The organism is Sphingomonas hengshuiensis, from assembly GCF_000935025.1.
GTDB lineage: Bacteria > Pseudomonadota > Alphaproteobacteria > Sphingomonadales > Sphingomonadaceae > Sphingomonas > Sphingomonas hengshuiensis.
Genome location: NZ_CP010836.1, coordinates 4861014 through 4916444 on the forward strand (window position 1 = coordinate 4861014; position 55431 = coordinate 4916444).

The following is a 55431-nucleotide window of genomic DNA, read 5'->3' on the forward strand; positions in this document are numbered from 1 at the left end:
CGCCAGCCGATGCAATATGTCGCGGATCACCGCGCCGGTGGGCGAAGTGATGACGCCGATCGTGCGCGGCATATAGGGAAGCGGCTTCTTGCGCTCCGCCGCGAACAGCCCCTCGCTGGCCAGCCGCGCCTTGAGCTTTTCGAACAGCGCCATCAGCGCGCCTTCGCCCGCCAGCTCCATCCGCTCGATCACGATCTGGTATTTGGAGCGGCCGGGATAGATAGTGAGCTTGCCCGTCGCGATCACTTCGATCCCGTCCTGCGGCTGGAACGGCAGCGCCGCCGCGGCGCCGCGCCAGATCACGCCGTCGATCACCGCATCGGCATCCTTGAGCGTCAGATAGGCGTGACCCGACGCCGCGCGCTTCCACCCCGAAATCTCGCCGCGCAGCCGGACATGGCCGAACTCGCCCTCGACCATGCGCTTCAGCCGCTGTGACAATTCGCCGACGCTCATCGGCGCCGCGTTGTCGCCGGCCACCGCCTCGGCTACGAGCCGCGCCGATGCGGTATCGGAAAAGGGATCGGGCATGAACGTCCTGCTATTGGGTTCGGGGGGTCGCGAACATGCGCTCGCGTGGAAACTGGCGCAATCGCCGCGCCTGGCACGGCTATATGCCGCGCCCGGTAACCCGGGAATAGCGCAGCATGCCGAGATCGTCGACATCGCGATTGCGGATCACCGGTCTGTGATCGACTTCTGCATCCGCCAGTCGATCGGCTTTGTCGTGATCGGGCCGGAAGCGCCGCTGGTCGCCGGGCTGGCCGACAATCTGCGCACGATGGGCGTGCGCGTGTTCGGCCCGAACAAGGCGGCGGCACAGCTCGAAGGGTCGAAGGGCTTTACCAAGGACCTGTGCGCGCGCGAGAATATCCCGACCGCCGGCTATGCCCGCGTCGAATCGCGCGACGGCGGTTTCGCCGCACTCGCCGATTTCGGGCTGCCGGTGGTGATCAAGGCCGATGGGCTGGCGGCGGGCAAGGGCGTGACGATCGCCTTCACCCCCGAAGAGGCGCAGGCGGCGCTCACCGCGATCTTCGCCGAGCCGGGCGGCAGCGCGGTGATCGAGGAATTTCTGGAGGGCGAGGAAGCCAGCCTGTTCGTGCTGACCGACGGCACCGCGCTGATGCCGTTCGGATCGGCACAGGACCACAAGCGCGTCGGCGACGGCGATACCGGCCCCAATACCGGCGGCATGGGCGCGTACAGCCCGGCGCGGGTGCTGACTCCCGAGCTGGAGCGCGAGGCGATCGAGACGATCGTGCGCCCGACGGTGGAGGCGCTGGCGCGCGCGGGGACGCCCTATTCGGGCGTGCTTTATGCCGGGCTGATGCTGACCCGGCAGGGGCCGAAGCTGATCGAATATAACGCCCGTTTCGGCGACCCCGAATGCCAGGTGCTGATGCTGCGGCTCGAGGACGATTTGCTCGACCTCCTGCTCGCAACGGCGGAGGGGACGCTTGCCGACCGGCCCGCGCCGGTGTTCGCGCCCGACACCGCGCTGACCGTGGTGATGGCCGCCAATGGCTATCCGGGCACGCCGCAAAGCGGCGGCGCGATCCGCGGGATCGAGGCGGCGGAGGCGGACGGCGCGCGGGTGTTCCATGCGGGCACGCGGCAGGACGGCAACACGCTGGTCGCCAGCGGCGGGCGCGTGCTGACGGTGACCGCGAGCGGGCCGAGCGTGTCGGAGGCGCAGGCCGCGGCGTATCGCGCAGTCGACCGAATCGATTTCCCCACCGGCTTCTGCCGCCGCGACATTGGCTGGCGCGAAGTCGCGCGCGAGGGGTGATCGGGGCGCCTCGCGTGCCGTTACGCTACGGCACGCAACCCAATGCTCCCGCCAAGGGTTAACGCAGCCGCTGTACCTGTGCGCGTCCTGCGCTATGCAGTTGCGGGGAATCGCAACGGCCAACGCCTTGGGAGGGCACAGAGATGAACGACCAGATCACGCCGACGCCATCGGCGATCATGAACGGCGCGCCCGAATGGTTGACGCTGCCCTTCGCGTTGATCGGGCTGGGTGTGCTCTTTGCGCTGTACATCCTGTGGCGCGGGACGATGCTCGCCAAGCGGCGGGGACGCGCGCGGGCCGAGCTGGAGGAGCGCGGCGAGGTTCATTACGAGGAGCCGCGTGCGGAAGCGACGCCGGTGGAGGCCGAGCCTGCACCCGTCGTGACGCCACCCCCGCCAGTCGCGCCGTCGCCGCCACCGCTGGCCGACGCGCCGACGCCCGAGACGATGCCGATTGCGGCGACGTTGGTCCCTGAGCCGGCAGCGGCGCCGGAGCCTGCGCCGATGCCGGTCGAGGAAGCGGCGCCCGAGCCTGCGGCGATGGCCGACGAACCGATCGCCGCCGCCGCCCCGCTCGACGCCTCCCCCGCGACGCTCGCCGCGCCCGAGCCGGCACCCGTCCCGGCCCCGCAGGAGGACGACCTCACCCAGCTAAAGGGCGTCGGCCCGCGGCTGGCCGACCGGCTGAACGCCGTGGGCATCAGCAGCTTCGCCCAGCTCGCCGCGCTGTCCCCCGACGACGCGGCGGCGCTCGATGCCAGGCTCGGCGACTTCCAGGGCCGCATCCACCGCGACCGCTGGATCGAACAGGCGGGCTTCCTGGCTGCGGGCGATGTGGCGGGGTATGAGGCGGTGTTCGGGAAACTTTGAGGGGGTCGAGAGGCCCATCCGCAGCGAGTGCGCCGACATTCGCTCCCGTCCTCGATATAGGCGCAGCATCTTATATTTCGTCACGCTGAACCTGTTTCAGGGTCCAAGCCTCCACGGGCAATGTGGCCCGTGGCGCGATGGATGCTGAAACAAGGTCCGGGGACGGAAGGGGAGAGGGCATCGGTTTGCGCTCTTCCTTTCCGGCCCTGCGCACGCCGCTTCCGTCAGCGCTCGCTCAGATAATAGCGATCCGTCGCCTTCAGCGCCTCGTCCAGCTCGTACACGATCGGCTGGCCGGTCGGGATTTCCAGCTCGGTGATCTCCGCGTCGGGAATGCCCGACAGATGCTTGACCAGCGCGCGCAGCGAATTGCCGTGGGCGGAGATCAGCACGCGCTTGCCCGCCTTGATCTCGGGGACGATCCGCTCTTCCCAATAAGGCAGCACGCGGGCGATCGTGTCCTTCAGGCTCTCGGTCTGCGGGATCGGCACGCCGCGATAGCGCAGGTCCTTGGCGAGGTCCCAGGGCGATCCTTCCTCGGGCAGCGGCGGCGGGATGTCGAAGCTGCGGCGCCAGATCTTGACCTGGTCGTCGCCGTGCAGCGCCGCGGTCTCGGCCTTGTTCAGCCCGGTCAGCCCGCCATAATGCCGCTCGTTGAGCCGCCAGTCCTTCTCGGTCGGCAGCCACAGCCGCCCCATCGCTTCCAGCGCGATATTGAGCGTCTTGATCGCCCGGCTCTGGAAGCTGGTGAAGGTCAGGTCGAAATCGAGCCCCTTCTCGCGCATCAATTCGCCCGCTGCCCAGGCTTCCTTGACGCCCTGTTCGGTCAAATCGACGTCCCACCATCCGGTGAAGCGGTTTTCCAGGTTCCAGGCCGACTGGCCATGGCGGATCAGGACGAGCTTGGTCATCGGGCCTCCTTGCAACGCGTTTGGCAGGTCCTTAGCGGCTGGGGCGGGTTCGACAAGCAGGAGCACGTCATGGCAATCGTTCGGCACATACTGGTCTATGATGGCCCCGGCGGCCCGTTCGAGGGAGTGGCTGCATGGGACGATGCCGTGGCCGGGCCGCGCCCGGCGGTGCTCGTCCTGCCCAATGTGCTGGGGCAGAAAGAGGCGGACAATGCCAAGGCGGAGGCGCTGGCGGGGCTGGGCTATGTCGCGCTGGCCGCGGATGTGTTCGGCCAGGGGCGGCGCAAGACGCTCCAGTCGGAGAACATGGCCGAATATATGGCTGAGCTGAACGCCGACCGCGTTCTGCTGCGCGATCGGCTGGCGGCGTCGCTTGCGGCGCTGACCGCGCTGCCAGAGGCGGATGCGGGTCGGGCGGCGGCGATCGGCTTTTGCTTCGGCGGCAAATGCGTGCTCGACATGGCGCGGTCCGGGCTGCCGATTCTGGGCGGGGTGTCGTTCCACGGCGTCTATGACCGCCCCGAATACGCCAGCGTGGCGCCGATCACGGCAAAGCTGCTCGTCTGCCATGGCTGGGAAGACCCGATCGCCCCGCCCGACGCCACCGTGGCGCTGGCGCAGGAGTTGACCGAGGCGGGGGCGGACTGGCAGCTCCACGCCTATGGCCATGCCGGCCACGCCTTTACCGATGTCGATCGCCGGGACGGGCCGAACCCCGCCATCGCCTATGAACCCCGCGCCGACCGCCGGAGCTGGCGGGCGATGACGGGGTTCCTGGAGGAGCTGTTCGGGTAATTACGCGGGCGCCACCGGGTCGAGCGAGGGGGTCGCCAGCGCCGACATCCGCGTCGCGACCTCGCGCTCGCCCATCACCACGGTTGGCACGCCCAGCCGTTCGAGATGCGCGACCGCGTCGTCCGAATGCGCCCTCGCAACGACGTCGATCACGGGGTTCAGCCGCCGCGCCTGCGCGAACACTGCCCCTGCCTCGAACCCGCTGGGGATCGCGATCAGCAACAGGTCGGCGTTCGCGACTCCCGCCGCTTCCAGCGTGCGACCGTCCGCCGCATTGCCGCTGACCACCTCCACACCCGCGGCCTTGGCCTGCGCCACCATGTCGCTCTGATCCTCGATCAGCACGAAGCGCGTGCCGGCGTCGAGCAGGTCGGCGGCGATGCGCGATCCGACGCGGCCATAGCCGATGAGGATGACATGGCCGTCGCCCGCCGGTGGCGTCAGCGCGCCCTCGACGGTCAGCCCCTCGCCGCGAGCAGGCACGCGGGCGAACAGGAACGGGTTGAGGAATATCGAAATGATCGCACCCGCCAGGATCAGGTCGCGTGCGGCATCAGGCAGGATGCCCAGCCCGGTGCCGAGCGTGGCGAGGATGAACGAGAATTCGCCGATCTGCGCCAGGCTGGCCGCGACGGTGAAGGCCGTGCGGTTGGGATGGCCGAACGCGCGGACGATCGCGAATGCCGCCAGCGACTTGCCGATCACGATGATCAGCACCGTCGCGAGCAGCGCCAGCGGCTGCTCGACCACCACCGACGGGTTGAACAGCATTCCCACCGAAACGAAGAACAGCACCGCAAAGGCGTCGCGCAGCGGCAGCGTCTCCTCCGCCGCCTGTCGGCTGAGCGAGGTTTCGCCCAGGATCATGCCCGCGAAGAACGCCCCCAGTGCAAACGACACGTCGAACGCGATCGCCGCACCGAACGCGACGCCCAGCGCGATCGCCAGCACCGCCAGCCGGAACAGCTCGCGCGATCCGCTGTTCACTACCCAGTTGAGCGTCCAGGGGATCAGCCGCCGCCCGACGACCAGCATCAGCGCGACGAACCCCGCGACCTTGGCCAGCGTCGTGAGCAGCGGCACGATCAGCGCGCGGACGCCGCCCGAATCGGCGTTGGTCATCACTTCGGCGAGCACCGGCAGCAGCACCAGCGCCAGCACCATCGCCAGATCCTCGACGATCAGCCAGCCGACTGCGATCCGCCCGCGCTCGGTCTGGACGATGTCATGGCCCTGGAGCGCGCGCAGCAGCACCACGGTACTCGCCACCGCCAGCGACAGGCCGAACACCAGCCCCGCGATCATGCTCCAGCCGAGCATATAAGCCAGCCCCATGCCCATGATCGTCGCGACCGCGATCTGCCCCAGCGCCCCCGGGATCGCGATGCGCCGCACCGACAACAGATCCTTGAGCGAGAAGTGCAGCCCGACGCCGAACATCAGCAGGATCACGCCGATCTCCGCCAGCTCGTTGGCGAGACCGGCGTCCGCGACGAACCCCGGCGTGAACGGCCCGACGAGCACGCCGGCAAGCAGATAGCCCACCAGCGGCGACAGCCGCAGCCGGTGCGCGATGGCGCCCATGATGAAGGCGACGACCAGGCCGACGACGATCGTGCCGATCAGTGGGGTATGATGCGGCATCTGCCACGATTCCTTATGGTTCGGGCTCCGGGGGCGCCCGCCCCCGGAAACCCGGTTCAGTCCATGGTGCTGCCGATGACGAGCGCCAACAGGCCCGATGCAGCGGCGACAGCGGTCCACACCGCGGTGGCGAACCACCAGGGGGGCCGCTTCTTGCGGGGAGTTTCTTCCATTTCTGCCTCGCGAATCGAGTGCGGGTCGCCGCATGCCCGATCGCGGGTGCGGCACGACCTGCCGGGGAGCAGGAAAGGATCAGCCGCGCGGCGGCGCCCGTGCGCCGATCGTGCCTGCTCTGCATGCGACAAGGGGCACCTCGTCGTCGGCGACATGGCCGACCGGGCACCCAGTCGCGGTGTCGGGAGTAGCCCGCACAGTCAGCAGCGGCGAAACGATGCGCGTCGCCGGTTCGAAACGATGATACCGGCTATCCTCGGGCGAGGGCGCACGTAGCGCGGACCGCTCGCCCTTGCGGACATGCGGGCCGCGCGGGCTGACGACGACGAGCGTGGTCGTCGGATCGAAGGCGGAGCCAATGGTGCGCGCATGCGCCGGGCCGAGCGGGACCAGCGAACAGATCAGCGCGGTAAGCAGCGCCACCCAGCCGGCAATCCCGGCCAGCAGGCTTGTGCCGGAAGCGTGCCGCGCTGCGTTCCGCACTATGCCTCGTTCTCCATCGACCGGTTCGTGCCGTGCGCGCGGGTCGCCACACGTTTCGCACCCTCCACGCCAACGCCGCGAACGCGGTTCGGGTCCCTGCGCTGCCGATTTTTGTTCGGCGCTACAGCACCCGCGACAGGAAACGGCTTTCGGGGCTGGCGGAATAGTCGCCGAACGGAGCGCAGGGCGTGAAGCCGAACTGGCGGTACAGCGCCAGCGATGCCTCGAACGTCGGCCCAGATCCGGTCTCCAGGCTGATCCGGCGCAGCCCGCGCTCGCGCCCGACGCCCAGCATGTGCGACAGCAAAGCCGCCGCGGTGCCCCGCCGCAGCCTTTGGGGATGCGTCCGCATCGACTTGATTTCGCCATGCGTCGCATCCAGCGTCCGCAGCGCGCCGCATCCGAGCAACTGGCCCTCCTCCCACGCGGTGTAGAAGGCGATGTCCGCCCGCCGCAGCCCGATCAGGTCGAGCGCAAGCACCGCCTCGGTCGGGGCGGCGGCGCGGAGCGCTTCGAGGTGGAGCCGGAGCAGTGCCTGGACTTCGGGTGTATCCAACCCGCCTTCGCGAACGTCGATCAACGTCGATCCGCCCGCGGCTTTCGCCGCACCCCGTTGCTTTGCATTCGATCCCCGCCCTTTTTGCGCCCGCGCCGGTCATAAGGCGGCGGTGATCGGAATGTCACGCCGCAATCATGGTGCGGGTGCGAAGAACCGTCCTGAAATCGGGCGCTACAGCGCGCGGGTCAGGAACCGGCTGAACGGATCGGGGCGATAGTCGCCGAACGGGCCGCACTCGGCAAAGCCGAAGCGGCGGTACAACGCGATTGCGGCGTCGAATGCGGGCGCGCTCCCGGTCTCGAGGCTCAGCCGCGCATAGCCGCGCGCCTGTGCCTCGGCGACGATGTGCGCGAGCATCGCCGCGCCCGCCCCGCGGCGCAGCGCGGCGGGGGCGGTGCGCATCGACTTGATCTCGCCTTCGGTGCCGCTCAGCGCCTTGAGCGCACCGATCACGACCAGCGCGTCGCCGTCCCACCCGCTCCAGAAGGTCACCTCGGGCACCTTCAGCCCCGACAGGTCGAGGAAATGGCAACTTCCCGGCGGCGAATTGGCGAGCATCCCCTCGGCATGCAGCCGCAGCAGCGCGATGACCTGTGGGTCGTCGAGGCCGCCCTCGCGGATTTCCATCAAATCTCGTCGATCATCCCGGCCAGCGTGTCGAGGCACGCATGCGCCAGCGTCTTGCACCGCGCCGGGCTCCACGCGAACTCGGCGTCGGCATTGGCGTCATGGTCCTTGAACGGCATTTCCAGCGTCATCGACACGGCGCCGAAGCGCTCGGCGAGCTGGTTGGTCGACATCGACAGGTTGGCTTTGCCCGGCGCCGCCTTCTCATAGCCCAGGTCGAGCTGGAAATCGGGCGTCGCCTCGGCCAGCTCGCGGGCATAGCGATAGAATTTCCCGCCCTGCGCGTCGGTCCAGCTCGGAATGCCCTCGAACCCCGCGAGGAAGTTCGCCGGGATCGCCTCGTCGCCATGCACGTCGATCGCGAACGCCACGCCGCTCTCGTCCATCGCATTGCGCACCGCCAGCACTTCGGGGCTCTTGTCGGGCGTCGGGCTGTGCCATTCGCGGTTGAGGTTCACGCCCGCGGCGTTGGTGCGCAAATGCCCGCGCCGCGATCCGTCGGGGTTCATATTGGGGACGAGGTGGATCGTCGCCTTGGCACGCAGCAGCATCGCCGGGGCGTCGGCAAGGTCGGTCAGCTTTTCCAGCGCGCCTTCCATCCACCATTCGGCCATCGTCTCGCCGGGATGCTGGCGGGCATAGAGCCACACCTGCTTCGGCCCGTCGCCGATCGTCAGGCAATCGATCGGCTGGCCGTCCAGCGTCGTGCCCAGTTCGCGATGCCGGACCCCCGGCAGCGCCGCGATCCGCGTCACCAGATCGTGGTGCCGTTCCATCGAATAGGGCGCGAAATAGGCGAACCAGACGATGTCGCTGTCGATCGTGCGCGTGAAGCTCAGCACGCCATCGGCATAGTCGGCGGGGGTAGTGCGCCAGGTCTCACGATCGGTGCTCCACCGCGGTGCGTATCCCGGCCAGCCGAACGGATAGGCCGATCCGCCCGCGTTCAGGATGCGGAAGGTGACGGTACGCCCCTTCGCCCCGGCGACGCGGAAGTGGAACCATTGGTAGAAATCGGACGCATGGTCGGTCGCGATTTCCAGGTCCACGCGGTCGCCGTCGATGGCGATGGGACGAATGTTGCCGCCGTCGAACGCGGCGTTGATGTGGATGCTCATTTCACCGTGATAGTGATCCCGGACTCTCCGGGGAAGTCCCTGAACAGCGCCTGCGCCAGCCGCGCTGCGGTTTCCGGCGGCGCGGTGCCCGGCTGGTCGCTCATCGCTTCGGTGATCGCGCGGCCTTCCCAGATCGTGCTGTTGTCGCTGCGCCGCCGCAGCTGGACCCACAGCTCGGATCCGATCAGGTCGTGCCGCTTGCCCTTGCCCAGCCCGAAGCTGACGCCGCCGCCCAGCCCGACGCCGCCGCCGCGCCGTCCGCCGGTGAAGCCGCCGCCGCCCAGCCCGATCGAAACGGGCGGCGGCTCGCGGAAGCTGCTCTTCGTGCCGCGGGTGAACGACACCGCGGCGATATAGCCCGAGGCCATGTCGCTGCGCGCGCGGACATAGCCCAGCCGCTCAAGCTCGGTGCCCACGGCATCGGCATAGGCCTGATATTCGGAACTGACCTGGACCGCGCCCGACATCGGCTCGATCGCCACCGTGGTCCGCTCCATCGGCTGGCCCAGATGGTAGCGCGTGACGTCCACCGGCGCCTGGCGATAGCCCGTCGCGCAACCCGCGAGCAGCAGCGCGCCGGCGGAGGCAAGGGCTAGGCGAATCGGTTTGGTCACGGCGTACCTCCTGTTTCGCGGGCGAAACGGCCCGCCTGCGTTGAAACCCGGCTTGGGGTGAGTCGGTTCCCATCTGGGCCAAGCGGAGGCAACTGCCAACCGGCTTGATGCGCTCTTATATACGGGCCTGGAAACCGGCCATGCCTTGACTTGGTACCGCCCTGCATCTAGGCGGGCGCCTCTTTTCCGGCATCCAGATAATTCGAGAAGCGAATCGGTCATGAAGATCGTGAATTCATTGAAGTCGCTCAAGGGGCGGCACCGCGACAACCGCGTAATCCGCCGCCGTGGCCGGACCTACGTGATCAACAAGACCAATCGTCGGTTCAAGGCCCGCCAGGGCTAAGTCCGGTGGTTCAGCCGTCCGCCGTCATCTTTGATGTCGGCAATGTGCTGTACGACTGGAATCCGCGATACTTGTACGGGCGTCTGATCGGCGACGATCAGGCGCTTGACGCGTTTCTGTCCACTGTCGCGACCAAGGCGTGGCATTTCCAGCACGACGCTGGACGACCCTTTGCCGAGACCTCGGCAGAGCTGGCCGCACTGTATCCCCAGCATGCCGAGATGATCGCGCTGTGGGGGCCGCGGTTCGGCGAGCAGATTCCGCATGCGCTGCCCGGCATGCCCGAACTCGTCGAATCGCTCGATTCGGCGGGCGTCCCGCTGTTCGCGATCACCAATTTCTCCGGCGAGTTCTGGCCGCCGTTCCGCGCGCGCGAATCGGCGCTGTTCGATCGCTTCCGCGCGATCGTGGTGTCGGGCGACGAACGGCTGGTGAAGCCCGATCCGGCGATCTACCGGCTCGCGCTCGATCGATTCGGGCTGGCGCCGGAAGAAGCGGTGTTCGTCGACGATAACGCCGCCAATATCGCCGCCGCGGCCGCGATGGGCATCCACGCGATTCTCTTTGTCGATGCCGAATCGCTGCGCGAATCGCTCCGGGACCTAAGCTTCGCCGTCTGATCGCGGCGAATATGTTGCATTGCAGCAACGGTTCTCGCGGGAAACGGCGCTCCGGTCGATTTCCGCTTTCGCGGCTCGATCCCGCATTTAAGCTGTATCCGCCAGGCCCGCGCTTTCGCCGTACCGTGGCAGAGTATGTGCCCTCTTTCTGGAGACGGATCGATGAAGCTCGTTCGCACTGCACTGATCGGCGCCGCCGCCCTTTCCCTCGCTGCCACCCCCGCAATGGCTTCGGCCTCGCGTGCATCGGCGCTGTCGCTTGGTCGCGCGACCACCGGCGCCAAGCATGGCTCGGACGCCGTGCCCGTCATTCCGACCTGGCTGGTCCTTGGCGGACTCATCGCCGCAGTCGGCGCCGCCGTGGTCATCGCCAGCGACGAACCCGACAGCAACTGATCCCGGGCCATCGGCCTTGATAGCAAAACGGCGCCGCGCGGATCTCCGCGCAGCGCCGCCTTTTCTGTGCTTGCGGGCGTCCGGCGTTCAGCCGCCCTCGGGCCCGCGATAGCTGGTCAGTTCGTCGCCGACGATCGTCACGACGTGGAGCACGTTGGTCGATCCCGGCGTCTTGAAGGGCACGCCCGCGCACAGCACGACTCGGTCGCCTGCAGTCGCGATATGGTGGCGCAGCGCCATCCGCTTGGCCTTGGCGACCATTTCCTCGAACGATTCGACGTCGCGCGTCTGGACCGCGTGCATCCCCCACAACAGCCCCAGCCGCCGCGCCGTCTCCAGCCGCGGCGTCAGCCCCATGATCGGCACCGGCGGACGCTCGCGCGCGATTCGCCGTGCGGTCGATCCCGACGAGGTGAAGCAGATGATCGCCGCCGCTGACACGGTGCGCGCGATGTTCTTCGCCGCCTCGGCCAGCGCGTCGGCGGTGGTCGGGTCGGGATGCGTGACGGTGAAGTGGACGCGGTCGCCATGCGCGGGGTCGCGCTCGACGGCATCGGCGATCGAATTCATCATCGCCACCGATTCGACCGGCCATTGCCCCGCCGCGCTTTCCGCCGACAACATGATCGCATCGGCGCCGTCATAGACGGCGGTGGCGACGTCGGACACTTCGGCGCGGGTGGGGGAGGGCGAATCGATCATCGATTCGAGCATCTGCGTCGCGACGATCACCGGGCGGCCCAGCCGCCGCGCGGTCTCGACGATGCGCTTCTGGAGCGGCGGCACGCTCTGCGGCGGCAATTCGACGCCCAGGTCGCCGCGCGCGACCATCACGCCGTCGCACTGCTCCATGATCTCGTCGAGCCGCGCGATCGCGGAGGGCTTCTCGATCTTGGCGAGCAGCGCCGCCTTGCCGCCGATCAGCCGCCGCGCTTCCATCAGATCCTCGGGCCGCTGGACGAAGCTCAGCGCGATCCAGTCGGCGCCCTGCTCGACGGCAAAGGCCAGGTCGCTGCGGTCCTTGTCGGTCAGCGCGGCCAGCGGCAGCACCATGTCGGGGACGTTGAGCCCCTTCGAATTGGACAGCGGCCCGCCGACTTCGACGATCGTCGTCATCCGGTCGCCCGCGACGCTGACGACGCGCAGCACCAGCTTGCCGTCGTCGAGCAGCAGCCGCGCATCGGGATGCGCCGCCTCGAAGATTTCGCGATGGGGCAGCTCGACGCGGGTTTCGTCGCCCGGAGTCGGATCGCGGTCGAGGATGAATTCATGCCCGGTGCGCAGTATGATCTTGCCCTCGGCGAACTTGCCGACGCGCAGCTTGGGGCCCTGGAGGTCGGCGAGGATCGTCGTCGGCCGCCCGATCCGCTTCTCCATCGCGCGAATCGCTTCGAACAGGGGGATTTTCGACGCCTGGTCGCCATGGCTCATATTGATGCGGAAGGCGTCGGCGCCCGCCACGAACAGGCGTTCGATCATTTCCGGCGTGTCGCTGGCCGGGCCGAGCGTGGCCAGCACGCGTACCTTGCGCGATCGGGGGCTAATGGCCTGGGTCATCGTTGTCATTCCTCGGCTTGTGCGTGGCTGCCTCTAGCCTTTACTGTAGCAGGATCAACCGTGGAGGCACGCGCAATGGACCTTGAAACGCTGGACGACGCCGTCGCGGCACGGGCTTTCCGGCGGCTCGTGCGCCATTTGCGACACCGGAGCGACGCCGAAAATATCGATCTGATGGGGCTGGCGGGGTTTTGCCGCAACTGCCTGGCCGACTGGGTGGCGGAGGCCGAGGGCAGCATGACGCGCGATGCGGCGCGTGCGCTGGTCTATGGCATGCCGTTCGCCGAGTGGAAGGCGAAGTTCCAGGGCGAGGCGACGCCCGAGCAACTCGCCCGGATGGAGGCCAGCGTCGCGCGCAACCACCGCGAAGAGATGCTGGACGACGCGATCGAAGACAGCTTCCCCGCCAGCGATCCGCCGTCGATGAGCGAACCGGGGCGATAGGGCTTGAGCGCGGGCTAGGCCTTCTCTATCGCCCCCGCTTCCCAGTTTCAGGAGCCACGAATGTCCGACTCGATTTCCGCTGAACAACTGCGCCTGCTGATCGAGCGCATCGAGCGGCTCGAGGAAGAGAAGAAGGGCATCGCCGACGACATCAAGGATGTCTACGCGGAGGCCAAGTCGACCGGCTTCGACGTCAAGACGATGCGGTCGATCGTCCGCCTGCGCAAGATGGAGAAGCACCATCGCGACGAGGCGGAGATGCTGCTCGAAACCTACAAGCAGGCGCTCGGGCTGGTCTGATCGCAATCGGCGGCGGCGCAGCGGGGGCAGTGTCCTCGGCGCCGTCTTCCGGCCCGCCATTGCGAAACCCGCATCCGCTGGCCTAGAGACGCCCGACATAGTCCCAAGAGAGCGCAATGGCAGGCCATTCCAAATTCAAGAACATCATGCACCGCAAGGGCGCGCAGGATAAGAAGCGCTCGGGCATGTTCTCCAAGCTCAGCCGCGAAATCACCGTCGCGGCCAAGATGGGCTTGCCCGATCCGGACATGAACCCGCGGCTGCGCGCCGCGGTGAATGCCGCCAAGGCGCAGTCGATGCCCAAGGACAATATCCAGCGCTCGATCGACAAGGCGAGCAAGGGCGACGCCGAGAATTATGAGGAAATCCGCTACGAGGCGTTCGGCCCCGGCGGGGTTTCGCTGATCGTCGAGACGCTGACCGACAATCGCAACCGCACCGTCACCAACGTGCGCACCGCGATTAGCAAGAATGGCGGCAATCTGGGCGCGCCGGGATCGGTCAGCCATGCCTTCGACCGGATGGGCCTCATCAACTACGCCGCCAAGGTCGGCGACGCCGAGAAGGTGTTCGAAGCCGCGCTGGAGGCGGGCGCCGAGGACGTGACCTCGTCCGAGGACGGCCATGAAATCTGGACCGCGCAGGGCGACCTCCACGAAGTCGCCAAGGCGCTCGAGCCCGTGCTGGGCGAGGCCGAGGGCGCCAAGCTCGCCTGGAAGCCGCAGACGATGGTCGCGGTCGACGAAGGCGACGCCGCGACTTTGTTCAAGCTGCTCGACGCGCTCGACGACGATGACGACGTCCAGACGGTCTGGGGCAATTACGAAATCGCGGACGACGTGATGGAGAAGCTGGGTTGAAGAAAATCCTCCCCGGAACGGGGAGGGGGACCATTGGCAGAGCCAATGGTGGAGGGGGGCTCGCCCCGCACGATTCGCTTGAGGCTGGCCCCCTCCACCACCGACCTGCGGTCGGCGGTCCCCCTCCCCGTTCCGGGGAGGAGCCATGATCCTCCTCGGCCTCGATCCCGGCCTCGGCACCACCGGCTGGGGCCTGATCCGCGCCGACGGCAACCGGCTCAGCCACATCGCCAATGGCCGGCTCAAGACCGACACCCAGGCGCCGCTCCCCCGCCGCCTCGCGCATCTCGACGCGATGCTGTCCGCGCTGGTCGCCGACCACGCCCCCGATGGTGCCGCGGTCGAGGAAGTGTTCGTTAACGCCAACCCCCAGACGACGCTCAAGCTGGGCCAGGCGCGCGGCGTCGTGATCTGCGCAGTCGCGCGCACCGGGATCGACGTCGGCGAATATGCCGCGCGGCTGGTCAAAAAGGCCGTGGTCGGCACCGGCGCGGCGGAAAAGGCACAGGTGCACGCAATGGTCGCGCGGCTGCTCCCCGGCGTGAAGATCGACGGCCCCGACGCCGCCGATGCGCTGGCCGTGGCGATCTGTCACGCACACCATCTGGCGAGCGCGCGGCGGATCGGCTGATTTGGCTTTGCTCGGGGCGTGTGTTCCGTTTATGTACCGGGACGTGCAACCTCTGAAACCCCGGCGCGCGGCATGATCGCGCATCTCAAAGGCCGCTTGTCCGCGACCGGCGCCGATTATGCGGTGATCGACGTGGGCGGCGTCGGCTATCTGGTCGGGGCCTCGGCCAAGACGCTGGAGAAGCTCGGCGCAGTCGAGGGCGTGGTGACGGTGCATACCGAGATGCTGGTCAGCGAGGATTCGATCCGGCTGATGGGGTTTGCCAGCGCCGACGAACGCGACTGGTTCAAGCTGCTCACCAGCGTCCAGGGCGTCGGGGCGAAGGTCGCGCTGGCGATCCTCTCGATCCTCTCGCCCGACGAGGCGCGCACCGCGGTCGCGCGCGGCGACGCGGCGATGATCGCGCGCGCAAACGGGGTGGGGCCGAAACTGGCGCAGCGCATCGTCAACGAATTGAAGGACAAGGCGGGCGGCATCGCGCTGGGCGGCGCCGGAGTCGCGGCGCCCGCGGGCGGGGCGGCGTCGGACGCGGTCTCGGCGCTGCTCAACCTGGGCTTCCGGCCTGCCGAGGCGTCGGCGGCAGTGGGCGCGGCGAGCGACGAGCTGGGGCCGGGCGCGAGCCTCGACGCCCTCGTCCGGCTGGCGCTGCGAAAGGCGGCGAAGTGAGTCCTCACCCCCGTCAGGCTGAACTTGGTTCAGCATCCAACGTACCGCAGGGGATACCGCCAGGGGTGCGCCGTCCGATGCCAGCAATTCTAGGAACCTGCACCCTCGCGGCGCAAGCGTTCCCGCTCGACAATGGCGCCCACCCATGACCGACGATCGCCTCCTCGCCGCCGCCCGGAAACCCGAGGATATCGACGCCGCGCTGCGCCCCAAGAATCTCGACGATTTCGTCGGCCAGCGCGCCGCGCGCGAAAATCTGCGGGTGTTCATCCAGGCGGCGCGCTCGCGCGGCGAGGCGCTAGACCATGTCCTGTTCTTCGGCCCCCCCGGTCTCGGCAAGACCACGCTGGCGCAGATCGTCGCGCGCGAAATGGGGGTGGGCTTCCGCGCCACGTCGGGCCCGGTCATCGCCAAGTCGGGCGATCTCGCCGCGCTGCTGACCAATCTCGAGGACGGCGACGTGCTGTTCATCGACGAGATTCACCGCCTCGCCCCCGCGGTCGAGGAGGTCCTCTACCCCGCGATGGAGGATCGCGCGCTCGACCTGATGATCGGCGAGGGGCCGTCGGCGCGGTCGGTGCGGATCGACTTGCCCCGCTTCACCCTGGTCGGCGCGACCACGCGGCAGGGGCTGCTCACCACCCCCTTGCGCGACCGGTTCGGCATCCCGGTGCGGCTGCAATTCTATACGGTCGAGGAGCTGGAGCGCGTCGTTACCCGCGCCGCAGCACTGCTCGACCTCGCGATCGCCCCCGACGGCGCGCATGAGATCGCCCGCCGCGCGCGCGGCACCCCGCGCATCGCCGGGCGGCTGCTGCGCCGGGTCCGCGATTTCGCCAATGTGCTGGGCGAGCCCGTGGTCCATGCGAAAGCCGCCGACGCCGCGCTGACTCGGCTCGAAGTCGACGCGCTCGGGCTCGATACGATGGACCGGCGCTACCTCATGATGATCGCCGACATTTATCGCGGCGGCCCGGTCGGCGTCGAAACGCTCGCCGCCGGGCTCAGCGAGGCGCGCGACACGATCGAGGAAGTGATCGAGCCCTATCTCATCCAGATCGGGATGATCGCCCGCACCGCGCGCGGGCGCTGCCTCAACGCCGCCGGGTGGAAGCATCTCGGCCTCGATCCCCCGCCCACCGCGCAGGAAGGGCTGTTCGACTGAGCAGTTGCTCTCCTGCGCAGGAGCACAGGAGGCGAAATTACGCGGCGGACTCCTCGCCCTCTTCGCTCGCCTCAGCCTCCACACCGCTCTCGAACCACGCCTCGACCGGCCCGTTCAGCTTGATCGTCAGCGCGTTGCCGTGGCGATCGACCTTGTTGCCAAGCGCCGCGCGGATCCAGCCTTCGGAGATGCAATATTCCTCCACGTCGCGGCGCTGGACGCCCTTGAAGCGGATGCCGATGCCGCGTTCGAGCAGCTCGCGCTGGAAAAAGGGGCTCTTCGGATTGACCGATAGGCGGTCGGGGGGAGTATCGCTCATGGGCCAGCCCTTTGCCGCTATTGCGCGACGCTTTCAAGGTAGCGGTGGAGTGCCGACACCACGACCGATCCTTCGCCCACCCCCGACGCGACGCGCTTGATCGATCCGGCGCGCACGTCGCCCACGGCGAAGATCCCCGGCTTCGACGAACAGAACACCGTTTCGCCGCCGCCGGTCCGCACGAAGCCGGCGGGATCGAGGTCGAGGCAATCGCCCAGCCAGTCGGTATTGGGGACCGCGCCGATCATCACGAACAGCGCGCCGACGGGCAGGTCGCGCGACTCGCCGCTGCGCCGGTCGGTCCAGGTCAGCGCGCGCAGATGCGCGTCGCCCTCCAGCGCGGTGACTTCGGTAAACGGGTGGAGCGTGATCCGCTCCGACGCCTCGATCCGGTCGATCAGATAGCTCGACATCGTCGCCGCCAGCCCCTCGCCGCGCACCAGCATGTGGACATGTCCCGCCGTCCGCGCGAGATAGATCGCCGCCTGTCCCGCCGAATTGCCGCCGCCCACGACGACGACCTCCTGCGTCGCGCACAGCGCCGCCTCCATCGCGGTCGCCGCGTAATAGATGCCGTTGCCCTCCAGCTCGGCATAGCGCGGCAAGTCGAGCTTGCGGTAGCGCGCGCCCGTCGCGACCACCACCGCGCGCGCCTTGAGCGACTTGCCGTCGTCGAGCTGGACGACATAGGGGTGCTGCTCGCAATCGATCCCCGCCGCCCCGCGCGACACGAGCAGCCGCGCGCCGAATTTCTGCGCCTGCACCTGCGCGCGGCCCGCGAGCGCCTGCCCGGAAATGCCGGTCGGGAAGCCGAGGTAATTCTCGATCTTGCTGCTGGTGCCCGCCTGTCCGCCCGGCGCGATGGCCTCGATCACGATCGTGTCGAGCCCTTCCGACGCGGCATAGACCGCCGCCGCCAGCCCCGCCGGCCCGGCGCCGACCACTGCGACGTCATGGACATGCTCGGGGTCGATCGCGGTGTCGAGCCCCAGCGCGTCGGCGAGCTGGGCGTTGGTCGGGTTGCGCAGTGCGCGCCCCTCGGCGACCACCACCGGCAAGTCGCGCGCGGTCAGCGAGAAACATTCGAGGAAGCCCGCCGCATCGGCATCGGTCTCAGTATCGATCCGGCGATGCGGCATTGCGTTGCGCGTCAGGAAGGTCTCGATCCGCGACATGTCCGCCGCATGCGCCGCGCCGATCAGCGCGACGCCGCCCTCGCCATGGAGCAGCATGCCCATCCGGCGCAGGATGAACGCGCGCATCACGATCTCGCCGATATCGGGCTCGGCGGTCATCATCCGGCGAAACGCGTTGCGGTGGACGCGCGCGACGCGGGTCGGCCCCTTGGCGCGCCCGGTGACCAGCACCTTGCGCTCGTTGAACAGGTCGAGCTCGCCGGTGAACTGGCCGGGCTCGTGCAGGTGGATAATATGCGGCGCGCCATCGGCCGCGGTATCGACGATCTCGATATGCCCCGCGCGGCACAGGAAGAAATCGACGCTGGTGTCGCCCCGCGCGAAGAGCAGCGCGCCGTCCTCCAGCGCTTCCTCCTGACCGAACGCCGCGACGCGCTCCGCCATCTCCGGCGGCAGGATCGGGAAGGTCTGCGCGGTCCGCTGATACGGGTCGGCGGGGTCGGGGCGGGGGGCCGAATCTGCGTTCATGCCGCGTATCTTAGCGCCCCCGCGCCCGCTGGCGACTCACGCGAAGGTATGAGCCAATGGGGCGCGGCATTCGCATGCCGCGCCCCATCGGACGAACCTGTCGGTGCAGCGATCAGCGGCAATAGCGGACCAGCACCCGGCGACCCTCATAGGGGTCCCACACCCGGCGGACGTTGCAGGTCTCGTACCCGCGATAGTGCCGGTAATGCTGGCGGTAATAATAGCCGTCGCGCGGGTAATAGCCGCGCTCGCGATAATAGCGGCGGTCGTAATCATAGCGGCGGTCGTTCGCCAGCGCGGCGCCCAGCGCCAGCCCCGCGACCCCGGCGACGATCGCCACCCCGGTATTGTCGCGGTCGCGATAATGGCGATAGCGCTGGGCTTCGGCGGTCGGCGCCATGACGGTCAACACGCTCGCGCCCATCGCGGCGCCCAGCACTGCCTTCTTCAGTATAGTGGCCATGATGATCTCCTCGACTTGGCGTCGTGCCCGGCACCCTCTGCCCCGATTCGCGACGCTGTGATGCGGGAATACCGCGCCGTGGCTGAACCGGTTCGGAATCGGGTGTTCAGCGGGCGTTTAGGCGGTTAACGGGGGCCATGGCGTATTGGCTGCTGCGATCCGAACCCGATGCCTATTCGTGGGACGACCTTGTCCGCGATGGCGAGACCGAATGGAATGGCGTGCGCAACTATACCGCGCGCAATTTCCTCAAGGAGATGGCGCCGGGCGACCGCGCGCTCTTTTATCATTCGAACACCGAGAAGGCGGCGGTGGGGATCATGGAGATCACCCGCGCCTGGCAGCCCGATGGCGACGACGGCAAATGGGCCAGCGTCGCGGTGCGCCCGGTCGAAAAGCTCGCCCGCCCGGTGACGCTCGCGGCGATCAAGGCCGAGGCGCGGCTCGCCGAGCTCGAGGTGATCCGCCAGTCGCGGCTGTCGGTCACCCCGGTGCGCGACGCCGAATGGGCGGTCCTGCTCGAAATGGGCCGCTGATCCGCCCGGACTCGCGCGGCCCTGCTATATATTGTATAGTCCCGGGTACGGGTGCTACCGATACGGGGTATCGGCAGCTTTCGAGGATATGTTCATGGCCGAAGTCGATCGCGTTGAATTGTTGCGGGATCATGCCGCGATAGAATTGCTGTCCAAACGCCTTTCCACGCTGATCGATCGCCAGGCCGGGGCCGAGGATCTGGCGCTCGCGCTCGACCATCTCGTCCAGACGGTGGCGTCGCACCTCGCGCTCGAAGACGCGATCATCTATGATCTCGCGCTCGAGGACCAGATGGACGCGAGCCCGACCGAAGTCGATCGCGCCCACCAGGAGTTCGAGACGCTCAAGAGCAACTGGGGCGACTATCTCACCGCCTGGACGCCCCAGCGCATCGCCGCCGACCGCGACACCTTCGTCCGCGAGACCCGCGCGATGCTGCCCCGGCTGCGCGACCGCGTCCGGCTGGAGACGCATCTGCTCTCGCTGATGGGCACCGTCCGGCACTACGCCTGACCCGCTACCCCGCGTCCTGGGGCGCGGGAGGCGGCAGCGCAGCGTGCCATTCGCCCTCATCCTCTTCGTCCTCCAGCGTCACGACCGGCTCCAGCGTGCCGCGATAGGGATTGCCGTTCAGCGGCAGCCGGACAAAGGGTTCGTCGGGATCGTCCTCCACCGCGTCCGCGCCGCGCTCGCCGCCCGCATCGATCGCGGCCTCGACGCGCACCTGCCGCTCGGCACAGGCGGCCAGCACCGCCGCGATTCCCGCCTCGGCCTGGGGGTCCAGCGTCACCCCGGCAAAGTCCTCCAGCGCCGCCGCCAGCGCATCCGCCCGCGCCGCGCCGCCGTCTTCGCCCGCCCCGGTGATGACCGTGCGCACCGTCGCGCTCGCCGCCGCCGCCCCGCCTTCGCCCGCCGCCGCCCCGGCACTGGCGCGCGAGAAGGTGTTGATCGTCGTCCGCCTCCCCGACGCATCCTGCCCATAATGGCGCAGGCAGAACATCAGCAGCGCGTCGTTGCGCTTGCGGCGAAACCCCATCAGCTTGCCGCGGTCGAAGACCGGGATCAGCTCGCCCTCGATCGCGCGCTCGAACGCCGCATCCTTCAGCCGCGCCAGCCCGAAATCGAGCGCCGCATCCCACGCCCGCCGAAACCCCTCGGCCCCCGCCGCCCGGCGCAGCGCATAGGCATTGGCCTGCGCCATATTCACCATCGCCGCCGCCCGCCGCACCGATCCGGTATCGGCCAGCGCCTCGACAAACGCCTTTTGCCGCGCGGGCGTCCACCCGTCATGCCGATTGCCCTTGCGCGGCACCGGCGCAAAGTCGGGAAGGTCGCGCCGCTCGGCGCGCGCTACGGGAACACGGTTCTGCATGGTCCTTGCCTCCTGTGATTAACGCGAGTCGCGGAGGGTGTAAGTGAGGGGCGGGGGTGTAGGACAGCGTTTTGTTTATGGTTTGTTCTAATTAGGGGCGCTTGCTGGCAGTTGCTAGTTCATGGAGCGAAGCGGGCGTCCAGTCGGCAACCTCCCGCCCTTGATTCTGCCAAGTTCTTTTGAACCCGGGCTCTGCGTGGCGTACATCGGGTAGATTCGCAAAGCGCACTATTAAGCGAGCGGTACAATCGGGGCAGGACCGGGCACATGTCGACCTTAGGTGAAGGTGAGATCGTCAAGGAAGTTGCCGGTGGCAGCCGAGGCGCACTGCGCCGTGTGTTTGGCCCTGCGCTCACCGAATATGGCGAAATGCTCGCCGATAACGTGAAGCTGTGGCGCTTCAAAAATCTCCTCCGCATCCGCGAAAAGGTGGATCGGATTGTCCAAGATCGCGCCGTTCCAGAAGCGGCTTTGAATGCGCTCCCGTTCGGCGATTCAATGAGGACGATCGAGGCGGCGTCTCAAGAGGATGAGGACGATGTCCAGGAGCTTTGGGCGCGCTTGATCGTCAAGGCATCAGTGTCGGAAAATCTCAAGGTCAACAAACTCCACATCGAGATTCTGCGGTCGCTTTCTCCCGCTGACACTGCATTACTGGAGTTGCTGCACCCAAGCGTCGTCTACCGCGAATTCAGTTCCGAAGCGGAGATCCAGGCATTCAATAACGAGATGAATACCAAAGCGGACGTAAAGTGGCGCAAGTTCAGTGAGGAAGATCGGGCCGTCTCGGTTCAGAATCTTCTTCGCCTTCGATGCATAGCATCATTGCCACGCATATTTTCCGCGAACCGGGTACTTCACCAGATACGTAGCCGAGAGTTACGCATCAATGGCACGGTGGTTGTTCCGGCACGTTTCGAGGAGATGCTCGGCGATCTCGTAACGTTAATCTACCAGTCTTCTGGAGCGATGCCCTATGATGCGACACAGCCGGTCCCGCTTTTGCGACGCGGATGGTTTGGGCCAACCGAAACGGGGACAATCACGGTACCTGAACTGAATCACATGCTGACCCCTTTGGGTCAGGGCTTCATGAAGGCAGTGACTATCGATCAAGCGTTGAACAAAGGGGGATGAGCAACGCTCGGCCACTGCATCAATGACGCGCTTAACTCTAAAAGTAGAACTGGCCGGCAGCGACCTGCTCCAGATTCACCAAAAAGTGGTGGGTAGTGACGGCCTGATTCAGGGCGCATACGCCTTTTCAAAGCCGCGTCAGGAATCTCGTAGACAGAATTCAGCTATAATAGCTGCAGTTTCAACGCTTCGATCATCGCAAGGCACATCGCGCGCAAAGCAGCAAGAAACGCGGGCAGAAAGGGAATGGAAAATCTTTGAAAAATTCAGGCGAGAGTTGAATTGGGAATTTACAACATATATGCATTGAAGGAGCGGATAGGTAGGCGTTAGGACGCGCCCTTGTGGAAGGGGCGGTCGCTTTGCTGGCTCGGCCTACCTATCCGCCTCCCCTAAGCTATGGAACGCTAGGGGAGGGTGCCGTTGAGCACCTGATTGCTATTTAGCGACTATAGCGTTTTACTTGCAAGGGCCTATCCGCCCCGGTTCACCATGGTTCATCCGGGCTCAAGTCTCACGCCCGCGCGGACCCGTTGCGGCACAAGGCGTTTGGGCTTCTCCCCCGTTTGCAGTTTCGCGTATATTTTTTTTAGGGGGAGCGCAGCGCTCCATTTCACGAATAGTGCATAATATGCTCCATAAATCGGCGCATGGAATGATTCGCACCTAATCCCGCCGGCATAGATTTCGCGATCCTCGGCGCGCCGGGCAGCCCCGCGTCGGAATAACCATTGATACCGAGAATTCGCGCGAGCAGGCTGCGTTTATAGCCAAGCCCTGGGCCCGGCTTCCGCCGACGCAGGAGATGAACTTGGCGCCGGCCTCAAATCGCGTGCAGACGATCGCGATCTCGAAGAGTTTGTTCGCCACGGCTACATAGTGAGGCTGACTGTCGCCGGCGCGGAGGCGCGAAACGCCGTGGTAGCTCCGCCTTCCAAGCACCTATTGGGAGATCGCTTTCGAGATTAGCTAGGGCTGCGTGACGACCCCCCCAACAAAAAAGCGCCGGAGTCTCCCCCGGCGCCCTTCGTATCTCAAATCAAAAACCCGCAGCCTTACGCCGCCTGCTTCGCCCGGCTAGCCTTTTTCCGCTCATGCGGATCGAGGTGGCGCTTGCGCAGGCGGATCGACTTCGGGGTCACTTCGACCATTTCGTCGTCGTCGATATAGGCGATGGCCTGTTCCAGCGTCATCTTCTTCGGCGGGGTCAGGCGGATGGCGTCGTCCTTGCCGCCGCTGGCGCGGAAGTTGGTGAGCGCCTTGGCCTTCATCGGGTTGACTTCAAGGTCGTCGGGCTTGGCATTCTCGCCGACGATCATGCCCTCGTACAGCGCCTCGCCATGGCCGACGAACAGGATGCCGCGCTCTTCGAGCGGGCCGAGCGCATAGCTGTTGGCTTCGCCCGAACCGTTGGAGATCAGCACGCCGTTCTTGCGGCCCTCGATATTGCCCTTGTGCGGGCCATATTTCTCGAACAGCCGGTTCATGATGCCCGTCCCGCGCGTGTCGGACAGGAATTCGCCGTGATAGCCGATCATCCCGCGGCTCGGCGCCGAGAAGGTGATGCGGGTCTTGCCGCCGCCCGAGGGGCGCATGTCGGTCATCTCGGCCTTGCGGATGTTCATCTTCTCGACGACGGTGCCCGAATATTCCTCGTCCACGTCGATGATGACGGTCTCGTACGGCTCGGTCTTCTTGCCGTCCTCGTCGGTGCCGAACAGCACGCGCGGGCGGCTGATGCCGAGTTCGAAGCCCTCGCGGCGCATCGTCTCGATCAGCACGCCGAGCTGAAGCTCGCCGCGGCCCGCGACTTCATACGAATCGCGGTCGTCGGCTTCGGTCACCTTGATCGCGACGTTCGATTCGGCTTCGCGGAACAGGCGGTCGCGGATCATGCGCGACGTCACCTTGGTACCCTCGCGGCCCGCCATCGGCGAATCGTTGACGGCGAAGCGCATCGACAGCGTCGGCGGATCGATCGGCTGCGCGTGGAGCGGATCGCTGACCGAGGGGTCGCAGATCGTGTTGGAGACGGTCGCGGTGGTCAGGCCCGCCAGGCTGATGATGTCGCCCGCCTGCGCCTCGTCGGTCGGCACGCGCTCCAGCCCGCGGAAGGTCATGATCTTCGACGCGCGGCCGGTCTCGACGATCTTGCCGTCGTTGTCGAGCGCGTGGATCGCCTGGTTGGTCTTGAGCGAGCCCGAGAAGACCAGGCCGGTGAGGATGCGGCCAAGGAAATTGTCGCGGTCGAGCAGCGTCACCAGGAACTTGAACGGACCCTCCGGATCGGCCGAGGGGGCGGGGACATGGTCGACGATCTTCTGGAACAGCGGCGTCAGCGTACCTTCGCGAAGGTTGCTGTCCTCATTGGCGTAACCATTGCGGCCCGAGGCATAAAGTACTGGAAAATCAAGCTGTTCGTCGTTCGCTTCGAGGCTGACGAACAGGTCGAAGACCTCGTCGAGCACTTCCTGGATGCGCTCGTCGGGGCGGTCGATCTTGTTGACCACGACGATCGGACGCAGGCCCAGCGCCAGAGCCTTGCCGGTCACGAACTTGGTCTGCGGCATCGCGCCTTCGGATGCGTCGACCAGCAGGATCACGCCGTCGACCATCGACAGGATGCGCTCCACCTCGCCGCCGAAATCGGCGTGGCCGGGGGTGTCGACGATGTTGATGCGCGTGCCTTCCCAGTCCACCGAGGTGCACTTGGCCAGGATGGTGATCCCGCGCTCCTTTTCGAGGTCGTTCGAATCCATCGCGCGCTCTTCGATGCGCTGGTTGTCGCGGAAGGTCCCGGACTGACGGAAAAGCTGGTCGACGAGCGTGGTCTTGCCATGGTCGACGTGGGCGATGATCGCCACGTTGCGGAGGTTCATGCGGTATCCTGAGTGTCGCGGAATCGCGGTTTCGCGGCGCCCATAGCGCAATTTGTGCGTTGCGGGAAGGGGTAGCGCAGGGCGTACTGGCGTCGGGGCGCGCAGTGTCCTATCTAAACGACACACTTGGACAGCCGCAGGATTGTCCCTATTGTGGCGCCCAAACTCTGGAGATTGGCGAAATGGCGACGCAGACCGCGGTGGCGGAACAGGAACTGGTACTGACGCCCCCCGATCCGGTGCAGGTCGTGGCGCCCGAAAAGGCCGCCGGCCTCGTGCCCGTCGACGACAAGAAAAAGTCTGAGCTGGAGACCCGCGTCGACAGCTTCATCGACGACCTGATCGCCCAGGACGTGAACTCGCCCGAATTCGGCAAGCGCGTCGATGCGATCGCGGCAATGGGACAGAAGGAAATCCGTGAGGCGGCGGGCCAGTCGAACCGCTTCCTCGATCGCCCGGTAAAGGCGATCGGCAACGACACCGGCGTCGGCGCCGACCTGCTCGCGCTGCGCAAGACCGTCGAGGATCTCGATCCGAGCAAGAATGGCCGACTGGTCGGCGGCAATGACGGCTTTCTGTCGAAGCTGTTCGGCGGCGGCGGGATGAAGCAGTATTTCCGCAAATACCAATCGTCGCAAAGCCATATCAACGGCATCCTCAAGGCGCTGTCCAACGGCAAGGACGAGCTGCTGATGGACAATGCCGCGATCGATACCGAGCGCGCGAATTTGTGGGCGGCGATGGGCCGGCTGGAACAGATGATCTATCTGTCCAAGGCGATGGACGCCAAGCTCGAGGACAAGGCCAACGACCTCGACCATAGCGATCCGGCCAAGGCCAAGGCGATCCGCGAGACCGCGCTCTTCTATGTCCGCCAGCGTACCCAGGACCTGCTGACCCAGATGGCGGTGACGGTGCAGGGCTATCTGGCGCTCGACCTGGTCAAGAAGAACAATGTCGAACTGGTCAAAGGCGTCGATCGCGCCTCCACGACGACCGTCTCGGCGCTGCGCACCGCGGTCACCGTGGCGCAGGCACTGACCAACCAGAAGCTGGTGCTCGACCAGATCACCGCGCTGAACACCACCACCGCGAACCTGATCGATTCGACCGGCAAGCTGCTCAAGAGCCAGTCTGCGGCGATCCACGAACAGGCGGTCAATGCGACGATCCCGGTCGAGACGCTCCAGCGCGCGTTCCAGAACATCTATGACACGATGGACGCGATCGACACCTTCAAGCTGAAGGCGCTCGACAGCATGAAGACCACGGTCACGACGCTGTCCAGCGAAGTCGAGAAGTCGAAGGGCTATATCGCGCGCGCCGAGGGCGCGGCGCAGAACCAGCTCTCCGGCCCGGGCGAGACCTTCAAGCTGGAGGCGATGTAGGCCGCAATGAGCACCGACGTCGATCGCCAGTTGGCGCGCACCTCCGAACTGCTCGATCGCACCCGCGAGCGCTATGGCAAGGTGTCGAAGCGCGCGCGCCAGCAGCGCCAGGCCGAAGTGCTGCGCCGCGTGGGGCGCATCGCCGTTGCCGACGGCGCGATCCTGATGGCCGCGCTGGTCGCCGGGCTGATCCTGCCCGGCGGGATCGGGATGTTCGGCGCGCTGTTGATGATGCTGTTGCTCGTCGTCGCGACGATCGGCTTCGCGATCTTCCCACTCGTTGGCGCTCCCAGCGTCGAGCAGCTCCAGCAGGTGCCGCTCAAGGCGCTGCCGCTGACCACCGAACGCTGGCTGGAGGGGCAGCGGCCCGCTTTGCCCTCGCCGGTGCTGGGGCTGGTCGATTCGATCGGCGTGAAGCTGGAGTTCCTCGCGCCGCAGCTCGCACAGCTCGACGAACAATCCCCGGCGGCGACCGAAGTCCGCAAGCTGGTGGGCGAGCAACTGCCCGAACTGATCAAGGGCTATGCCCGCGTCCCCGAACCGCTCCGCCGCGTCGAGCGCAACGGGCTGACGCCGGACCAGCAGCTTGCGCAGGGGCTACAGGTGATCGACGACGAGATCGCGGGCATGTCGGCGCAACTCGCGCAGGGTGACCTCGACCTGCTCGCGACGCGGGGGCGGTATCTGCAGGTCAAGTATCAGGGCGACGAGAGCGGGATCGGCTGAGCGGCATAAGCCCCGCTGTTAAAAAAGAGCGTCCCTTCAAATCTGCCGTCCCCAAAAACAACGCGCCACCGGCAGGATGCCGATGGCGCGTGGTACGCTCGAGGCGGGGTTAGCCCCGCCGATCAGCGCGGGCGGCTGCCGCCGGCGCCGGCGGGACGGGCCGGGCGGGCGGTGAACTTGCTCTTGGGCCGCGCATAGTTGCGGGGGGCGTCGCCGCGCGGTGCATCGCTGCGCGGAGCCGAGTCGCGGCGGGGTTCGCCGCTGCGCTCGCCGGTGGGTGCCGGGCGGCGGGCGTCGTCGCGACGCTCGCCGTTGAACGGGCGTGCCTCGCGGCGCTCGCCCTGACCCTGGCCACCGCGCGGCGCGGCGCTGCGCTGGCCGCCGCCGGGACGGCCCTGGCTCTGCATCGCACGACCGCTGCGGCCATTCTGCTCATCGCGGCTGACCGGCATCGGCGCGCGGCTCGACTTGATCTTGGCCGATTCGCCGAGGAAATTCTCGGGCAGCGGCTGGACGGTCAGCTTCTGGCGAGTCAGCTTCTCGATGTCGCGCAGGTACGGACGCTCGTCATCGGCGCAATAGCTGATCGCGATGCCCGCAGCGCCGGCGCGCGCGGTGCGGCCGATGCGGTGGACATATTGCTCGGGCACATTGGGCAGCTCGAAATTGAACACATGGCTGACCCCCGACACGTCGATCCCGCGCGCGGCGATATCGGTCGCGATCAGCACCTTGACCTTGCCCGAGCGGAACTCGGCGAGCGCGCGCTCGCGCTGGGGCTGGCTCTTGTTGCCATGGATCGCGTTCGACGCAACGCCGCTGCCCGCGAGCAGCTTCACGACGCGGTCGGCGCCATGCTTGGTGCGGGTGAAGATCAGCGCACGGTCGATCGCGGGGTCGCGGAGCTGGATCGTCAGCAGTGACTGCTTCTCGGCCTGCTGGATATGCGTGACATATTGGTCGACGCGCTCGGCAGTGGTGGCGACGGGGGTCACCTTCACTTCGACCGGGTCCTTGATGAACTGGCCGGCCAGTTCGCGGATCGACTTCGGCATCGTCGCCGAGAAGAACAGCGTCTGGCGCTTCGACGGAAGCTCGCGGACGATGCGCTTCAGCGCATGGATGAAGCCGAGGTCCATCATCTGGTCGGCTTCGTCGAGCACGAGGATCTCGATGCCGAGCAGGATCGCGTAATGCTGGTCGAGCAAGTCGACGAGGCGGCCCGGCGTCGCGACGACGATGTCGACGCCGCGGGCCAGGTCGGTCTTGTTCTTGTGGACCGAGGTGCCGCCGAACAGCGTCGTGACCGACAGCTTGGTGCCCTTCGAATAGGCACGCGCGCTTTCGGCGATCTGGCTGGCCAGTTCGCGGGTGGGCGCGAGGACGAGCATGCGGCAGCCGCGCGGCTGGGCGCGCTTGCCCGATGCGATCAGGCGATCGATCGACGGCAGCATGAACGCCGCGGTCTTGCCGGTGCCGGTCTGGGCGATGCCGAGCAGGTCGCGCCCTTCGAGCAGCGACGGGATCGACTGGGCCTGGATCGGCGTGGCTTCGGTATAGCCCTTTGCCGCGAGCGCAGAGAGGACGATCTCGGAAAGGCCGAGTTGTTTGAATTCCATGGTAATAACCTTGCAACAGCCAAACGCGCGCACGCCAAATCGGCGCGCGAAGGCGGGGTCAAAAAATGACGACCCGCGTGACTTGGGAAGCCGCTAAATCAACCGAGGCAGAGCCGGGACAAACCCATGCTGGGCAAGTGTCCGATCACGCTGCATGATGCCTCGCTGGCGGCGCATATGGAAGCAAAGCTGTCACAAGTCAATGGGAGAGTGAGATGCGGGTGCAATGGATTGCGGTGCTGCTGGCACTGGGGCTGCCGGTGAGTGCCGTGGCGCAGGACGCGCCCGAGGCGGCGATCGCGGGCGATCCGCCTGCGCGCGCGCAACGCCTGACGCTGGCCGATATACCCAGGGCGACGGGACCGGCGCGGCTGTTGTTCGACGGCAAGGGGCTGGACGAATGGGAGCCGTGGCTGGGCTATGACGATCCGGGGCTGACCTATCGCCGCCCGGCGGTGGCGCCGCTGGGGGTGCCCGCCGCCGCGGCGCCGTATTTTTCGGTGGTGGAGGAAGACGGCGCGCCCGCGCTGCGGGTCGAGGGGAAGACCTGGGGAAGCCTGGTCCACACCGCCGACCTGGCGAATTACCATTTGAGCCTGGAGTTTAAATGGGGCGATCAGGTCTGGGCGCCGCGCCTGACCGATCCGCAGAATAACGGGCTGCTCTATCACTCGCACGGCGCGCCGGGCGCGGTGTGGGGGACGTGGATGCGCGCGGTGGAATTCGAGATCATGCTGGGATCGACGGGCATGGTGGTGCCGGTGGGCAACGAAGTGCGCGCGCGGACGACGGCGGCGCAGGACCGCGGCATTATCTATCCCCATCGCCGCTTCCGGGTCGGCGGGCGGCCGATCGACGTGACCAATAACGGCAATCCGGACTGGAATGTCGAGGGCGCGCGCGATGCCGAGAAGCCGGTGGGGCAGTGGAACCGGCTGGACCTCTATGTCGTCGGTGACCGCGCTATCCATGTCGTCAACGGCGTGCCGGTGATGGCGCTGACCGATTTGGCGGAGATCGACGCCGCCGGGCGCCGCGTGCCGCTGACGCATGGCCGGATCCAGCTCCAGTCGGAGGGCGCCGAGACGTTCTTCCGGGACATTCGCGTCGAGCCGATCGCGCGGTTGCCGCGGCTGGTTTCGCGGTGAGGGCAAAGGGTAAGGCCACGGAATACCGCGCGTTGGCATATCGTTAACATTCCGGCGGCTATGCTGCGCTGCTTGGATGCAGGGGAGATGCCGAACGTGCTGGTCGCGAGGCTCGAGGTTCTTGGCGAGATCGACCAGCGCGGCGCGGTGCGTTTTCCGGTGGGCGACGAATCGACGCTGCGCGGCGCCGACGGCCAGCCGATCGACGTGGTGGTCGACAATCTGTCGCGCACCGGATTCCTGTTCATCGCCGACGCCGAGATTCCCGCCGGGTCGCTGGTCGCGCTCGGGCTGTCGGGGGCAGGCGCGCGCGAGGCGCAAGTGGTGTGGCGCGACGGCAGCCGGCATGGCTGCGAGTTCCTGATGCCGCTGCCGCAATCGGCGATGGCCAAGGCGTTCAAGGGGCAGGACGCCGTGATCGCCGACCTGGAGGAAGCGCTCCAGCGCCGCTTTTATGCCGCGACGAATTTCGAGGCCGAGGCCGAGGACGAAGACGGCGAGGACGAGATTGATCCCGATCCCGTCCCACCGCGCCCGCGCCGTTTCGACAAGCTGTGGCGGGCGTTCGGGAAGCTGCGGCGGGGCTAGGTCGCCGTCGGATCGGGCTGATAGTTCCGCTCGCGATACTCGAACCAGTCGAAATCGGCGGGCAGACCCGTGCCGGCCATGTCCTGGCACGCCATGCCGATGAACGTGCCGGTGAAATTGGGCAGGCCGGGGGCGCTGGCCTCGTCCGACAGGATGCTCGCGTCGAACTGCTCGGGCAGCCAGTGCCAGTCGCCGCCCTCGCTGCGCCAGCCGAAGCGCAGGCGTTCGTAATCCACCTCGGCGCGCAGTTCGATCGGTCCCTCGGGGATCGCGACGGGGGCGCTGAAGGCGTCGGCCTGGGGCGAATCGGGGAGCGCGGACATTACGCGCAGATGGCGGCCCAGCGCGTCGTCATGCGTGATGTGGAAATAGTGGAACTTGCTCGAATTATAATAGGCGACCAGCCCCGCCGCCTGCTGGAAATGCTGCGGCGTGAAGTCGATTCGGCAGCTTGCCGAATAGCACAAAGCCTGTTGCCGCCGCGCGACCAGCGCCTGGGTGAACAGGCTGCCGATCGTCTCGCGGCCATAGAGGCGCAGATGGCCGGGTCGCGCGGTGAGGCTGAAGATGCGGTCGGGGTCCGGCGTGCGCAGCCATTGCAGGTCGAGCGGCAATTCGGGCGCGTCGAAATCGTGGCGTTCCTGCGTGGCGCGGGCGGGCGAGGCGGGTAGCGTGGGGGTGGGCGCCTCCAGCATCGGCATCCCGCTGCCGTCGAGCGTGTACAGCCAGTCATCCTCGCCCCAGCGCATCGGCTGGAGCGCGGTCTCGCGCCCCAGCACGCAGCGTCCGCGATTGGGCAGCGGGCGACCGCAGAGATAGGCGATCCAGGTCTGGCCATCGGCGGTATCGACCAGGTCGGCATGGCCCGCGCGGGCGAGCGGGGCATCGGGGCGGGTGCGGCTGCTGAGGATCTGGCCGTGCGGGTGGAGTTCATAGGGGCCGGCGATGTCGCGCGACCGGGCCATCGTCACTGCATGGTTCCAGCCGGTGCCGCCCTCGGCAGTGAGGAGATAGTACCAGCCGTTGCGCTTGTAGAGATGCGGCGCCTCGGTCAGGCCCAATGCGGTGCCGGGGAAGATATTGACGCGCTCGCCGACCAGCCGCTGCTCTTCAGGCGAATATTCCTGGAGGACGATGCCCGCGAAGCGGCTGCGGCCCGGGCGATGGTCCCAGAGCTGGTTGACCAGCCATTTGCGCCCGTCGTCATCGTGGAACAGCCCGGGATCGAACCCGCTCGAATTGAGCGGCACCGGGTCTGACCAGTCGCCGTCGGTGGTCTCGCACGTCACCAGATAATTGTGAAAATCGCGCAGGGACGCGCCCGATGCGCCGCCTACCGTGGTGCGGCCATAGCGTTTGACGTCGGTATAGGTCAGCCAGAAGCGCTCGCCGTCATGGCTGAGATCGGGCGCCCACACGCCGCAGCTATCGGGATCGCCGCGCATGTCGAGCTGCGACGCGCGGACCAGCGGGCGGCTTAGCAGCGTCCAGTTCGCCAGGTCGCGGCTATGGTGGATCTGGACGCCGGGAAACCATTCGAAGGTCGATGTCGCGATATAATAGTCGTCGCCGACGCGGCACAGCGAGGGATCGGGATTGAAGCCGGGAAGGATCGGATTGCGGATCATGCGCCGGGAAGCTCCGTGACGGGGGTGATGCCCTGGGTGTCGATCGGGGGCCGGACGACGCCCCACAGCACGGCGGCGGCGACGAGGTCGAGCAGGCCAAGCGCGATGAAGAACGGCGCATAGCCGATCTGCGCCACCAGCCCGCCGATCGCGAGCGAGAACAGCAGCACGCCGAGATTGGCCATCGTCCCGGCCATCCCCGCGACCGTGCCCAGCTCGTCCTTGCGGAACAGGTCGCTCGCCAGCGTGATGCAGGTCACCGACAGCGTCTGGTGCGCGAACCCGCCCAGGCTGAGCAGTGCGACCGCGAGGTAGAGGTTCGTCGCGAAGGGCACCGCGATCATGCACGTCATCAGCGCCGCACCCAGCGTGAAGGTCCAGCGCCGCGCATCGATCAGCCCGATGCCGTGCCGCTGGAGCCACAGCACGACGGTCGGCCCGAACAGGCAGCCCAGCTCGCCCGCGAGAAACGGCAGGAAGGTCGACAGCGCGGTCGCCCCCAGGCTGAACCCGCGCGAGGTGAGGTAGAGCGGCAGCCAGAAGGTGAGCGTGCCCCAGGTCGGGTCCGCCAGGAAGCGCGGCAGCGCGATCCCCCAGAAATTGCGCCGCCCGAGGATCGAGCGCACCGACGGGCGGACCAGCGACGCCTGGGTATGCGCTTCCTGCCCGCTGCGGATATAGTCGCGCTCGGCATCGGACACGCGCGGATGGCTGGCAAGCGGGCGATAGACGGCGAGCCACAGTGCGACCCACAGGAAGGCGAGCAGCCCGGCGACGACGAACGCCGCGCGCCAGTTCCACACGCTGCTCGCCCAATAGACGAGCAGCGGCGCTGTCGCCGCGCCGACCGATGCGCCCATGTTATAGATGCCGCCCGCCATCCCGCGCTCGCGCGCCGGGAACCATTCGGACACGACCTTCAGCCCACCGGTATGCGCGGTGCCCTCGGCAAAGCCCAAGGCGCCGCGCACCGCGAACAGCCACTGCCAGCTCGGTACCAGCCCATGCGCCATGGTCAGCAGCCCCCATCCGGTGGCGAACACCGCAAAGCCGGTGCGCAGCCCGATGCGATCGAGGATATAGCCGACCAGCGGCTGGAGCATGATCCCCGCCTGGAACGCGCCCGTCACCCAGCTATATTGCTGTTCGGTGATGTGCAGGTCGGCCAGCATCAGCGGCGCGGCGAAGCCCAACGTGTTGCGCGTCAGGTAATTGACCACGGTGCCGAGCATGACGACGCCGATGATTCCCCAGCGCAGGCCGCGGGTGCGTTTCCAGATGCTCAAGCGACTCTCCCCATCGCGGCGTCCCTGCGCCCGTTAGCGCTAACGGTGGCGGTAAAGCGCGGCGGTCGCAAGTCGATTGTCGACTCCCAAACGCATTCGACCGATATAGTTGACTAGGAAACCATCCTTCTATAGTCCGCGAACGCAGAAGGAGGTTCCCATTGTCGACTCGCCCTGTCTCGGACCTTCCCGCGCATATCGGGTTCTGGCTGCGCATGGTGTCGAACCATGTTTCGCATGCGTTCGCGGTCAAGCTGTCCGCAATGGACGTGACCGTTGCCGAGTGGACGTTGCTGCGCGTCCTCTATGGCAAGCAACCAACCCCGCCGAGCCGGATTGCCGACGAGATGGGGATGAGCAGGGGGGCGATCACCAAGCTTGCAGACAGGCTGATCGCCAAGTCGTTGGTCGCGCGGAAAGCCAGCACGGACGATGGCCGCAGCCAGACGCTCGCCTTGACCGATCGCGGCATCGGGCTCGTGCCGGAACTGGCTGCGCTCGCGGATCGCAACGACGCCGAATTCTTCGAATGCCTGGGGGAAGAGGAGCGCGAGACGCTGAAACGTCTCCTGCAGGGCCTCGCCGAACGCGGCCATATGACGACGCTTCCGCTGGGGTGACCACGACCGAAAATACATGGAGAGCCAAATGGACGACCATCAGAAGAGGACTGCCCAAGCCTGTATGGAGGCAGCCGAGAGCGACCGGATGCATTTCCCCGACATCATCGGGGCGCTGATGGAAGCGGGGTTCGAAGGATATGCGATCGACTATCGGCGGGCGACCGCTACCTATTATCTGCCGGACGGACAGAGCCTGGAACTGGGCGCGCACGCTGTATCCACGCCCGTCGCGCCACGGCTGGATGCAGCATGCCTTCAGCAAGCGATCCGGGAAGCGCAGCAACAGCAGCCGGGCTACACCTATCGGGGCTTTTGCGAGAAGGCGGTCTCGGCGGGCTGCGCGGGCTATGTCGTGTCGTTTTCCGGTCGCCGGGCGCTGTATATCGGGCGGGACGCGGAGACCCATGTCGAGCATTTCCCTCAGCTTTGAGCGCAAGCGGCGGGATGCGGGCGCAAGGCGGGCGGCGTATACCGGCGCCATGACACAGGACACGCTCTCCGACGACACCGCCTGGGCGGCTTTCGACGCACGCGACCGCGCCTATGACGGGCGGGTGATCGTGGCGGTGACGACCACCGGCATCTATTGCCGGCCAAGCTGCCCGGCGCGGCGACCGCTGCGCGAGAATGTCCGCTTCTTCGCCGATGGCGAGGCCGCGCGGGCGGCGGGATTCCGTGCCTGCCTGCGGTGCAAGCCCGACGAAGTCGCGCGCGACCGGGTGGCGGTGGCGAAGGCGGTGGCGCTGATCGAGCGGGCCGAGGAGGCGCCGGGGCTCGAGGCGCTGGCGGCGGCGGTCGGCTATGCGCCGCATCATTTCCAGCGGCTGTTCAAGCGCGCGACGGGGGTGAGCCCCGCCGCCTATGCCCGCGGGTTGAAGGCGCGGCGCGCGGCGGCGGCGCTGGGCGAGGGCGGCAGTGTGACGGAAGCGATTTATGCGGCGGGCTATTCGGCGCCGAGCCGCTTCTACGAAACCGCGCATGCCCGGCTGGGGATGACGCCGAGCGCGTGGCAGCGCGGCGGGGCGGGGGTGACGATCCGCTGGACGATCGCGGCCACCAGCCTGGGGCCGCTGCTGATCGCCGCCACCGACAAGGGTCTGTGCCGCGTGGCGTTCGACGAGGATGCGCTCCAGCTCGCGCGGCGCTTCCCGGCGGCGGAGATCGTAGCGGGTGGGACGGCGCTTTCCGATCTGGCGGCGCGGGTGGTGGCCGAGGTCGAGACGCCGGGGCGCGACGCCGACCTGCCGCTCGACGTGCGGGGCAGCGCATTCCAGGAGGCGGTGTGGCAGGCTTTGCGCGCGATCCCGCCGGGCGAGACGCGCAGCTATGCCCAGCTCGCGGCGGAGGCGGGCAATCCGCGTGCGGTGCGTGCGGCGGGGACGGCATGCGGGGCGAACCCGGTATCGATCGTCATCCCCTGCCACCGCGCCCAGCGCAGCGACGGGACGATGGGCGGCTATGCATACGGCATCGACCGCAAGATCGTGCTGCGCCGGCGCGAGGGGGTGGAGGAATGAGCTTCGTCATCGCCGGGCTCGATCCGGCACCGTTCCGGGCGCTGTACGGCCTGCCCGACGCGGCGCTGGCCGCGCGGCGGGCAGTGCGCGTGGTCGCCGATGCGAAGCCGGGCTTTCCATGCCGGATCACGCTGGAGGATGCCGCGCCGGGGGAGACGCTGCTGCTCGTCAACTACACGCATCTGCCGGTGGATGGCCCCTATCGTGCAAGCCACGCCCTATATGTACGCGAAGGGGCCGAGAAACAGGCCCGGTTTGTGGACGAGGTGCCGGAGCAGCTGGCGTCCCGCCTGATCTCGCTCCGGGCTTTCGACCGCCACGATCGGATGACAGACGCAGAGGTGGCGGAGGGGTTCGCGCTGGAACCGCTGATCCGACGGATGTTCGCCGATCCCGCAGTCGCCTTTCTCCACGCGCATAATGCGCGACAGGGGTGCTTCGCCGCGCGCATCGATCGCGGGTGAGCTATGGCTTCGGCGTTGCGCCCGCTCCCGCCGCGCAGCGATAGACCAGCTTTTCGTTATACACCGGCGGCAGCGCCGCGCGGAGCGCCTGTTGCTGGGTGGCGAGGCGGGCGCGGGCGGTCTGGTCGGTGCTGCACTGCTTGATCGGCACTTCGGCGCGGAGCGCGCGCGCGGCCTTCATCTGCTCGGCGGAGAGCAGATAGCGGGTGTTGGTGTAGGTGCGGGTGCCCGGATCATAGTCGAGCACCGACACCGACTGGTCCTGGTCGGGGACCAGCACGCGCTGCCAATGCGTGCCCGCCTCGGCATATTGGGTGCGGCCGTTGATGCAGCCATCGGTGCCGATGTCGAGGTCGACGGTGTCGATCGCCGTCACCGTCACCCGGCTGCGCTCGGGGACCAAGGTGCAGACCATGCGGCCAAGCTCGATCGGGCTGGGCACGGTCGGAGTGCCGCTGGCGCGCGGCATCGGCATGACCTTGGATTCATCGAACCCCGGGCGGCTGAGGAACAATGCGACGGCGCCGATCATCAGCACCCCCCCGCCCAGCGCGACCCAGATCGCCTCGCGCCGGCGATCGCGCGACAGCAACAGCCCGGCGCCGCCGACCGCAAGCGCGCCCAGCACGAGCAGCACCGCGGCGCCCGCCATGAAATTCTCGCGCGCGGCTTCGTTGCGGGTGCGCGCCTGGGTGATCGCGTCCTGGCGCGCGGCATCGGCGCGGGCGGCGTCGGCGCGCGATTGCTGGTCGGCCTCGGCGCGGGCCTTTTCATCGGCGTTGCGTTCGAGCGCCATCTGCTCCTCGACGCTGGTGCAGGGCATCGCGACGGTGGCGAAGGGCTGTTTGGCGGCGGTCAGGAACGCGGCAAGCTCGGTGCCCGCAATCGCGAAGGCGAAGCTCGAATCGCCTTCGTCGCCGCGCGTGATCGCCGAATTGACCCCGAGCACGCGCCCGCAGCGATCGAGTAGCGGCCCGCCCGAATTGCCGCGCGCGATGCTCGCGGTGTGGAGCAGCACGCTGGTCCCCTCCAGCGAGCGCAGCCCGGCATAGCCGCCCTGCGACCGGACGGGCGATTGCGGGGTGATGAAGTCGGCGGCGGAGCGCGCGGTCGCGACATCGACATTGCCGGGATAGCCGAGCGCGATCAACGTCTCGCCATCGCCGGGCGCGCCCGAATAGAGCGTGAGCGGCGCGAGCCGGATGCCGCTGAATTCGATCAGCGCCAGGTCGCGCTGCTTGTCGATCGCGATCAGCCGGCCCTGGTACGACTTGTCGCCTTCCGAGGGTACGACGCCGATCACGACATTGTCGGGATAGCGATCCGCCAGTTCGACGACATGCGCGTTGGTGACGATGCGGTTGGGCGACACCGCAAAGCCGCTGCCATGGCCGAAGCCGACGACGTCGTCGCCGACGACTGCGATCGTGACGACGCGGACGACGCCGCGCGCGGACGCGGAGATATCGTCGGCGCGCGCCGGGGCGGTGCCGAGAAACGCCATCGCCAAGACTAATAGCAGCAGCCGCCGAACCATTCCCGGACCCTTTTCCTTACGCCGCCGCTTTCGGGGAAAACTCGGAAGGGTTCAAGCGATGCCGGTAATTTCCGACGTGTCAGTCCGGCGCGCCCTCCGCCCCGTCGGCGCCCTCCGGCGCGTCCGGGTCGGTGTCGGCGCCGGTTTCGGCGGCGGCTGCGGTGTCGCCTGCGTCGATCCTGGCGACCATCGCGGCGGCGCGTTTGGCGAGTCCGCCGCCGTGCGGGGAATAGACGAGCGGGGTCAGAAGTTCGCGCGCCATCGCGGCATTGCCTTCGCGCAGATACAGCGCGGCGGTATTGATCCGCAGCAGTTGATCCTGCGGCGCCAGGGTGAACGCAGTGAGCAGCCCGCGCTTGGCGAGGTCGGTGGGCGGGAAGCCCGGGTCGACGAAGCTGCGATAATAGAGCGTCAGCAGCTTCGGGTCGTCGGGCTCGCGCCGGTTGCCCGCGGCGATGGTGCGGCGGATCGAGGTCCACAGCTCGGGGCGCTTATCCTTGGCCTGCCGCGCGGTCGCCATCTGTGCCATCGCCTTGTACAGATAGCCGTCGGTGCGGGCGGGATCGGCGGCGATCGCGCGATCGGCGGCGGCCTCTGCGGCGCTGAGGTCGCGCGTGTCATAGGCGGCCTCCGCCAGCACCAGCTGCGCGCCTGCGTCCTGTTCATGCCCGGTCGCGACGCGGCGCGCGGTGTCGTACACGCCCGGCGCGGTGGTGCGGTTGACTCCCACTTTCGATCGGATGCGTACGTCCATCGTCGCGGCCTCGCCGGCGGTCAGCTTTCGGAGCGTCACCTTGGCGGCGGGGAGCGCCTTGGCCGCGACGCGATAGCCCGCGAACCGGCCCATCTTGTACCGCTCCAGTTCCTTGTCGAGCAGTTTCAGGTCCCCGAACACTTCGTCGGCCTCGGCCAGCGGCTTGCCGGCGTTGATCGCCGTCAGGTAGGCGGTGAGCTGTCCCGGACGCTTGCCGCCGAACAACAGATAATGGGTGAGCAGCCAGCCCCGACCGTACAGCCCCTCGCGCTGGTCGTCGCTGAGCTTGAGGGTTTCGGCGACCAGCAGCTTGTCCGCGCGCAGCCAGTTGCCCGCCATCAGGCCATAGGCCCGGTGTTGCGGCGGATTGCCGAAGGCGACCGATCCGTCCTTTCCGAAGGTGGCGGTCGCCATCGCCTCGGCAAAACCCTCGATATACCACGCCGGATAGACGGTGTTCGGCGAGACGCTCCACATCAGGTGATGGGCATATTCGTGCAGTAGCACCGCGCGGGGACTGAGCGCCGACCGTGAGGATTGCGGCACGATCGCCAGCGACCCGCCGCCGCGCGGGATGTAAAAGCCTGCTGCGGATCGGTCGCCGGACAGCTTTGCCACATCGCCGGTGTCGTCGACGACATAGACGGTCAGGCGGTTGGGCCGGGCAACCGGCTGGTCGGGGCGGCCGGCGATCAGGCGGACTGCCGCATCGAAACGTTCCAGCTCCGTGGCAAATTCGGTCAGCCGTTCGGGGCGCTGGTCGGCATAGACGATGAAATGCGGCGTCACCGCTTCGTGCCAGTCGGCGCGCGCGAGGATCGGAAACGCAAGCAGGACGACAGCAAATAGCGTGCGAATCATGCGAACCCTCTCATTTTACGGGGATTCTAGCGCGAAATCCGGGAGGATACTTGGACGATTGCGACATGCGCCTCAGGACTTTGCCGGCGCCTTCGGAGGCGAGTCCAGCAGCCGCACTGCGCCCTCGACATCGCCTGCGTCGATCCGCGCCAGCAGGGCGCGGGCCTGTTTCGCGCGGCCTGCGGCATGGGGTTGCCAGGCGAGCGGGGCCAGCAGCGTGCGCGCCCGGGCCGCATCGCCGGTGCGCAGCAGCATCGTCGCGGTGGCATAGCGCAGCCCCGAATCCTGCGGTGCGAGCAGGAACGCGCTGTACAGCCCGTCGCGCGCGTCCTTGCCCGGCGGCTGGTGCGCGGCGGCGAAGCTGGCGAAATAGAGGATCAGCGGTTCGGGGTCCTGCGGGTCGAGATTGTTGGCGACGAGGATCGACCGGCGGATCGCGTTCCAGGTCTCGGGGCGCTCGTCCTTGGCGCGCTGCGCCGTGGCCATCTGTGCCTTGGCCTTATAGACATGGCCGTCGATCGATTTGGGATCGGCGGCGATTGCGCGATCGGCGGCGGCCTCCGCAGCGGCGAAATCGTCCGCGTCGAACGCGGCCTCGGCGAGCGCGATCTGTGCGCCGGGATCCTTGGGGAAGGGTGCGGCGGCCTTTCGCGCGGCGGCGTACACATCGGGCGCGGTGCGGGCGCTGACGCCGTTCTTCGACTGGATGCGGACGTCCATCGTCGCCGCCTCGCCGGGGGTGAGCGCGCGGACGGCGACGGCGGGGTTCCCGATCGCCTGCGGATTGATCCGCAGACCCTGGAGGCGCGACACCTTGTAGCGTTCGAGTTCGCTGCCCAGCTTGCCCAGGTCGCCGAACGCGGCGGCGGCCTCGGCGGGCGACTTGCCGCGGTTGAGCGCGAGCAGATAGGCGCCGAACTGGTCCTGCCGCGCCTTGCCGAAGGTGATGTAATGGGTGAGCAGCCAGCCCTGGCCGTAGAGCGCCTGATTCTGCATTGCGTCGAACTCGCTCGGGTCGTCGAGCAGCAGCGAGCGCACCGGCAGCGGATTGGCGCCCATGATCGAATGCGCCCGATATTGCGGCATATTGCCGATCAGGACTGAGCCGTCCTTGCCGAAGCTGGTCGCCGCCATCGCTTCGGCGAACCCCTCGATATACCAGGCGGGATAGACGGCGTTGGGCGCCATCGAGAACATCAGGTGATGCGCATATTCGTGGAGCAGGATCGCCTGCGCGTCCAGATCGTCGGCATTGGCGGCACCGGCATGGCGCGGCACGAAGGCGAGCGATCCGCCGGCCCGCGCGCGATAGAAGCCGGCGACGCCGCCACGCCCTAACAGTGCCTGCACCGCCTCGGTATCGTCGACCACGAACACGGTGACGCGGTTCGCCTTCCCCACCGGCTTGTCGGGATCGCCGCGCAAAAGCCGGATCGCCTTGTCGAATCGCTCCAGTTCGGTCGCGAACCGCGTCAGCCGATCGACCGGCTGTTCCGAATAGACCCGGAAATGCGCGCTGCTGGCTTCATGCCATTCGGCGGCGGCGGGCGTGGGGAGGGCGAGCAGCGCAAGCGCGCAAAGTCGGCGAATCATGGCGAAAACCCCCCTGAGTTTCGCGATGCTAACCCGCTATCCTACAGGAAACTATAGGGATCGACGTCCACGGCGACGCGCACCTTCGCCCCCCATTCCAGCCCGCCCAGCCACTCGCGGATCACGTCCTGCACGTCGAACGCGCGGCGGGCATGGACCAGCAGGCGGTAGCGGTGGCGCCCCCGCAGCATCGCCAGCGGGGCGGGGGCGGGGCCATAGACGTGCATCGCCTCGGTCTGCGGCGCGGTGCGGCCGATCATCCGCGCGGTTTCCTCGGCGGCGGCGCGGTCCTCGCTCGACACGATGATCGCGGCGTATCGGCCAAAGGGCGGCGCCTCGGCATCGCGCCGCGCCTCGGTCTCCGCCGCGTAAAAGCTGTCGGCGTCGCCGCTGACCAGCGCCTGCATCACCGGCGCGTCGGGGGCGTGGGTCTGGATGAAGACCTTGCCCGGCTTTTCGCCGCGCCCGGCGCGCCCCGACACCTGCATGATCTGTTGGAAGGTGCGTTCGGAGGCGCGCAGGTCGCCGCCGTCGAGCCCGAGATCGGCATCCACCACCCCGACCAATGTGAGGTTGGGGAAATGATAGCCCTTGGTGACGAGCTGGGTGCCGACGACGATGTCGATCTCGCCCTGCTCCATCCGGTGCACGAATTCGGCGGCCTTGGCGGGGGACCAGAGCGTGTCCGACGTGACGATCGCGGTGCGCGCATCGGGCCACAAAGCCGCGACTTCGTCGGCGATGCGCTCGACGCCGGGGCCGCACGCGACCAGGCTGTCGGGCTCCTCGCATTCGGGGCAGATTTCGGGGGTGGGGACGGTGTGGCCGCAATGGTGGCACGACAGCCGGCGGATCAGCCGGTGCTCGACCATCCACGCGGTGCAATTGGGGCATTGGAAGCGATGCCCGCAATGGCGGCACAGGGTCAGTGGGGCATAGCCGCGCCGGTTGAGAAACAAGAGCGACTGCTCGCCGCGCGCCAGCGTCGCGTCGATCGCGAGGACGAGCGGCGGCGCGAGCCAGCGCCCGCGCTCGGGCGGCGTCGCGATCAGGTCGATGGGCTCGATCTCGGGCAGTTCGGCGCGGCCATAGCGACCGGGCAGCTTGAGCTCGGCATAGCGGCCCAGTTCGACCTGGTAGCGCGTCTCGATCGCCGGGGTTGCGGAGGCGAGCACCACCGCCGCCGACTCGAACTTGCCGCGCATCACCGCGACGTCGCGCGCGTGGTAATGGACGCCCTCTTCCTGCTTGAAGCTCGATTCATGCGCCTCGTCGACGACGATCAGCCCGAGATCGGCATAGGGCAGGAACAGCGCCGACCGCGCGCCGACCGTCACCAGCGCCTCCCCCCGCGCGATCGCCCGCCAGGCGCGGCGGCGCTGCGAGGTGCGCAGCCCCGAATGCCACGCCACCGGATCGCAGCCGAACCGCGCGGCAAACCGCTTGAGGAACGGTTCGGTCAGCGCGATTTCGGGGAGCAGCACCAAAGTCTGCCGCCCCGCCGCGATCGCCGCTGCGACGGCTTCGAAATAGGCTTCGGTCTTGCCCGATCCGGTGACGCCGTCGAGCAGGAAGGGCTGGAAGCGCCGCGCCTCGACCGCCGCGCGGAGGGTTTCGGCGACCGCCGCCTGTTCGGGGTTGAGCGCGGGCGGGCCGAAGGCAGGGTCGGGGCGTGGATAGGGGCTGTCGGTATCGACCGTCACGCCCTCGATCGCGCCGACCTTGCACAAGCCCCGGATCACCGCGTCGGATACATCGGCGATCGTCGCCAGTTCACGCACCAGCCCCTGCCGCTCGCCGATCCGCTCGAGCGCCTGTTCGCGCTGCGGCGTCATGCGGTCGGGGACGAGGCCCGTCGCGCGATACTCGACCACCGTCGGCGAAGCCTCAAACGCCGCGGTCGAGCGCACCGCCATCGCCAGCACCGAGGACAAGGGCGCGAGATAATAATCGGCGGTCCATTCGATCAGCCGGCGCAGCGGCGCGCGGATCGGCGGGGCGTCGGCGACCGCGATCAGGTTTCGCAGCCGGTTGTCGCCAATCTCCTCGGTGGGCAGCCGTTCGGGCTCCCACACCACCCCGGCATATTGGCGGGGCCCTATGGGGACGACGACGATCGCCCCGGGCTCGACCGTCATTCCCTGCGGCACCCGATAATCGAGCGGCCCCAGCGCGGGATGGAGGACGAGGATGCGGGCGCGCGACATGGTCGCCCCTCATATGGGGATTTTGCGCGCGACGGGAATCCCGTATTCGCGGGCCGAGGAGATTGCCCGATGTTGCTGCTCGCCTTGTTGCTCGGCCAGGCCGTGCCCGCACCCGCCCCCCAACCAGCCCCGACGCCCGCGCCCTGCACGGCGATGGCGGGGCTGCCCGCGGCGCTGGCGGCATGGACGCTGCCGGGGCAGGGCAGTCCGGGCGACCTGACCCGGCCCGTGGTGTTGCGAAGCCTCACCCCCGAGGGTCAGGCGAAGCTGGACGCCCGCCCGCCGGTGAAGACCGTCGCCGATGCGCTGGCGCTGCTGAACGCGACGCCCGAGCCGGCGCAGAGCGGTGGTGTCGCCCGTATCGGTTTTCGCATCGATCGGGCCGGCACCTATGGTATCGCGCTCGACCAGCCCGGCTGGATCGAGGTCGCTCCGAAGGACGGCTCGGCGCTGACATCGGTTGCCCACGGCCATGGCCCGGAATGCTCGACGATCCGCAAGATCGTGCGGTTCGATCTCCAGCCGGGGCTGTATGTGCTCCGCCTCAGCAAGCTCACCAAGCCACAGGCCAAGGTGATGCTCGTCGCCGGGGAATAGCCGCTACAGCGCCAGCGTCAGCGCGAAGGTGGCGGCGTGCTCCATCAGGTCGCGTTCGCCGCCGCGCCCGAAGCGGTATTGGTTGAGATAGCCGACATCGCCGCGCAGGTTCGAGGAGAGCGGCAACGACACCAGGATCGTGTGCCGCAGCCGTTCGACGCCGCGATCCTGACCCCAGTCGGTCGCATTGAAATTGACGAACGACTCGGCGGTGGCGAGGAGGAACGGCGCGTTCTTCGCCCGGCCCAGCGGCAGCGTGTAGCGGAGTTGCGGGCGGATTCGCACGCCCATCTCGCGCCCGCGCTGGTGGAAGCGCTCTTCCAGCCGGAACCTGATGCCGAAGCCATGGCCGACGGTCATCGTCACCTGCTGGCGCAATCGCTCCTCGTTCGGCTTGGTGCGGCCCTGCTCGTAATCCTCGACATGGCGATAGCCGAGCGCGAGTTCGAAACGATCGCCAGCCTTATGGGTCAGAAGCCCGCCAATCTCGTTATGCGCAAACCCTCCGGCATTGTCGCTGAACCGGCCGATCGCCTCGACGATGACCTGCGTGTCCTCCGCCACAGGCACCGATCCATTGGCCTGAAACCAGAGCTGCGAATCCTCGCGCTGCGCCAGCGCCGGTGCAGGAGCGAGCAACAATCCAGCAAGAAAGACACGGCGCATCGGCGGCGCTCTACGGTTCTGTCACGGAAATGCAACAACATCCCGCGCGGCGCGGTTGCCACCTCGGCTGTGGGTGGCATAGCATGAGCGCGCCGGGGAGGGCCGGCATTCCGGGGGGAACCGTCATGCTGTCGATCGCGCTCGCATTCACGCTTGCAGCCGCCGCGCCACCGCCCTGTACGACGCGCGATGCCGCGCTGCCCCGCGCACTGGCGGGATGGACGCGCGCCGGGCGCGGGCTCGACACCGGGCACACGGTGACGCTTCCGGTCCGGCGCGGCGCGGCGACCACCATTGTCCGCATCCGCAAGGCCGGGCTGTTCGGCATCGCCGCCGACCGCGACGGATGGATCGACATCGCCCCGGCGCGGGGCAAGCCGCTGTCGCTCGATTCCGAACCGCGCGTCCCCGCCTGCTCGACAATCAAAAAGATCGTGCGGTTTCGCTTGCGGCCCGGCAGCTATCGCGTATCGGTCGCGAAGCTCAAGGCGGATCGAGTGCGGCTGATGCTCGTCCGCTACGGATAACGCAGGAACGCATCATGAAATTCTTCGCCGACACCGCCGACATTGCCGACATCCGCGATCTGGCCGAGGGTGGCCTGCTGGACGGCGTGACCACCAATCCCTCGCTGATCCACAAGGCGGGGCGCAACTTCCTGGAAGTCGTCGCCGAGATTTGCGAGATCGTCGACGGTCCCGTCTCCGCCGAAGTCGTCGCGCTCGACTATGCGACGATGATGCGCGAGGCCGAGGTGATTCGGAAGATCGCCGACAACATCGCAGTTAAGGTGCCGCTGACCCTCGACGGGCTCAAGACGTGCAAGGCGCTGAGCGACGACGGCACGATGGTCAATGTCACGCTCTGCTTCTCCGCGAACCAGGCGCTGCTCGCGGCAAAGGCGGGGGCGACCTTCGTCTCGCCCTTCGTCGGGCGGCACGACGACAATGGCTTTGACGGGATGGACCTGATCGAGGACATCCGCACCATATATGACAATTACGACTTCGGCACCGAGATCCTGGTCGCCAGCGTCCGCCACCCGATCCACGTGCTCCAGGCCGCCAAGATCGGCGCCGACGTGATGACCGCGCCGCCCGCGGTGATCCGCCAGCTCGTCAAGCATCCGCTGACCGACAAGGGCATCGAAGGCTTCCTCGCCGACTGGGCGAAGACCGGCCAGTCGATCTGCTGAGCGGATCGGGCTGTTGGAATGCAAAGGGCCGGGGCGGATGCTCCGGCGCTTTTATTTTGGGCCAGAGCCTGATGACGACGAATAGGCCCGTTCGTGCTGAGCCTGTCGAAGCACGGTGAGTCTCACTGCCCTTCGACAAGCTCAGGGCGAACGGTGGGTGGTACCCACGACTCTATGGCGTGACGAGTTCGCGCAGGATCGCCTCGAGCACCGGCATCCCCGCAGTGCGCACCCGCAGCCGGGTGGCGTCGCGGGCGACCAGGCCCTGCGTCTCCAGCATCGCGAGCGCGCGCAGGTCGAGCGGGGCGCTGCCGCCCGAGATCGCCGCGACTCGCGCCAGATCGATCCCCTCGCGCAGCCGCAGACCCATCAACAGCGCCTCGACGCCGCGCTCGCGGGGTGCCAGCGGCGTCTCTTCCTGCGCGCCGTGCCCGTTGCGCGCCACCGCCGCCATCCAGTTCTCGGGCTTTTTGTGGCGCAGCGTCGCCAGCCCGCCGCGCCGACCATGCGCGCCGGGACCAACGCCCGCATAGTCGCGATAGCGCCAATAGGTCAGGTTGTGGCGGCTCTCCGCCCCGGCGCGCGCGTGGTTCGAAATCTCATAGGCGGGCAGCCCCGCCGCCGCGCTGATCGCGCGCGTCGCCTCGAACAGATCGGCGCCCGCATCGGGATCATAGGCGGCCAGCTCGCCCTTTTCGAACAGCGTCGCGAACCGCGTGCCCGCTTCGATCGTAAGCTGGTAGAGCGACAGATGCTCGGTGCCATAGCCGATCGCGCGGCGCAGTTCGGCTTCCCAGTCGGTCAGGCTCTGGTCGGGCCGGGCATAGATCAGGTCGAAGCTCACCCGCGCAAACGCCCGCTGCGCGGTGGCGAGCGCCGCGAGCCCCTCGTCGACGCCATGCGCGCGGCCCAGGAAGCGCAGCGCATCGTCGTCGAGCGCCTGGAGCCCCAGCGAGACGCGGTTCACCCCCGCCGACGCCAGATCGGCGAACCGCGCCGCCTCGACCGAGGAGGGGTTGGCCTCCAGCGTGATCTCGACATCCTCGTCGAACGCCCAGTGCCGCCCCGCCGCCTCGATCAGCGCCGCCACCGTCGCGGGCGGCATCAGCGAGGGCGTGCCCCCACCGAAAAAGATCGACCCCAGCCGCCGCCCCGGCAACGCCGCCGCCTCATAGGCCAGATCGGCGAGCAGCGCGGCGCGCCACGCATCCTGGTCTACCGCCTCGCGAACATGGCTGTTGAAGTCGCAATAGGGGCATTTGGATACGCAGAACGGCCAATGGATGTAGAGCGCGAAGGATTCGGGTGTGTCTGTCATGCGAACCGCGCCGGTAGCGCGATTCGCGCGGGGCGCGTAGCCCTCAAAGCGGAGAGAGTGGAGGGTAAGGGGAATCGTAACGACTTTTAACATATTGAGAATGCAATAAATGCTGGATTGCAGCGAAAAATGTAGCCCCACACTACCATCCATGGACGAACGGCCAGGCCGGGCGAATGGTCAGGACGATCAAGGAAGCCACGACTAGCACCAAGTCCCACTGATGGTCACCCATGCGCCCATGCTCTCGTGCCGATGGACATGATGCGCCATGGCTGCTCGACGAGACGGTTCCATGCGAAGCAGCAGTGGTCGAGGATGTCGGCATAGGACTTGAATATCCGGTTGGAGAGCGAGTTTTCGCGCATGAACTGCCAGATATTCTCAACGGGGCTGAGCTCGGGGCATTTCGACGGCAGCGGCAGCAAGGTGATGTTGGCCGGGGGGTGAGAGCGCCGGAACCATGCCATTCCGCCTGGTCGAGCAGCAGGATGGCGTGCGCGCCCGGCGCGACGGCGGCGGAGATTTCGGCCAGATGCAAGTTCATGCCCTGGGTGTTGCATCGTGGCAGTACGAGCGCAGCGCCCTTACCCTCGGCCGGGCAGATCGCTCCGTAGATATAGGCGGATGCCGTGCGTTGGTCCTTCGGCGCCGAAGGTCGGGTTCCGCGACGCGCCCAGCGACGGGTGATCCCGTCTTGCGGGGGAATGATCCCCCGGATCATTCCCTGTTCCGCGCGATCTGGCCGATCCGCGCCTCGTCTTGCCACCAAAGCTCTATCGGTGTGCCGCGCGGGAGCGTTGCCCGGATCGCTGCCACTTGGGCGGGGAAGTTTTTCAAACGTCGCAATGGCGTCATCCTCCTGCGCATGATGACGCGGGCGTGCCGACAGCTTGCGGTACCCCATGGCGCGCAACTCCCGGCTCAATGTCTGCTTGCTGATGCTGATGGCGAACGCGTCCCACACCCACTGCCAGATCGATCAGCCGCCAGCGTACGACACCGTGCGATGCCGGGATCGGGCCACTCTCGCGATCTGCACCAAGGCGCGACGTTGCGCGTCGTCGAGCAGTGGCACGCCGCCAGGCGGCACCGCGTCGATCAGCCCGTCAGGCCCGGCGGCGTTGAACCGCAATACCCGATCGCGACCCGTCTGAAGCCCACCCCGCCGACGCGCGCCGCCTCGCTCCGTGTCCCGCACTCGTAAATCGACGCCAGCGCCCGCATCTTGGCCGCTGCGAATCCGATCGAAGCGCCACCGCCGATGCCATCGCCAACCTCCCTCAGGCCCGCGATCATTGAATCGGAGGTCTGGCCGTTTGGGAATCTGGAGGGTTCTGTGAGGTTGCGCGGCGCTGCACGCCGGGCTTGGCGCGTGCGCGACCTCATTGAAGCCGGATTGAGCGAACCCGCTGACGCGGCCACGCGCTATGGGATTAGTGTCGCGACGCCGGTTCCTGGCGACTGGCTTCGGGCGACGCGGAGCGCTCGCGTCGGTGGCGGCGACGCCAAACCACCGGTGTTAGCCGGGGAGATCGATGCACGGATCGGCTTTTTGGGTTGGATTGCGAGATCGACGCCGGCTCGGCGGACATGTCGGCAAGATATTGGACACGGGGCATCATTACGTCGGTCGACGCTGATGTCGCGACGCCGTCAGGATCGATGTTCGGATCGAAGCGTGTGCTCACGACGTATCAGGCGGCGGCCGAGGTGGCCGGGTCCGCCATCGCGGCAGCGTGGCGGTGATGCGTAAAATGCCGCGACAGCAGGGACAGACGGTTGGGTCAAAACGTGGGAGCGACCTGGTGACTTCGCTGGCTGCCGCGGTCGAAGGCGACTTCATCGCCGCCAGAAGCTGCCGGATGATCGCCGGGCGCGTTGCGGCGGCGGTAATCGCGCCAGCGGAAGGTCACGCTGGCCTCATCGGCGCTGACCAGGCGGCTGTTGGCGATGGCGACCCGGTGGGTATAGCGGCCGAGATAGGCGAGGACATGTACGGGCGAGCCGAACGGCGGCTTGGCATAGACGACCCAGTTCTTGCGACGAAGCCGCCGGATCGCCGCGGTGAAGCCATCGTCATCCCCAAGCTCGGTCAACGTACCGGAAAAGCGCAGTTGGCCGACCGCGTGGGCCGCGTGAAGCCGCTCGAGGAACAGCCGCCGGAACAGGCGGGAGAGGACATGGATGGGCAGGAAGAAACGGGGCCGGCAGTCGAGCCAGCGCCCATCGGCAGAAAGCGCTCCGCCGGGGACGAGGCAATGGATGTGGGGATGATGGGTTAGCGCCTGGCCCCAGGTGTGAAGAATGGCGAGGAAGCCGATCGCGCCGCCGAGGTGCCTGGGATCGGCGGCAATGATCTTGAGCGTCGCGGCGACCGCGTCGAACAGGATCGCATAGACGACCGCCTTGTTGTGGAAGGCGATCTCGGCGACTTCGGCCGGCACCGTGAACACGACGTGGAAGTAAGGTACCGGCAGCAGATCGGCCTGGCGGTCGGCGAGCCACCGCTCGCGCGTCGCGCTCTGGCACTTGGGGCAATGCCGGTTGCGACAGGAGTTGTAAGCGACACGGGCATGCGCGCAGTCTTCACAAGCCTCGAGATGCCTCCCGAGCGCTGCTGTCCGGCAGAGCTCGATCGCGGACATGACGCGGCGGTCCACGCGGCCGAGATGACCGTCGTGAGCATGACGATAAGCGGGACCATAGCGGCGGAAGATATCCGCCACCTCCAGATCGGAACGCAACGGACCGGCTCAGGCGGGCGGCACCAACTCCAGCGTCAGGCGATCGAAGGGGCTCTGCGTCCCCACGATCGTGCTTGTTGCCGCATGCGTGTAGCGCGCGGTCGTCGACAGACTGTTGTGCCCCAGAGCACCTGGATGATCCGGATATCGACGCGGCCTTCGAGCAGATGGGTCGCAAAACTGTGGCGTAGCGTGTGCACGCTCACCCGCTTGACCAGGCCCGCCGCCTTGGTCGCGGAACGGCAGGCCGAGTGAAGGACCTGCACGTCGATCGGCTTGTCGCCGCGCCCGGGAAACAGCCAGCCCTCCGGGCGGGCCAGTCGCCAATAGGTCCGCAAGATCTCGAGCAGCTGCGGCGACAGCATGATCGTGCGATCCTTGGCGCCCTTGCCATGGCGGACCTGGATCAGCATCCGGTCGCTATCGATATCCGCCACCTTGAGGCTCACCGCCTCCGAGGCGCGCAATCCAGCAGCATAAGCGGTCGTCAGCGCGGTGCGCGCCTTCAGCGACGGCACCGCTTCCAGGAAGCGCACCACCTCGTCGGCGCTCAGGATATCGGGCAACTTGCGCGGCGTGCGCGCATAGACGATCCGCTCCGGGATCTCCGCCCGGTCGAGTGTCACGCCGTAGAAGAAGCGTAGCGCGCAGACTGCCTGGTTCAGCGCCGGCCAGGAAATGCCCTGCGACACCAGATAGACTTGGAAGGCGCGGACATCCTCCAGCCCCAGCCGATCCGGCGACCGGCCGAAATAACGGCTGAACTTCGTTACCGCATGAAGATAGGATCGTTGTGTCGCGGGCGACAGGTTGCGCAAGCTCATGTCGTCGATCATGCGACGACGCAGCGGGCTCGCCGCTGCCGGGGCTTCAGCCATGGGATGGTCTTCTGGTCACGGGTTGGTATCAGCAACCAAACCTTCCCATCAGGAGGCCATGCAGGCCAAACACTCACGCCAATCCCCCGTCAGCGGGTTCGTTCAATCTCAAAAATCACACTTCTGCCAAAGTAGTGCTAGTCTGGGGCAGCGATATTCAGCGCCGTTGCAACGCCATCTCGCGATCGGCGGACGCTCACCCAGATCGCGCGCTGCAAGCGTTTGACATCGGCTTGACAGGCCCATATCGAGAGCGGTGCGCCATTTCGTATTTGATAGCCAATTAGTGCTGAGGCCCCGCGCGACTAGACCTCGGCGCCAATATAAAGAATATTTATGGATAGCTCCTTGCCCGGATCTATGATTCACGATGACGTGCGCAAACTTGTTGTCGTGAATCGAAGTGATGGCCTTGGCGAACGTCTTCGCGCCCTGCTGAACGGGTTGTACCTCGCCAGGTTGACGCGCTCTAAACTTCTATTTTCGTGGAACTTTAGAGAGGATTTGACGCACCATGCGATTGCACCCGTCACAGAGATGTTTAGTGCTGAATTTATCAGAGACCATTTTTCCGAAAGTATCGACAAGAACGCCTTCGTAGAACTCGGAAGGCAAATCGCCACCGAGGAAGAGCTGCATGATTTAGTGCGGGGCAAGGCTGGGTGGTTGGTTAACCAGGGCAGTCTTCAACGCCTTTTGCCAGCTGAACTTTCGCCTAATGGGAGGCAATTCAAGACGATTTTTGAGTCTATTGCTTTTGCGGGCCCAATCGCAGACGCGATCAGATCGGCTCAGAGCGTGAAACGTGACGCAGATATGACCGCAATTCACATCAGGGCTGGGGATATAGTATACGGGAGATTCCGTTTCAGCGATAATTTCACCCGGAAGGCGCTTTGCGCTCCCGTCGCTCGAGCTATTATTGAGCTTGCTCTTGATCGTGGTTCCGAGGTCGTGTTGTTCAGTCAAGATTTGGAGATTGGCCGTCAGTTTTCGCGATTTTACAATCTGCGACTGGCCTCCGACCTTTCTCGTCATTTTCCAACTGCTGTCGAACAGGCCATGTTTGAAATTGCCCTTATGGCGGAGTGCAATAAGATTGTCGCCGGAGGAAGCGGATTCGCCGGCTTGGCCGCGCAGATCGCCGGACGCAATATTGTGTCGCCAGCTTCCGCTTTACGTCCCGCTGATCAGGCGAAATTGATTGCATATGATCTAGGATTTAAAGGCCGAGAGACCGTTTATCCGCCATTGCAAACTGCGTTTTCATATTGGACAGCGTTTCACTTGCTAGAGAATGAGGATCGGCAGGATGAGGCCGCCGGATACCTGAGAAGCGCAATAGCTTATGATCCGGATAATGAGTTCTACGTTTTGAGGTTAGCCTCGTTTCTTTTCAGCAGAGGAAGAGACAAGGAGGCAGACATTGTTCTTGAGGATCGCCTTGGTGCGCAAGAGAAAAATGGGAGCGTGATACCAAAAGAGGTCTTGTCTGTTCTGTTAAGTAAAAGTATTGCGAGAGGGTATCGACTTGCAAGCGACCACGAGGTTTTTCGGCTGGCGATGTCGCGGGGCAGCAGACTGGCAGAAGTATTGGTTAATCAAATATCGTTGGCCGAAGGGCGTCAAGTTAGCCAGCTCTGGAGCGGTTTCTGATCAGTATGCATCGTAACCAACGGCTGCGAAGTAGTTCGAGCATTCCTATGGCGAGTAGAGATCGACGATGCGGCCGATGGCATCCCGGAGGCTGTGGCCAGAGGCTGTGAATGGTCCGCTCGACCGCTTTTCGTAGGTGCCCTTCAGCTTCGAAAAGGCCATCTCGATGGGGTTGAAGTCAGGTGGGCGCCTCCATTTGCCCGTTGATGCGATCGTATTGAGGATTCGAGGTGGCGCTTTGGGTAGCCCTGGGGTTTGGCGCTGGGTTTGCCGGGATTTTCAGCGGCTTCCGTAGAGCGCGGACGCAATTATCCCATGGCGGCGCGTCGCTCGTGGAAGATCAGGCGGTGGATGTTGAAGGCCAGGTTGGCGAGCGTGATCTTGGCCTTGGCCCGTTCGATGCCGATGGTGCGGATGAACAGGCCCATGACGGCCTTCTGATGCGCGAACACATGCTCGACGCGGGTCCGGATCTTCGACTTGGTGGCGTTGCCGCGGCGGACATGGGCGGGCATCGGCCTGCCCTTGGGCTTTCTGCGGTGGATGCGGCTGACGCGGCCCTGGGCCTTCAGCCAACGCTCATTGCTCTGGCTGCGATAGGCGGTATCGGCCCAGACATCCGATGCGGTGTTGTCGCTGGTCACCACGTCGCGCAGCATGCGCCCGTCGTAGCGCGCGCCATCGGTGACCTGGCCCTTACGAATGAAGCCGAAGGTCCGGCATATCGAGATGCTGCTTTTATACCCGAAGCTTGGGATTGCGATATCCGGCTGCGGCTTGCCATCGGCGGTCGGTCGCGCCTTGGCGAATTTAAGCGTCCAGCGGGCATCGACATCCTTCTGGCGCGCCCTGGCGGGTTCGTCCGGCCAGATCTCGGCAGCGCTCCGGCCCGCCTTCACCGCGGCCTTCTCGGCCTCGGTGTTGCGTTGTTTGGGCGCGGCGACCAGCGTTGCATCGACAATCTGACCCCCCATCGGCAGATAGCCCCGCGCCTTCAACTGGCGGTCGAAATCGGCAAACAGCGTATCGAGCGCGCCGACCGCAGTCAGCCGCTCGCGGAACATGCGGATCGTGTTCGCATCCGGCGTCGCTGCGCCAAGATCGAAGCCCAGGAAGCGCAGCCAGCTCAGCCGATCCCGGATCAGCCATTCCATTCGCCCGTCGGCCACGTTGTTCTGCGCCGCCAGCACCAGCACCTTCAGCATCACCACCGGATCGTAGGGCGGACGACCACCCTTGGTACCGTCGGAATAGCCCAGTGCAGCTACCAGCGTCGGCCGAAACGCTTCAAAGTCCACGATCCGCGCCAGCACCTCCAGCGGATCGCCGTCCGCTGAAAGGCGCTTCATGTGGTCCGATAATCCGAAAAGCCCAGCCTGCCGCATCGTCCGCTCCCGCTGACCGCCGACAGTGAATCATCACTGCGCCAATTTGGCGAGAGGTAAATGGAGGTGCCCAGGGCTGTAAGGCGGAAGGAACAGGAGTCTGGCACCTGCGGCTTCGATGGCGGCACGCACGGCTGGCGCCTTGCGGCTGGACATATTGCCCATGATGACGCTTTGCCGGGCGAGAGTTCGGGTACCAGGACGCGGGTCACGTAGGTGGTGACGGCGTCACCGTTCATCGGCCCGTCGAGCCCCCAGGGTGCGATCATGCCGGTGCGGCTCAGACCCGCAACGAAGCTGGTGGTTTTTTGTCATCCGCGAGGACGGCGAGGTCATCGGGGAGCATATCCGCCGGTTTGCGTGTGAGCAGACGATCTATGACCCCTGACATCACCACCTCCGCCGCAACCGCGGCGAAGTTAATCAAATCTGGCCCTCAAAGGCCAACAGTTTTTCGAGGCATCCAACTTGCCGTCATCCTGCATCGCCAGTGGCACGACGCCGCCGACTTCCGCTGGGGAAAGGCGCCGGCGCTCGAAGCAGCATGAGGAGGCAAGAAACAGATCTTGCCTGAAGAGGCGAGTAACGGTCGGTCCCATGGGGACGATGGGCGGAATGACCTCGTTGAGGGTCCGGATCCTCGGCAGCGCCGAAGGTCGCGAAACAGATTGAGGCATCCCGCTCTCCTGTCCCCATCATGCGCCAGCCCAGCGCTGACCGCGGAGAGAAGCGAGTGATTCATGGGAACGGTCACGAATTCGAGGAAGGAGCTTGACCCGATAAGCCCCAATCAGAGAGGACTCTCAGATCGGCAAACCACTTATCCCCGCTTTTCAAATTCCTCGAGCCACCTGGGCACCTCCATTTACCTCTCGCCAAATTGGCGCAGTGATGATTCACTGTCGGCGGTCAGCGGGAGCGGACGATGCGGCAGGCTGGGCTTTTCGGATTATCGGACCACATGAAGCGCCTTTCAGCGGACGGCGATCCGCTGGAGGTGCTGGCGCGGATCGTGGACTTTGAAGCGTTTCGGCCGACGCTGGTAGCTGCACTGGGCTATTCCGACGGTACCAAGGGTGGTCGTCCGCCCTACGATCCGGTGGTGATGCTGAAGGTGCTGGTGCTGGCGGCGCAGAACAACGTGGCCGACGGGCGAATGGAATGGCTGATCCGGGATCGGCTGAGCTGGCTGCGCTTCCTGGGCTTCGATCTTGGCGCAGCGACGCCGGATGCGAACACGATCCGCATGTTCCGCGAGCGGCTGACTGCGGTCGGCGCGCTCGATACGCTGTTTGCCGATTTCGACCGCCAGTTGAAGGCGCGGGGCTATCTGCCGATGGGGGGTCAGATTGTCGATGCAACGCTGGTCGCCGCGCCCAAACAACGCAACACCGAGGCCGAGAAGGCCGCGGTGAAGGCGGGCCGGAGCGCTGCCGAGATCTGGCCGGACGAACCCGCCAGGGCGCGCCAGAAGGATGTCGATGCCCGCTGGACGCTTAAATTCGCCAAGGCGCGGCCGACCGCCGATGGCAAGCCGCAGCCGGATATCGCAATCCCAAGCTTCGGGTATAAAAGCAGCATCTCGATATGCCGGACCTTCGGCTTCATTCGTAAGGGCCAGGTCACCGATGGCGCGCGCTACGACGGGCGCATGCTGCGCGACGTGGTGACCAGCGACAACACCGCATCGGATGTCTGGGCCGATACCGCCTATCGCAGCCAGAGCAATGAGCGTTGGCTGAAGGCCCAGGGCCGCGTCAGCCGCATCCACCGCAGAAAGCCCAAGGGCAGGCCGATGCCCGCCCATGTCCGCCGCGGCAACGCCACCAAGTCGAAGATCCGGGCCCGCGTCGAGCATGTGTTCGCGCATCAGAAGGCCGTCATGGGCCTGTTCATCCGCACCATCGGCATCGAACGGGCCAAGGCCAAGATCACGCTCGCCAACCTGGCCTTCAACATCCACCGCCTGATCTTCCACGAGCGACGCGCCGCCATGGGATAATTGCGTCCGCGCTCTACGGAAGCCGCTGAAAATCCCGGCAAACCCAGCGCCAAACCCCAGGGCTACCCAAAGCGCCACCTCGAATCCTCAATACGATCGCATC

General features: G+C 66.7%; 54 protein-coding genes and 4 pseudogenes (1 of these 58 cut by a window edge). 29 read left to right on the forward strand and 29 right to left on the reverse strand.

The window, feature by feature from the left end:
* Positions 1-531 carry the beginning of an exodeoxyribonuclease VII large subunit gene (gene xseA, locus TS85_RS22260; RefSeq protein WP_044335182.1) on the reverse strand. It extends 849 nt beyond the left edge of the window, so only the first 531 of its 1380 coding nucleotides appear in the window; its start codon is at positions 529-531; the stop codon falls past the left edge of the window.
* On the opposite strand from xseA, the gene purD reads away from it, so the two are divergent.
* Both purD and TS85_RS22270 read left to right on the forward strand, forming a co-directional pair.
* Entirely contained in the window at positions 530-1792 is a 1263-nt protein-coding gene (gene purD, locus TS85_RS22265) for a phosphoribosylamine--glycine ligase (protein ID WP_044335185.1), read from the forward strand. The two genes, xseA and purD, sit on opposite strands and share 2 nt — an antisense overlap.
* Positions 1793-1935: 143 nt before the next feature.
* Complete coding sequence (locus TS85_RS22270) at positions 1936-2664, forward strand: helix-hairpin-helix domain-containing protein (protein ID WP_052508062.1); 729 nt, start codon at positions 1936-1938, stop codon at positions 2662-2664.
* A gap of 224 nt (positions 2665-2888) precedes the next feature.
* Here the strand turns inward: TS85_RS22270 and gpmA are convergent, their stop codons facing one another.
* Complete coding sequence (gene gpmA, locus TS85_RS22275; protein ID WP_044335187.1) at positions 2889-3575, reverse strand: 2,3-diphosphoglycerate-dependent phosphoglycerate mutase; 687 nt, start codon at positions 3573-3575, stop codon at positions 2889-2891.
* Between the two features lie 69 nt (positions 3576-3644).
* Here gpmA and TS85_RS22280 point away from each other — a divergent pair, with 69 nt between their 5' ends.
* Positions 3645-4370 carry a dienelactone hydrolase family protein gene (locus TS85_RS22280; RefSeq protein ID WP_044335189.1) on the forward strand — a complete coding sequence of 242 codons (726 nt, stop codon included), beginning with the start codon at positions 3645-3647 and terminating at the stop codon, positions 4368-4370.
* Here TS85_RS22280 and ybaL read toward each other — a convergent pair whose 3' ends face one another.
* The 6 genes from ybaL to TS85_RS22310 form a co-directional block, all read right to left on the reverse strand.
* Positions 4371-6014 (reverse strand): YbaL family putative K(+) efflux transporter, encoded by a 1644-nt coding sequence (ybaL, locus tag TS85_RS22285; protein ID WP_044335190.1) that lies wholly within the window; start codon positions 6012-6014, stop codon positions 4371-4373.
* Between the two features lie 252 nt (positions 6015-6266).
* Positions 6267-6671, reverse strand: a complete 405-nt coding sequence (locus TS85_RS22290; RefSeq protein ID WP_155006528.1) for a hypothetical protein — start codon at positions 6669-6671, stop codon at positions 6267-6269.
* Between the two features lie 121 nt (positions 6672-6792).
* Entirely contained in the window at positions 6793-7251 is a 459-nt protein-coding gene (locus tag TS85_RS22295; protein ID WP_044335195.1) for a GNAT family N-acetyltransferase, read from the reverse strand.
* Positions 7252-7401: 150 nt separating this feature from the next.
* Positions 7402-7857, reverse strand: coding sequence for a GNAT family N-acetyltransferase (locus TS85_RS22300; RefSeq protein ID WP_044335197.1), 456 nt, complete (start codon positions 7855-7857; stop codon positions 7402-7404).
* Entirely contained in the window at positions 7857-8975 is a 1119-nt protein-coding gene (locus tag TS85_RS22305) for a M14 family metallopeptidase (RefSeq protein ID WP_044335199.1), read from the reverse strand. Before TS85_RS22305 ends, TS85_RS22300 begins: the two co-directional genes overlap by 1 nt.
* Complete coding sequence (locus TS85_RS22310; protein ID WP_044335200.1) at positions 8972-9589, reverse strand: DUF4136 domain-containing protein; 618 nt, start codon at positions 9587-9589, stop codon at positions 8972-8974. The genes TS85_RS22305 and TS85_RS22310 overlap by 4 nt, the downstream gene beginning before the upstream one ends.
* A gap of 220 nt (positions 9590-9809) precedes the next feature.
* On the opposite strand from TS85_RS22310, the gene ykgO reads away from it, so the two are divergent.
* From ykgO to TS85_RS22325, 3 genes are all read left to right on the forward strand, one after another.
* Positions 9810-9935, forward strand: coding sequence for a type B 50S ribosomal protein L36 (ykgO, locus tag TS85_RS22315; protein ID WP_029724010.1), 126 nt, complete (start codon positions 9810-9812; stop codon positions 9933-9935).
* A 5-nt stretch (positions 9936-9940) separates the two neighbouring features.
* On the forward strand, positions 9941-10555 hold the full coding sequence (locus TS85_RS22320; RefSeq protein ID WP_044335206.1) for an HAD-IA family hydrolase: 615 nt from the start codon (positions 9941-9943) through the stop codon (positions 10553-10555).
* Between the two features lie 162 nt (positions 10556-10717).
* Positions 10718-10951 carry a hypothetical protein gene (locus TS85_RS22325; RefSeq protein ID WP_044335208.1) on the forward strand — a complete coding sequence of 78 codons (234 nt, stop codon included), beginning with the start codon at positions 10718-10720 and terminating at the stop codon, positions 10949-10951.
* An 87-nt stretch (positions 10952-11038) separates the two neighbouring features.
* On the opposite strand, the gene pyk is transcribed toward TS85_RS22325, so the two are convergent.
* A complete protein-coding gene (gene pyk, locus TS85_RS22330) occupies positions 11039-12508 on the reverse strand; it encodes a pyruvate kinase (RefSeq protein WP_044335210.1) in 1470 nt (489 codons plus the stop codon).
* 75 nt (positions 12509-12583) lie between these two features.
* Here pyk and TS85_RS22335 point away from each other — a divergent pair, with 75 nt between their 5' ends.
* From TS85_RS22335 to ruvB, 6 genes are all read left to right on the forward strand, one after another.
* Positions 12584-12952: a DUF1244 domain-containing protein gene (locus TS85_RS22335; RefSeq protein ID WP_044335212.1), complete on the forward strand. Its 369-nt coding sequence runs from the start codon at positions 12584-12586 to the stop codon at positions 12950-12952.
* Between the two features lie 60 nt (positions 12953-13012).
* Positions 13013-13252 carry a DUF2312 domain-containing protein gene (locus TS85_RS22340; protein WP_044335214.1) on the forward strand — a complete coding sequence of 80 codons (240 nt, stop codon included), beginning with the start codon at positions 13013-13015 and terminating at the stop codon, positions 13250-13252.
* 116 nt (positions 13253-13368) lie between these two features.
* Positions 13369-14112 (forward strand): YebC/PmpR family DNA-binding transcriptional regulator, encoded by a 744-nt coding sequence (locus tag TS85_RS22345; RefSeq protein ID WP_044335217.1) that lies wholly within the window; start codon positions 13369-13371, stop codon positions 14110-14112.
* 145 nt (positions 14113-14257) lie between these two features.
* Positions 14258-14743: a crossover junction endodeoxyribonuclease RuvC gene (ruvC, locus tag TS85_RS22350; RefSeq protein ID WP_044335218.1), complete on the forward strand. Its 486-nt coding sequence runs from the start codon at positions 14258-14260 to the stop codon at positions 14741-14743.
* Between the two features lie 72 nt (positions 14744-14815).
* A complete protein-coding gene (gene ruvA / locus TS85_RS22355; protein ID WP_044335220.1) occupies positions 14816-15409 on the forward strand; it encodes a Holliday junction branch migration protein RuvA in 594 nt (197 codons plus the stop codon).
* A 145-nt stretch (positions 15410-15554) separates the two neighbouring features.
* Complete coding sequence (gene ruvB, locus TS85_RS22360; protein ID WP_044335221.1) at positions 15555-16574, forward strand: Holliday junction branch migration DNA helicase RuvB; 1020 nt, start codon at positions 15555-15557, stop codon at positions 16572-16574.
* A 37-nt stretch (positions 16575-16611) separates the two neighbouring features.
* On the opposite strand, the gene TS85_RS22365 is transcribed toward ruvB, so the two are convergent.
* The 3 genes from TS85_RS22365 to TS85_RS22375 all read right to left on the reverse strand — a co-directional run bounded on the left by TS85_RS22365 (position 16612) and on the right by TS85_RS22375 (position 19020).
* The gene (locus TS85_RS22365) at positions 16612-16893 is read right to left on the reverse strand and encodes a DUF3297 family protein (RefSeq protein WP_044335223.1); all 282 of its coding nucleotides are present in this window, start codon (positions 16891-16893) and stop codon (positions 16612-16614) included.
* Between the two features lie 17 nt (positions 16894-16910).
* Complete coding sequence (locus TS85_RS22370) at positions 16911-18557, reverse strand: FAD-dependent oxidoreductase (protein WP_044335225.1); 1647 nt, start codon at positions 18555-18557, stop codon at positions 16911-16913.
* Positions 18558-18669: 112 nt separating this feature from the next.
* Entirely contained in the window at positions 18670-19020 is a 351-nt protein-coding gene (locus TS85_RS22375; RefSeq protein ID WP_044335227.1) for a hypothetical protein, read from the reverse strand.
* A gap of 137 nt (positions 19021-19157) precedes the next feature.
* Here TS85_RS22375 and TS85_RS22380 point away from each other — a divergent pair, with 137 nt between their 5' ends.
* Both TS85_RS22380 and TS85_RS22385 read left to right on the forward strand, forming a co-directional pair.
* On the forward strand, positions 19158-19556 hold the full coding sequence (locus tag TS85_RS22380; protein ID WP_044335229.1) for an EVE domain-containing protein: 399 nt from the start codon (positions 19158-19160) through the stop codon (positions 19554-19556).
* 94 nt (positions 19557-19650) lie between these two features.
* The gene (locus tag TS85_RS22385) at positions 19651-20070 is read left to right on the forward strand and encodes a hemerythrin domain-containing protein (RefSeq protein ID WP_044336825.1); all 420 of its coding nucleotides are present in this window, start codon (positions 19651-19653) and stop codon (positions 20068-20070) included.
* Positions 20071-20074: 4 nt separating this feature from the next.
* On the opposite strand, the gene TS85_RS24335 is transcribed toward TS85_RS22385, so the two are convergent.
* On the reverse strand, positions 20075-20929 hold the full coding sequence (locus TS85_RS24335) for a hypothetical protein (RefSeq protein WP_052508063.1): 855 nt from the start codon (positions 20927-20929) through the stop codon (positions 20075-20077).
* A gap of 267 nt (positions 20930-21196) precedes the next feature.
* On the opposite strand from TS85_RS24335, the gene TS85_RS22395 reads away from it, so the two are divergent.
* Positions 21197-22066, forward strand: a complete 870-nt coding sequence (locus tag TS85_RS22395; protein ID WP_077228754.1) for an Abi-alpha family protein — start codon at positions 21197-21199, stop codon at positions 22064-22066.
* Between the two features lie 1055 nt (positions 22067-23121).
* Here TS85_RS22395 and typA read toward each other — a convergent pair.
* Complete coding sequence (gene typA / locus TS85_RS22400; RefSeq protein ID WP_044335233.1) at positions 23122-24945, reverse strand: translational GTPase TypA; 1824 nt, start codon at positions 24943-24945, stop codon at positions 23122-23124.
* 182 nt (positions 24946-25127) lie between these two features.
* On the opposite strand from typA, the gene TS85_RS22405 reads away from it, so the two are divergent.
* Positions 25128-26333, forward strand: coding sequence for a toxic anion resistance protein (locus tag TS85_RS22405; protein ID WP_044335235.1), 1206 nt, complete (start codon positions 25128-25130; stop codon positions 26331-26333).
* 6 nt (positions 26334-26339) lie between these two features.
* Positions 26340-27059, forward strand: a complete 720-nt coding sequence (locus TS85_RS22410; RefSeq protein ID WP_044335238.1) for a hypothetical protein — start codon at positions 26340-26342, stop codon at positions 27057-27059.
* Positions 27060-27181: 122 nt separating this feature from the next.
* On the opposite strand, the gene TS85_RS22415 is transcribed toward TS85_RS22410, so the two are convergent.
* The gene (locus TS85_RS22415; RefSeq protein ID WP_044335240.1) at positions 27182-28678 is read right to left on the reverse strand and encodes a DEAD/DEAH box helicase; all 1497 of its coding nucleotides are present in this window, start codon (positions 28676-28678) and stop codon (positions 27182-27184) included.
* Between the two features lie 215 nt (positions 28679-28893).
* Here TS85_RS22415 and TS85_RS22420 point away from each other — a divergent pair, with 215 nt between their 5' ends.
* Together TS85_RS22420 and TS85_RS24340 are read left to right on the forward strand one after the other, a co-directional pair.
* Complete coding sequence (locus tag TS85_RS22420) at positions 28894-29826, forward strand: 3-keto-disaccharide hydrolase (protein WP_077228755.1); 933 nt, start codon at positions 28894-28896, stop codon at positions 29824-29826.
* Positions 29827-29886: 60 nt separating this feature from the next.
* Positions 29887-30414: a PilZ domain-containing protein gene (locus TS85_RS24340; protein ID WP_052508064.1), complete on the forward strand. Its 528-nt coding sequence runs from the start codon at positions 29887-29889 to the stop codon at positions 30412-30414.
* Here TS85_RS24340 and TS85_RS22430 read toward each other — a convergent pair.
* A complete protein-coding gene (locus TS85_RS22430; RefSeq protein ID WP_044335242.1) occupies positions 30411-32042 on the reverse strand; it encodes a glycoside hydrolase family 43 protein in 1632 nt (543 codons plus the stop codon). The genes TS85_RS24340 and TS85_RS22430 overlap by 4 nt on opposite strands.
* Positions 32039-33328: an MFS transporter gene (locus tag TS85_RS22435; protein WP_227698577.1), complete on the reverse strand. Its 1290-nt coding sequence runs from the start codon at positions 33326-33328 to the stop codon at positions 32039-32041. The genes TS85_RS22430 and TS85_RS22435 overlap by 4 nt, the downstream gene beginning before the upstream one ends.
* A 161-nt stretch (positions 33329-33489) precedes the next feature.
* Between TS85_RS22435 and TS85_RS22440 the strand changes: the two genes are divergently transcribed.
* Genes TS85_RS22440 through TS85_RS22455 form a run of 4 tightly spaced genes read left to right on the forward strand, consistent with a single transcriptional unit; the run spans position 33490 to position 35932 of the window.
* Entirely contained in the window at positions 33490-33948 is a 459-nt protein-coding gene (locus tag TS85_RS22440; RefSeq protein ID WP_227698578.1) for a MarR family winged helix-turn-helix transcriptional regulator, read from the forward strand.
* A gap of 28 nt (positions 33949-33976) precedes the next feature.
* Positions 33977-34381 (forward strand): DUF1398 domain-containing protein, encoded by a 405-nt coding sequence (locus TS85_RS22445; protein WP_044336835.1) that lies wholly within the window; start codon positions 33977-33979, stop codon positions 34379-34381.
* A gap of 49 nt (positions 34382-34430) precedes the next feature.
* Positions 34431-35468, forward strand: a complete 1038-nt coding sequence (gene ada / locus TS85_RS22450) for a bifunctional DNA-binding transcriptional regulator/O6-methylguanine-DNA methyltransferase Ada (RefSeq protein ID WP_044335245.1) — start codon at positions 34431-34433, stop codon at positions 35466-35468.
* Positions 35465-35932, forward strand: coding sequence for a DUF1203 domain-containing protein (locus TS85_RS22455; protein ID WP_044335246.1), 468 nt, complete (start codon positions 35465-35467; stop codon positions 35930-35932). The genes ada and TS85_RS22455 overlap by 4 nt, the downstream gene beginning before the upstream one ends.
* Position 35933: 1 nt before the next feature.
* Here the strand turns inward: TS85_RS22455 and TS85_RS22460 are convergent, their stop codons facing one another.
* The 4 genes from TS85_RS22460 to TS85_RS22475 all read right to left on the reverse strand — a co-directional run bounded on the left by TS85_RS22460 (position 35934) and on the right by TS85_RS22475 (position 42884).
* Positions 35934-37436: a S1C family serine protease gene (locus TS85_RS22460; RefSeq protein WP_227698579.1), complete on the reverse strand. Its 1503-nt coding sequence runs from the start codon at positions 37434-37436 to the stop codon at positions 35934-35936.
* Between the two features lie 112 nt (positions 37437-37548).
* Positions 37549-39084 carry a hypothetical protein gene (locus TS85_RS22465; protein ID WP_052508065.1) on the reverse strand — a complete coding sequence of 512 codons (1536 nt, stop codon included), beginning with the start codon at positions 39082-39084 and terminating at the stop codon, positions 37549-37551.
* A 72-nt stretch (positions 39085-39156) separates the two neighbouring features.
* On the reverse strand, positions 39157-40677 hold the full coding sequence (locus TS85_RS22470) for a hypothetical protein (RefSeq protein ID WP_044335248.1): 1521 nt from the start codon (positions 40675-40677) through the stop codon (positions 39157-39159).
* 41 nt (positions 40678-40718) lie between these two features.
* The gene (locus TS85_RS22475) at positions 40719-42884 is read right to left on the reverse strand and encodes a primosomal protein N' (RefSeq protein ID WP_044335250.1); all 2166 of its coding nucleotides are present in this window, start codon (positions 42882-42884) and stop codon (positions 40719-40721) included.
* Between the two features lie 69 nt (positions 42885-42953).
* On the opposite strand from TS85_RS22475, the gene TS85_RS22480 reads away from it, so the two are divergent.
* Positions 42954-43481, forward strand: coding sequence for a hypothetical protein (locus tag TS85_RS22480; protein ID WP_044335252.1), 528 nt, complete (start codon positions 42954-42956; stop codon positions 43479-43481).
* A gap of 3 nt (positions 43482-43484) precedes the next feature.
* Here the strand turns inward: TS85_RS22480 and TS85_RS22485 are convergent, their stop codons facing one another.
* Positions 43485-44147 carry a DUF2490 domain-containing protein gene (locus TS85_RS22485; RefSeq protein ID WP_044335254.1) on the reverse strand — a complete coding sequence of 221 codons (663 nt, stop codon included), beginning with the start codon at positions 44145-44147 and terminating at the stop codon, positions 43485-43487.
* Between the two features lie 83 nt (positions 44148-44230).
* On the opposite strand from TS85_RS22485, the gene TS85_RS22490 reads away from it, so the two are divergent.
* Positions 44231-44674 carry a hypothetical protein gene (locus TS85_RS22490; protein WP_227698580.1) on the forward strand — a complete coding sequence of 148 codons (444 nt, stop codon included), beginning with the start codon at positions 44231-44233 and terminating at the stop codon, positions 44672-44674.
* A gap of 14 nt (positions 44675-44688) precedes the next feature.
* Complete coding sequence (gene fsa, locus TS85_RS22495) at positions 44689-45342, forward strand: fructose-6-phosphate aldolase (protein ID WP_044335256.1); 654 nt, start codon at positions 44689-44691, stop codon at positions 45340-45342.
* A 172-nt stretch (positions 45343-45514) separates the two neighbouring features.
* Here fsa and hemW read toward each other — a convergent pair whose 3' ends face one another.
* The 4 genes and pseudogenes from hemW to TS85_RS22525 form a co-directional block, all read right to left on the reverse strand.
* Positions 45515-46660 (reverse strand): radical SAM family heme chaperone HemW, encoded by a 1146-nt coding sequence (gene hemW, locus TS85_RS22500; RefSeq protein WP_044335257.1) that lies wholly within the window; start codon positions 46658-46660, stop codon positions 45515-45517.
* A gap of 227 nt (positions 46661-46887) precedes the next feature.
* A pseudogene (locus TS85_RS25050) lies at positions 46888-47890 on the reverse strand (IS630 family transposase); the annotation flags it as partial.
* Between the two features lie 457 nt (positions 47891-48347).
* Positions 48348-49407: pseudogene (locus TS85_RS22520) on the reverse strand (IS91 family transposase).
* A gap of 35 nt (positions 49408-49442) precedes the next feature.
* Positions 49443-50285, reverse strand: a complete 843-nt coding sequence (locus TS85_RS22525; protein WP_320407131.1) for a site-specific integrase — start codon at positions 50283-50285, stop codon at positions 49443-49445.
* Between the two features lie 360 nt (positions 50286-50645).
* Between TS85_RS22525 and TS85_RS25675 the strand changes: the two genes are divergently transcribed.
* Positions 50646-51941 carry a hypothetical protein gene (locus tag TS85_RS25675; RefSeq protein WP_155006530.1) on the forward strand — a complete coding sequence of 432 codons (1296 nt, stop codon included), beginning with the start codon at positions 50646-50648 and terminating at the stop codon, positions 51939-51941.
* Positions 51942-51986: 45 nt separating this feature from the next.
* Here the strand turns inward: TS85_RS25675 and TS85_RS26465 are convergent.
* The 3 genes and pseudogenes from TS85_RS26465 to TS85_RS26215 all read right to left on the reverse strand — a co-directional run.
* Positions 51987-52124: pseudogene (locus TS85_RS26465) on the reverse strand (IS630 family transposase); the annotation flags it as partial.
* Between the two features lie 125 nt (positions 52125-52249).
* The gene (locus tag TS85_RS22530; RefSeq protein ID WP_044335259.1) at positions 52250-53326 is read right to left on the reverse strand and encodes an IS5 family transposase; all 1077 of its coding nucleotides are present in this window, start codon (positions 53324-53326) and stop codon (positions 52250-52252) included.
* A gap of 72 nt (positions 53327-53398) precedes the next feature.
* A pseudogene (locus tag TS85_RS26215) lies at positions 53399-53634 on the reverse strand (transposase); the annotation flags it as partial.
* A 69-nt stretch (positions 53635-53703) separates the two neighbouring features.
* Between TS85_RS26215 and TS85_RS25680 the strand changes: the two are divergent.
* Both TS85_RS25680 and TS85_RS22535 read left to right on the forward strand, forming a co-directional pair.
* Positions 53704-53874 (forward strand): hypothetical protein, encoded by a 171-nt coding sequence (locus TS85_RS25680; protein ID WP_155006531.1) that lies wholly within the window; start codon positions 53704-53706, stop codon positions 53872-53874.
* Between the two features lie 377 nt (positions 53875-54251).
* Positions 54252-55328, forward strand: coding sequence for an IS5 family transposase (locus tag TS85_RS22535; protein WP_044332087.1), 1077 nt, complete (start codon positions 54252-54254; stop codon positions 55326-55328).
* Positions 55329-55431 lie beyond the last annotated feature (103 nt).

Excerpts from the sequence above, each read along its gene's own strand:
- TS85_RS22385 (WP_044336825.1), top strand. The coding sequence starts at position 19,651 with ATGGCCGAAGTCGATCGCGTTGAATTGTTGCGGGATCATGCCGCGATA.
- TS85_RS22305 (WP_044335199.1), bottom strand. The coding sequence starts at position 8,975 with ATGAGCATCCACATCAACGCCGCGTTCGACGGCGGCAACATTCGTCCC.
- TS85_RS25675 (WP_155006530.1), top strand. The coding sequence starts at position 50,646 with ATGATTCACGATGACGTGCGCAAACTTGTTGTCGTGAATCGAAGTGAT.
- TS85_RS22300 (WP_044335197.1), bottom strand. The coding sequence starts at position 7,857 with ATGGAAATCCGCGAGGGCGGCCTCGACGACCCACAGGTCATCGCGCTG.
- TS85_RS22335 (WP_044335212.1), top strand. The coding sequence starts at position 12,584 with ATGGACCTTGAAACGCTGGACGACGCCGTCGCGGCACGGGCTTTCCGG.
- TS85_RS22415 (WP_044335240.1), bottom strand. The coding sequence starts at position 28,678 with ATGGAATTCAAACAACTCGGCCTTTCCGAGATCGTCCTCTCTGCGCTC.
- hemW (WP_044335257.1), bottom strand. The coding sequence starts at position 46,660 with ATGACAGACACACCCGAATCCTTCGCGCTCTACATCCATTGGCCGTTC.
- TS85_RS22340 (WP_044335214.1), top strand. The coding sequence starts at position 13,013 with ATGTCCGACTCGATTTCCGCTGAACAACTGCGCCTGCTGATCGAGCGC.
- TS85_RS22395 (WP_077228754.1), top strand. The coding sequence starts at position 21,197 with ATGTCGACCTTAGGTGAAGGTGAGATCGTCAAGGAAGTTGCCGGTGGC.
- TS85_RS22445 (WP_044336835.1), top strand. The coding sequence starts at position 33,977 with ATGGACGACCATCAGAAGAGGACTGCCCAAGCCTGTATGGAGGCAGCC.
- TS85_RS22460 (WP_227698579.1), bottom strand. The coding sequence starts at position 37,436 with ATGGCGTTTCTCGGCACCGCCCCGGCGCGCGCCGACGATATCTCCGCG.
- TS85_RS22455 (WP_044335246.1), top strand. The coding sequence starts at position 35,465 with ATGAGCTTCGTCATCGCCGGGCTCGATCCGGCACCGTTCCGGGCGCTG.
- TS85_RS22270 (WP_052508062.1), top strand. The coding sequence starts at position 1,936 with ATGAACGACCAGATCACGCCGACGCCATCGGCGATCATGAACGGCGCG.
- TS85_RS22465 (WP_052508065.1), bottom strand. The coding sequence starts at position 39,084 with ATGATTCGCACGCTATTTGCTGTCGTCCTGCTTGCGTTTCCGATCCTC.
- TS85_RS24340 (WP_052508064.1), top strand. The coding sequence starts at position 29,887 with ATGCTGCGCTGCTTGGATGCAGGGGAGATGCCGAACGTGCTGGTCGCG.
- TS85_RS22345 (WP_044335217.1), top strand. The coding sequence starts at position 13,369 with ATGGCAGGCCATTCCAAATTCAAGAACATCATGCACCGCAAGGGCGCG.
- TS85_RS22535 (WP_044332087.1), top strand. The coding sequence starts at position 54,252 with ATGCGGCAGGCTGGGCTTTTCGGATTATCGGACCACATGAAGCGCCTT.
- ruvA (WP_044335220.1), top strand. The coding sequence starts at position 14,816 with ATGATCGCGCATCTCAAAGGCCGCTTGTCCGCGACCGGCGCCGATTAT.
- TS85_RS22405 (WP_044335235.1), top strand. The coding sequence starts at position 25,128 with ATGGCGACGCAGACCGCGGTGGCGGAACAGGAACTGGTACTGACGCCC.
- TS85_RS22370 (WP_044335225.1), bottom strand. The coding sequence starts at position 18,557 with ATGAACGCAGATTCGGCCCCCCGCCCCGACCCCGCCGACCCGTATCAG.
- ada (WP_044335245.1), top strand. The coding sequence starts at position 34,431 with ATGACACAGGACACGCTCTCCGACGACACCGCCTGGGCGGCTTTCGAC.
- TS85_RS22470 (WP_044335248.1), bottom strand. The coding sequence starts at position 40,677 with ATGATTCGCCGACTTTGCGCGCTTGCGCTGCTCGCCCTCCCCACGCCC.
- TS85_RS22280 (WP_044335189.1), top strand. The coding sequence starts at position 3,645 with ATGGCAATCGTTCGGCACATACTGGTCTATGATGGCCCCGGCGGCCCG.
- TS85_RS22325 (WP_044335208.1), top strand. The coding sequence starts at position 10,718 with ATGAAGCTCGTTCGCACTGCACTGATCGGCGCCGCCGCCCTTTCCCTC.
- purD (WP_044335185.1), top strand. The coding sequence starts at position 530 with ATGAACGTCCTGCTATTGGGTTCGGGGGGTCGCGAACATGCGCTCGCG.
- TS85_RS25680 (WP_155006531.1), top strand. The coding sequence starts at position 53,704 with ATGACCCCTGACATCACCACCTCCGCCGCAACCGCGGCGAAGTTAATC.
- TS85_RS22420 (WP_077228755.1), top strand. The coding sequence starts at position 28,894 with ATGCGGGTGCAATGGATTGCGGTGCTGCTGGCACTGGGGCTGCCGGTG.
- typA (WP_044335233.1), bottom strand. The coding sequence starts at position 24,945 with ATGAACCTCCGCAACGTGGCGATCATCGCCCACGTCGACCATGGCAAG.
- ybaL (WP_044335190.1), bottom strand. The coding sequence starts at position 6,014 with ATGCCGCATCATACCCCACTGATCGGCACGATCGTCGTCGGCCTGGTC.
- pyk (WP_044335210.1), bottom strand. The coding sequence starts at position 12,508 with ATGACCCAGGCCATTAGCCCCCGATCGCGCAAGGTACGCGTGCTGGCC.
- ykgO (WP_029724010.1), top strand. The coding sequence starts at position 9,810 with ATGAAGATCGTGAATTCATTGAAGTCGCTCAAGGGGCGGCACCGCGAC.
- TS85_RS22375 (WP_044335227.1), bottom strand. The coding sequence starts at position 19,020 with ATGGCCACTATACTGAAGAAGGCAGTGCTGGGCGCCGCGATGGGCGCG.
- TS85_RS22490 (WP_227698580.1), top strand. The coding sequence starts at position 44,231 with ATGAGCGCGCCGGGGAGGGCCGGCATTCCGGGGGGAACCGTCATGCTG.
- fsa (WP_044335256.1), top strand. The coding sequence starts at position 44,689 with ATGAAATTCTTCGCCGACACCGCCGACATTGCCGACATCCGCGATCTG.
- TS85_RS22475 (WP_044335250.1), bottom strand. The coding sequence starts at position 42,884 with ATGTCGCGCGCCCGCATCCTCGTCCTCCATCCCGCGCTGGGGCCGCTC.
- TS85_RS22410 (WP_044335238.1), top strand. The coding sequence starts at position 26,340 with ATGAGCACCGACGTCGATCGCCAGTTGGCGCGCACCTCCGAACTGCTC.
- TS85_RS24335 (WP_052508063.1), bottom strand. The coding sequence starts at position 20,929 with ATGCAGAACCGTGTTCCCGTAGCGCGCGCCGAGCGGCGCGACCTTCCC.
- TS85_RS22430 (WP_044335242.1), bottom strand. The coding sequence starts at position 32,042 with ATGATCCGCAATCCGATCCTTCCCGGCTTCAATCCCGATCCCTCGCTG.
- ruvC (WP_044335218.1), top strand. The coding sequence starts at position 14,258 with ATGATCCTCCTCGGCCTCGATCCCGGCCTCGGCACCACCGGCTGGGGC.
- TS85_RS22365 (WP_044335223.1), bottom strand. The coding sequence starts at position 16,893 with ATGAGCGATACTCCCCCCGACCGCCTATCGGTCAATCCGAAGAGCCCC.
- TS85_RS22525 (WP_320407131.1), bottom strand. The coding sequence starts at position 50,285 with ATGGCTGAAGCCCCGGCAGCGGCGAGCCCGCTGCGTCGTCGCATGATC.
- ruvB (WP_044335221.1), top strand. The coding sequence starts at position 15,555 with ATGACCGACGATCGCCTCCTCGCCGCCGCCCGGAAACCCGAGGATATC.
- TS85_RS22380 (WP_044335229.1), top strand. The coding sequence starts at position 19,158 with ATGGCGTATTGGCTGCTGCGATCCGAACCCGATGCCTATTCGTGGGAC.
- TS85_RS22480 (WP_044335252.1), top strand. The coding sequence starts at position 42,954 with ATGTTGCTGCTCGCCTTGTTGCTCGGCCAGGCCGTGCCCGCACCCGCC.
- TS85_RS22530 (WP_044335259.1), bottom strand. The coding sequence starts at position 53,326 with ATGCGGCAGGCTGGGCTTTTCGGATTATCGGACCACATGAAGCGCCTT.
- TS85_RS22485 (WP_044335254.1), bottom strand. The coding sequence starts at position 44,147 with ATGCGCCGTGTCTTTCTTGCTGGATTGTTGCTCGCTCCTGCACCGGCG.
- gpmA (WP_044335187.1), bottom strand. The coding sequence starts at position 3,575 with ATGACCAAGCTCGTCCTGATCCGCCATGGCCAGTCGGCCTGGAACCTG.